Raw genomic sequence first — 57,360 nt, forward strand, 5'->3', positions numbered from 1 at the left:
TCACCCGTCCGCCGCTCGTCAGCAAAGTAGCAAGCTACTTTCTGTTACCGCTCGACTTGCATGTGTTAGGCCTGCCGCCAGCGTTCAATCTGAGCCATGATCAAACTCTTCAATTAAAAAGTTTTGTGTCTTTCGACAGCTCAATGAATTCTGAATTTATTTAATATCTTTCGATATTGAATTGACTGTGCTGAATAACTACCTAAGTAATTATTCTGTTGGTCACTCAGTTTCAATTGAGACTCTAATTTGTTTGCCTCACTACCTAAGTAGCTTGGCTGTTAGAACTCAATCTGTACGAGTGCCCACACAGATGATTGCTTTATATTGTTAAAGAACGTTTGAGTTGCCTTAGCGACTCAAGGGAAGCGAATCTTACGCTTTCCTGTGTTTTTGTCAACACTTAATTTTAAATTTTATAAAAATATAAACTCAAGTTTTACTCGACTCACTAAGTGACTTGCTTGCCTCGCTAAGCGTTGCCTGCTCTGCCGTCTCAGTGGGGTCGCATTATAGGGAGATCCGAAAACAGATCAACCCTTTTTTGAAGAAAACTTGAAAAAACATGCTGCTCGATGAGTATTTGAGCTAAACGCTCAAAAACACAACTAATAGTAAGTTTTATTTATGTAATAGCGCCATTTGACTAAGTGTATGATGATAAATATCTTTCTAGTGCTTATTTGAAAGGTAATTATGGTAACAACCATATTAGCTTATGATTTTTCTTAGGTGTAACGTTACCGTTTTTATAGTAATGCTACTCACTTAGCTAAATCATTAATGAAATAGAGCCGTGTTGTAGATGACTAGAGATTAGTGGTAAATAGGTAATAGGTAAATATAGTAATGCAAAAATTTTATTTATAATTTCCAGGCATTAAAAAGCCGAGCATAAGCTCGGCTTTTAGGTTTCTTTAAGACTTACTCTGCAGACTGTGCGTCTTCTTGAACTTCTTCGCTAGTCGCTGGGCGACCAACTAGTTCAATATAAGCCATTGGTGCATTATCACCAGTACGGAAGCCACACTTAAGAATACGAGTGTAACCACCTGGACGATCCGCGTTACGTGGACCGATTTCACTGAATAATTTACCAACAACTTCATTGTCGCGTGTGCGAGCAAACGCTAAACGGCGGTTTGCTACACTGTCAGTCTTAGCCAGTGTGATTAAAGGTTCAATTACACGACGTAACTCTTTCGCTTTTGGCAAAGTAGTTTTGATGATTTCATGTTTCACCAAAGAACCTGCCATATTGCTGAACATCGCTTTACGATGGCTACTGTTACGGTTTAATTGACGACCACTCTTACGATGGCGCATGACCCTATCCTTCTAACTAAACTAATATAGTGATTTAGATTATTCAGCTAAACTTGCAGGTGGCCAGTTTTCTAGGCGCATACCTAGAGAAAGACCACGTGAAGCTAGCACGTCTTTAATTTCAGTTAGAGACTTCTTACCTAGATTAGGCGTTTTAAGAAGCTCAACCTCAGTGCGCTGAACTAAATCACCGATATATTGAATTTGCTCGGCTTTCAAACAATTTGCTGAGCGTACTGTTAGTTCAAGATCATCGACTGGACGAAGCAGAATAGGATCGAATTCTGGTTTCTCTTCTTTCTCTTCTGGCTCAGTTACATCGCGTAAATCTACGAATGCATCTAATTGCTCAGCTAAGATAGTAGACGCACGGCGGATCGCTTCTTCAGGATCTAATGTACCGTTTGTTTCCATATCAATGATTAATTTGTCTAAATCTGTACGTTGCTCAACTCGAGCTGATTCAACCGAGTACGCAATACGTTCAACTGGGCTGAATGATGCATCAAGCAACAATCTACCAATTGGACGCTCATCGTCATCAGAGGATAAACGACTAGATGCCGGCACATAACCACGACCGCGCTCAACACGAATACGCATGCTGATCTCGCTGTTACCTGTAGTTAAATTACAGATAACGTGATCTGGATTAGCAATTGTTACATCGCCATCGTGCTGAATATCAGCCGCAGTAACAGGGCCTACACCAGATTTAGTCAGGGTCAGAAAAACTTCATCTTTGCCTTCTAACGTTACTGCTAAACCTTTAAGGTTTAATAGTATTTCAATGATGTCTTCTTGAACGCCTTCTTTCGCGCTGTACTCATGTAATACACCGTCGATTTCTACTTCAGTTACTGCACATCCAGGCATAGATGAAAGTAATATACGGCGTAAAGCATTACCCAGAGTGTGACCAAAGCCACGCTCTAATGGTTCTAAAACTATTTTAGAACGCGTTGGGTTTATAGCGTCGATGTCGACTAACCTTGGTTTTAGAAATTCTGTAACAGAACCCTGCATTTTATCCTCTCTTAACTCTTAACTTTACTTAGAGTAAAGTTCGACGATTAGTTGTTCATTAATGTCCGCAGACAGGTCTGAACGCTCAGGTAGACGCTTAAAGCTGCCTTCCAATTTCTTACCGTCAACTTCAACCCAAGTCGGCTTTTCACGTTGCTCAGCCAACTCTAGAGCAGCGATGATACGTGCTTGTGTCTTAGACTTCTCACGGATTACTACAGTATCTTCTGGAGTAATTACGTATGAAGGAATGTTCACAACACGACCATTAACTAGAATCGCTTTATGGCTTACTAACTGACGTGCTTCAGCGCGTGTGCTAGCAAAACCCATGCGATATACAACATTGTCTAAACGTTGCTCTAAAAGCTGTAACAAGTTTTCACCTGTATTACCTTTAAGGCGAGCAGCTTCTTTATAGTAGTTACGGAATTGCTTTTCTAATACACCGTAGATACGACGTACTTTTTGCTTTTCACGTAATTGTAAACCGTAATCAGATAGACGACCTTTACGAGCGCCGTGCTGACCAGGTGCAGTCTCAAGTTTACACTTAGAGTCGATAGCTCTTACGCCGCTCTTAAGGAACAGGTCAGTACCTTCACGACGACTCAGCTTGAGCTTAGGGCCCAAATATCTTGCCATGTTATTTCTCCTAACCTATTGTTAAACGCGACGTTTCTTCGGTGGACGACAACCATTATGTGGTATTGGCGTCACGTCAGTAATGTTTGTAATACGGTAACCAGCAGCATTCAAAGCACGTACAGCAGATTCACGACCTGGACCTGGACCTTTGATGAAAACTTCTAGATTTTTTAAACCGTATTCTTGAGCAGCAGTACCTGCACGCTCTGCAGCAACCTGAGCAGCAAATGGTGTAGATTTACGTGAACCACGGAAACCTGAACCACCGGCAGTAGCCCATGATAGTGCATTACCTTGACGGTCGGTAATCGTTACAATAGTGTTGTTGAAAGAAGCATGAACATGAGCCATACCATCAGCAACTTGTTTTTTAACCTTTTTACGACGAATTGGTGTCTTAGCCATAATACTATCCCCTTATCGCTTAATAGGCTTACGAGGACCCTTACGGGTGCGCGCGTTAGTCTTAGTTCTTTGACCACGTAGTGGTAAAGAGCGACGGTGACGTAGGCCACGATAACAACCAAGGTCCATTAGGCGCTTGATATTTAAAGTAACTTCACGACGAAGATCACCTTCAACAGTGTACTTGCCAACTGCATCACGCAGTACGTCAAGAATTTCGTCTGAAAGTTCACCGATTTTTGTGGTTTCGGCGATACCAGTCGCTTCTAAGATAGCCTTAGAGCGAGTCTTACCTATGCCATAAATAGCTGTTAAACCAATAACTGCATGTTTATGATCAGGGACGTTAATGCCAGCAATACGGGCCACTAACACATCTCCTATATTCGAATTTGGTAATCAAAAGTTTGAAAAGCCCGTAAGGATACTCAAACGAAGACCAAATCACTACTAAAAACACAGGCCGAGAAAACTCAGCCTGCACGACTGTTTACTTAGCCTTGCCTTTGCTTATGCTTAGGCTCACTGCAAATTACGCGTACTACACCAGCACGCTTAATAACTTTACAGTTACGGCATATTTTCTTAACGGAAGCACGTACTTTCATTGCTCAACTCCGTAAACTGACCTTATCGACCGTAGCCTTTAAGGTTCGCTTTTTTCAGCACAGAATCATACTGATGAGACATCAGGTGAGTCTGTACTTGTGCCATAAAGTCCATGATTACTACAACGATAATCAAAACTGATGTACCGCCGAAGTAGAATGGCGTTTGCCACGCCATCGTCATGAATTCAGGCACCAGACAGATAAAGGTTATATACAAAGCACCTGCCAATGTCAGGCGTGTCATCACTTTATCAATGTATTTAGATGTCTGCTCACCTGGACGAATACCTGGGATAAATGCGCCAGATTTCTTAAGGTTATCTGCTGTTTCACGTGGGTTAAAAACCAACGCTGTGTAGAAAAAGCAGAAGAAGATAATAGCCGCAGCTAAAACAAGCGAGTACAACGGTTGACCTGGAGTCAACGTAGTAGCAACAGCTTGTAATACATCAGCGACTGGACCTTCACCTTGGCCGAACCAGCTAGCAATTGTACCAGGGAACAGAATTATACTGCTAGCGAAGATTGGTGGAATAACACCCGCCATATTTACTTTTAGTGGTAAATGCGTGCTTTGGGCAGCAAATACTTGACGACCTTGTTGGCGTTTAGCGTAGTTAACAACAATACGACGTTGTCCACGTTCGAAAAACACTACAAGATAAGTAACAGCGAATACGATTACCGCAACCATCAACAGTACAAAAACATTCAAATCACCTTGGCGCGCCATTTCGACTGTCGAACCAATAGCAGACGGCAAGTTAGCTACAATACCAACAAATATTAGAACAGAGATACCGTTACCGATACCACGCTCTGTTATTTGTTCACCCAACCACATAAGGAACATAGTACCAGTAACTAAACTCACCACTGCGGTGAAATAGAAACCCATACCAGGGTTAACAACTAACCCCTCCATCATGCCCGGTAAGCTAGTAGCAATACCGATTGATTGAATAGTAGCTAGCACAAGCGTGCCATAGCGTGTGTACTGGCTAATTTTTTTACGCCCTTGCTCACCTTCTTTCTTAAGCTCTATAAACGGAGGATACATATGCGTTAATAGTTGCGTAATAATCGAAGCCGAGATATACGGCATAATACCCAGTGCTAACACTGAAGCTCGCTCAAGTGCACCACCACTGAACATGTTGAACATTTCAACAATGGTGCCCTTTTGTTGCTCGAAGAAATCGGCAAGTACAGCGGCGTCAATCCCAGGGATCGGCACAAATGAACCTAGACGGTAAATTATGATAGCACCCAATACGAAGAGTAATCGGCGCTTCAATTCCGAAAGTCCACCTTGTGCACTTTTTGTATCTTGACCTGGTTTAGCCATTAGTACTTCCTTAGTCTTCTACCTTGCCTCCGGCAGCTTCAATAGCTTCGCGAGCACCTTTAGAGGCTTTAAGGCCTTTAACGGTAACAGCGCGTGAAACTTCGCCAGATTTAACAACTTTAACGAAAAGAACGTTCTTTTTAACTAGACCAGCTGCTTGTAACGCGCTTAGGTCTACCACATCGCCTTCAACTTTAGCGATTTCAAAAAGGTTTATTTCTGCAGATACTAAAGATTTGCGAGAAGTAAAACCAAATTTAGGTAGACGACGTTGCATAGGCATTTGACCGCCTTCAAAACCAACGCGTACTTTGCCGCCAGAACGTGATTTTTGACCTTTGTGACCACGACCACCAGTCTTACCTAGACCAGAACCGATACCACGACCAACACGTTTTGGAGCAGTTTTTGAACCTGCAGCAGGTGAAAGTGTATTCAAATGCATCGAATTAACCCTCTACCTTAACCATGTAAGAAACCTTGTTTATCATACCACGTACACATGCTGTGTCTTCTAACTCAACAGTGTGGTTGATACGACGTAAACCAAGACCGCGTAATGTAGCTTTATGTTTCGGTAAACGACCGATAGAGCTTTTTACTTGTGTTACTTTTACAGTTTGATTTGCCATGGTTACCCCAGTATTTCGTCTACGCGAAGGCCACGTTTTGCAGCGATTGACTGTGGAGAATTCATATTCTCAAGAGCCGAAATCGTTGCACGTACTACGTTGATTGGGTTAGTAGAACCGTAACATTTAGAAAGTACGTTCTGAACACCAGTCACTTCTAGTACTGCACGCATAGCACCACCTGCGATGATACCAGTACCTTCAGAGGCTGGTTTCATGAACACTAGTGAGCCAGCATGACGTCCCTTAACAGGATGCTGTAATGTATTGCCATTTAGGTCTACATTGATCATGTTGCGACGTGCTTTTTCCATTGCTTTTTGAATAGCAGCTGGAACTTCACGTGCTTTACCATAACCAAAACCTACTTTACCTGCGCCGTCACCAACTACAGTTAGTGCAGTAAAGCTAAAGATACGACCACCTTTAACTACTTTAGACACACGGTTCACCGCGATTAGCTTTTCAGCTAGATCAGGCTGTTGTTGCTTTGCTTCTACGTTAGCCATAGTCTACTCCTAGAATTGCAAACCGGCTTCACGCGCAGCATCAGCTAGCGCCTTCACACGGCCGTGATATTTAAAGCCACTGCGATCAAAAGCAATCTTTTCGATGCCTTTGTCAGCCGCACGTTCAGCAACCGCTTTGCCAACTGCTTGCGCAGCTTCAACGTTACCGGTGCCTTTAACTGTTTCGCTAATAGCCTTTTCAACAGTAGAAGCAGCAGCCAGTACATTACCCTCAGCATTTACAACTTGAGCGTATATGTGACGTGGCGTGCGGTGGATAACAAGACGCGTTGTGCCTTGTTCAATATAATTTCTACGAGTGCGTTTAGCACGACGTAGACGAGCTGTTTTTTTATCCATCGTCTTACCTTACTTCTTCTTAGCCTCTTTACGGCGTACATTCTCATCTGAATAACGAACACCCTTACCTTTATAAGGCTCAGGTTTACGGTATGCACGAATGTTAGCAGCTGTTTGACCAACTAACTGCTTGTCTACGCCCTTAACTAGAACTTCTGTTTGGCTTGGAGTTTCAATCGTAATTCCTTCAGGAACTGCGAAATTAACTGGGTGTGAGAAGCCAAGAGTTAAATCTAATGTTTTACCCTTCGCTGCAGCACGGTAACCCACGCCTACTAACTGAAGTTTCTTCTCGTAACCTTCATGCGTACCAACAACCATGTTGTTGATTAGAGCGCGAGCAGTACCTGCTTGAGCCCATGCATTAGCTACGCCATCACGAGGTAAAGTAGTAATAACGTTGTCATTTACTTGTACTTCAACAGCGTTGTTGATTGTACGAGTAAGTTCACCGTTTTTGCCTTTAACTGTGATTTCCTGGCCTTTTAATGTAACTTCTACACCGGCAGGAACAGTAATTGGTGCCTTTGCTATGCGAGACATAGTTCCCCTCCGATTAAGCTACAAAACCAATGATTTCACCACCAACACCAGCACTACGTGCTGCGCGGTCTGTCATTAGGCCTTTAGAAGTTGATACGATAGCGATACCAAGACCACCCATTACCTTAGGTAATTGGTCACGTTTCTTATAGATACGTAAACCAGGGCGACTTACACGCTGGATATTTTCAATTACAGCTTTGCCTTCGAAGTACTTCAACTCGATAGAAAGCTCAGGTTTAGTTTCGCCGTTAACAGCGAAATCTACGATATAACCTTCGTCTTTTAGTACTTTAGCTAATGCTACTTTCAGCTTTGAAGTTGGCATCGTTACAGATACTTTCTTCGCTGATTGACCGTTACGAATTCGTGTGAACAAATCCGCGATAGGATCTTGCAAGCTCATAGTCTTACTCCCATGATTCTATTACCAGCTAGCCTTTTTAAGGCCAGGAATTTCACCGCGCATAGCTGCTTCGCGAACTTTAATACGGCTCATGCCGAATTTGCGAAGGAAACCATGTGGGCGGCCCGTAATGTTACAACGATTACGTTGACGTGCAGGGCTAGAATCACGTGGTAAAGCTTGTAGCTTAAGTACCGCGTCCCAACGATCATCTTCAGATGTGTTAACATCACTGATGATAGCTTTTAGTGCAGCGCGCTTTTCAGCGTACTGAGCAACTAGTTTTGTGCGCTTTGCTTCGCGCGCTTTCATAGAATTCTTTGCCATAACCCTACCCTTATTTCTTAAATGGGAAGTTAAACGCTTCTAACAACGCACGGCCTTCCTCATCAGATTTCGCAGAAGTAGTGATAGTAATATCCATACCGCGTACACGGTCTACTTTATCGTAATCGATTTCTGGGAAGATGATTTGTTCACGTACGCCCATGCTGTAGTTGCCACGTCCATCAAAAGACTTTGCACTTACGCCACGGAAGTCACGAATACGTGGGATAGCGATTGATACCAAACGCTCAAAAAAGTCCCACATACGCTCGCCGCGTAGGGTTACTTTACAACCAATCGGGTAGCCTTCACGCACTTTAAAGCCAGCAACAGATTTGCGTGCTTTAGTGATTAAAGGTTTCTGACCAGAGATTGCTGCTAGATCCGCTACTGCGTTATCTAAAATCTTCTTGTCAGCTAGGGCTTCGCCCACGCCCATATTCAATGTGATCTTTTCGATCTGAGGGACTTGCATGACAGAGCTGAAACCAAACTTCTCTTGAAGTTCAGCAACTACTTTGTCTTTATATACTTCATGCAGTTTCGCCATCATTCTACTCCAACTATTAGATAGTTTTACCAGTAGATTTAAAGATACGTAATTTCTTACCATCTTCAATCTTGAAACCTACACGATCAGCTTTACTCGTTTCCGAGTTGAAGATCGCAACGTTTGATGCATCCATAGATGCTTCTTTCTCAACAATGCCGCCAGCTTGGTTCAATTGTGGAACCGGCTTTTGGTGTTTCTTGATCAAGTTTATGCCTTCGACAAAGATTCGACCAGATTCAGTAACAACTGAAAGCACTTTTCCGCGCTTACCTTTGTCTTTACCTGCTAGTACGATTACTTCGTCATCACGACGTATTTTTGCTGCCATGATTGGCTCCTTACAGTACTTCTGGGGCTAGTGAAACGATTTTCATGAACTTATCATTACGAAGTTCGCGAGTCACAGGGCCGAAAATACGTGTACCAATTGGCTGTAAGTTATCATTTAAGATAACAGCAGCGTTGCTGTCAAAACGGATCAGAGAACCATCTGGACGGCGAACACCTTTTCTGGTACGCACAACTACCGCGTTTTTAACATCACCTTTCTTCACTTTACCGCGAGGAATAGCTTCTTTTACAGAAACTTTAATGATGTCGCCAATCGCTGCGTAGCGACGGTGAGAACCACCAAGGACTTTTATACACTGCACTTTGCGAGCGCCGCTGTTATCAGCAACTTCCAGCTGAGTTTGCATTTGGATCATGTTAATGACCTCCGGTGTAGTAATTACAACGTGTCTTAAATTTGTTTAAAATCAAGACATTTCGATTAAATCCCACTCAAAAACAAACGAGTTGTCTCTTAAGGGCGGGCAATTGTACCAGCATTGAGGGGGTAGCGATAGGTTATTTTTTAATTAATTTGGAGTGATGGGAAATTAAAGCTGAGTAATTACGGCTATGTAGCTATTTTACAGGTGGTTACAAAACAAACAAGGCACCTGTAATATGCCTTGTTTGTTTAAAGTGTAATAAATTAACCAAATAAACCTTTTAATTTATCTTTAATTTTATCTTTTGCTTTGTCTTTGGCTTTTTCTTTTGCCTCATCGACCTTCTGCTTAGCTTCATCTTTGAGCGCATCACCAACATCTAGCTTTATACCTACATCGTGGAAAGGCCCTTTTATACGTAGTGGTATTTTAAAGCCAGTGCTGTCATCGGTAGTTCCCTGACCTTCGATAGATCCAACTATACCTGTAACCAAACGATAGTTGACCGTTGTTTGCGGTAAATCAACGTCGCCTTCACCTGATATTCTAATAAGTGGGCTGATAAGTGATAGGTCGGTATTTTTGCCAACGCCATTAGTAAAGTTAAAACTTCCAGTTAATGCTGAAAAATCTGTTTGCTCAGATTCTTCAAATCCGGTATCAAGCCCTTCAGATGCAGCACCAAAGTTACCTGAAATGAGTTCCTTACCTTTACGAACCATCTCAGCTATATTTGCACCTTTTACAGCTCCATCAGCAAACTCAAATCCAAGCTTTCCATTAAGCGCACCAATAAACGACTTTTGACTTTGGCCAGTTGTGTTTAGGTTCCAATTTAAAGACCCCTTACCCATTAGCTTGTCAAAACCTGCCGCATCCGTTAATAAAGGCTGTGCATCTATTCCAGCTAAGTCAAAGTTAGTTGATATTTTATAAGGTACTTGCTGTGCGTTTACATTGATAACGCCTTTACCTGACCCTTCATAAGCAGAAAAGCTATCTAGGCTTAGTTTTGCAACGCTATTTTTTAAAGCAACAGTAAATTGATTTGCGCCTAATTTAATATCATTGGCTTTTAATCCACTTGAACGAATCACTACATTTGCATCTAGTGAATTTAATGCACTTAAATCAATTTTAGTGTCATCCCATACTATTGGCTCTGCAGGTTTATCTTCTTGCTCTTCTGGCTCTTCTTGTTTGGCCACTGCTTCAGGTAGATACGGGTTTAAGTCAAGCATACCTAAATCAATATCAGCATTTACTGCTAAACGCTTACCTAGGTTAAGCTCGCTCTTACCTTTTATTTCTAATGCGTCTAACGTCGCAACTAAATCTTCTAGATTAAATTTCTCACCTAGTAGGTGCATTTTACCGTTTACACTAAATCCGTTAAATGCATTGTCTTTAGCGTCTAGCTCTACACCTTGCCATTTCGCAATACTTTTAACAGACTCACCGCTTAGTGCTAACTGACCTTTAATATCTTGGCCTTGCTTAGCTATGCTCCCTTCGAACGTTAAATCAACTAAACGAGAATCTAAGGTTTGTTTAACATTAAAAGTAGCACCTTCAATTGCTTTAGCAGGAGTATCTAATTTTATATCAAGATCAAAACGCTCTTTCATATAAGTAATACCCCCTTTTACTTCTAATGTTTTACGAAGTGAAGGAAGTAAAATAGCGAGTTCTAAATCGCTAATTTGTTGTTTGGCACCTGTTTGACCATCTAGATAAGTAAATGTGCCGCCATAAATAGCAACCTCACCTAACTCAATATCAAAGTTATCTGGAAGCTTTATCGCTTCACCTGATTGGCTCTGCTCTTTTGGTTGCTCTGCAACTGCATCAAACAACTGCCAATTGGCTTTACCATTTTTGTCGGTTTCTAATAGGATATTTGGTTCGTTTATAACAAACTTATCTAATTTAAACTCACCACCAAATAATGAAAACCAAGGTATGTGTACAGCAAGCTGTTTCATACTCGCCATATCGGCGCGCGAACCTGATTCCATATTTGCAAAATGCACGTCGTTAAGTTCTAACTTTAATGCAGGGAATACGCTAAGTGTTTTATCACCTTTAATAGTAAGAGTGCGCCCAGTTGTTTGTTCTACCTGTTCTGAAACTTTGTTAAAAATAGTATCAGTAGGGATTAAAAACGGTGCGGCAACAATTAGTGCTATACATAGTAAAAGTATTACACCTACAATTTTAAGTAAGGTTTTCATGATCGTCCTTTCAAACGTGCAAATAATGTTCTTATCATAGCGAGTGTTAGCCTTAAAATCATTGTCGTTCTGATAAAAAAGCTTTTTATTAGATATTACATTCCCATCCTGAATCGCCCCTGAAACATTTTGATACCTTTAGGTTACAAATAAATATTGACCCAATGAAACCTTAAGGTTGCATTGATACCTACAGGTTACATATTGTAAAAATTTTAAAAGGAAATGAGCTATGTCTAATTACGATATTAAAAGTGAAGAAAAATTTATGGGCCAAAATGCATGGTTTTCATTATTCATGGGGGTCACTTTATTAATCATTAGTGTTTACCCAATGCTTAATCAAACATCAGCCCCACTATTGTTTTTAGGAACTGCTGCTTTTTTAGGTTCATTCTTTATGTTTGTGATCAGAGGCGGGTTTACATGGAGAATGAAATACCACCTTACATATAAAGATGAGTATTTAAATACCATCGACACTATTGCCTATAAACATGTCGTGCTTGGCTTACTTTTTAGTATGGGTGGCGTGTACTTACTCTCCGATACTCTTGCTTTAGAAGTATCTCACAGCATGATGGCTACATTTTACCTTGCTGTAATGAGTTTAATATACGGCGTATCAATTCTTTGGCAAAGCAAAGATTAGGAGCAAAAGTGCAAAATAAAATTGCAAAATACCGCAAAGAAGCAGGCCTTTCTCAACAAGACTTGGCTGATCTAATTGCGGTTTCACGTAAGACTATTAGTACAGTAGAAACGGCACGATTTACCCCTTCGGTAATAATTGCTCTAAAAATAGCAAAGCATTTTAATACCTCAGTTGAAAGTCTCTTTGTACTAGATAAAAATGATTGATACATGTTAAAGCGTTAGTCTCATTCTATTAGCAAAAACACCGATTTAGCTACTTCAATTACAACGTATGGAGGACAGCGCTGTTGTTATTAGCGTAATTGCGCTAAAATAGACCAGCAAAAAAATATATATCTAAACCGGAGATTCTACAAGGCATGAAAAAACTGCTAATTTCACCGTCAAAAATGACGCTAGGCGAACAAGAAAATCAAATCTATCAGAACATTCTGAAGCAATCTTCAGAATTAAGCCTTAACCTTATGGCCGTGAAAGTAGAAAACCACCCTGATGATTTTTTACCTTGGTGTTACGAATTGCTAAGTGCAAGCAGAGATCGTATGAACTACGATTTACTAGAGCCGCAGCAATTACCAGTACTTAAGAAGCTACACGATCAGCTTATTTCAGCTATCAGCTTTTTACAGGTTAAAACTTTACGTATTGCTCCGTGGCCTGTAGTAAGTGTATTTGTAGAACAACACAAAGACGTTATTGCTCTTGATGAACAGCTTCGCTTAGTAGACTACATTAAGAGCATTCGTGAACAATCTCTTAAAGATATGATTCCTGAAGACTTACTTGCGTTTAGCGGTAAGCACATGGCATCACTTGATCCAAGCACATACAACTTTGACGTTGAATGGTTTGCATCAACAAAAAGTGCGAAGAGCTTTCATCAAATGCTTGGCGATTTACCAGGTGCCTTTGACGATGCACTAGTAAATATTCCACTTGAAGGTGACATTACTCAATACGAATATCAACAATTTGTTGCTGCTTATTCAAAAATATTCACCGACAATAATGAAAAACCAACACTTGCGCCTGCAACACGACTGCTTGCAATGCGTCGCCCTGATATATTTACTCCGATCACAAACAATCGATTAGATGCATTATGCGGTGCCCTTGGTGTTTCTAAACTAAAAAATAGTGATTTTGAGCGTTACTGGCAAGATATTGTAAAAGGTATTCAAGCTATGTCATGGTACAAAATGGCTAAACCTAGTAATGAGTTAGAAGCACAATTAGTTGCTATTAAAGCACTAATCCCATGTTTCTTTCACTATGCTGATGCAAAAACACCAGATAACTCTAACTACATCAAACTGTTAAGTAAGCCTAAACGAACTACAACTACGACAGGTAAAACTCAGCGTAGAGGTAAAGAGTCTGCAGAAATTTTAGTAGACCGCGCACTTGCTGCTGACGATATTCCTGAGCACATTCGCAGTAAGCGCGATTCAATTGTGAGTGAAGTTCAAAAAGGTCGTAGTGTAAACGAAACAATTAGCCTTATGCGCACTATATTTGGCTAAAAACTTCTAATTTAGCCGTACTTTTATGGTGCGGCTAGGTTAATTTATGCACCAGCAGTGTGCGCAACATCTTCCTACATACCATCTCTCTTCTCAATCTATAAAATACAAGCTCATGTTTTTAATGTATAAAAATAATTTTTAATAAAAAATAATGAAGCTGGCACATACAGTGCAATTATCTCGTTAGTTAAACAATAAAAAGCCGTCAGCCTAAAGGTTCCGAATACATAATAAAAACCTTGGCGAGCAAAAATCATATAACGGGAAATGGACATGCTAAAACTAAAAAAAACCATCGCTATAAGTGCTATAGCATTAATGGGCGGAACATCTTTAACGTCAACAGCCGTACATGCTGAAGTAACAGCAAACGCAGCGGCAACATCAAACTACTTATGGCGTGGTCAAGAGCAAACTGGGGGCGATGCAGCTATTTCAGGCGGTATTGATTACGCTAATGAATCGGGCTTTTATGCAGGTACTTGGGCTTCAAATGCATCGTGGGCAGATGAAATGACCTATGAGCTTGATTTATATGCAGGCTTTGGTGGCGACATTAACGAAAGCGTTAGCTATGATGTTGGCTATATTTATTACGCTTACCCAGATGCCGCTTCTGAAGCTGACGCAGATTTCTCTGAAATTTACGGTAGCATCAGTGTTGAAGGCTTTACATTTGGTGCTTCAGTACTTGCAACATCAGCTGCAAGTGGTGATGGTACAGACTTTGGTGATTCACTTTACCTGACAGCTGACTACGGTTTTGCTATTGGCAGTAACGGCACTGAAATGGCACTTCACTTAGGCCACTACTCTGGTGACTTTATTGGCGATGATAATATCTTAGATTACGGTGTATCAATTTCGAAAGATGGTTTCACTTTTGGTTTATCTGATACAGATATGGATGACTCAGATATTAAAGCTTACGTTGCTTATTCTGTAGACTTTAATTTATAAGAAAGAATGTGTTACTTGCTGCGACACGAAGGGCCTTTTGGCCCTTTTCTCGTTTTTGAACGAGACCCCTCACACCTGTTAACAAACCGTTACAATTGAATGAAAACAATACATACATTTTCCTTTATTCTATTACCTAGTCACTGGGCATTTATAACTGCCTAGCCATAAAATAGGTATAAAGGAATAATAATGAAATCACCTAACGCGTTTAGCGCCCTACTCGATATTTATATAAGTCCTAGTAAAGCTTTCAATGGTGTTGAACACGCCAAAGGTTGGTCATGGCTTGCTTTTATAGTCATGTCTTTAGTTTCAATGGCGAGTATTTATATTTTTTATTCCACTGTTGATATGCAGTTTTTGATTAATGAGCAAGTAGCAGCATCAACTATTGATGCGACGATTGGCGAGCAAAAAATGATTCGCCAAAGTATAGAGCAAAATGCAGAAGGCCAAATATGGTTTGGTTTGTTTGGCGGCGTAATTGCTCTGGCTATCATGAATGCATTAATGGCACTTTATTATATGCTTGTGGCTAAACAAGATCCTGAATCAGAACATAGCTACGGAGCTTGGTATGGATTCGCTACCTGGACAATGATGCCAGTTGTTATTTCAAGCCTAGGAACAATTGCTCTTGTACTAAGTGCAAGTACAGATCAAATATCTCAACAAGCCGTATTTAGCTACGCATCTATTAACCAATTAATAATAGGACTTGAAATTGGCCATCCTTTTTATAGCTTATTAGAATCAATAAATTTATTTAGCTTTTGGAGCATTGCGCTGGGAATGATCGGCTTAAAATGCTGGACTAATTTTTCAACTAACAAAGCACTCCTATTCTCTGCTCTTCCTTCAATTATTATTTTTGGTATTTGGGCAATCATTGCAGCAAGTTAACTCTTAAGTGGAGGTAGATACTAGCTCCACATTACTTAATTCACGGATAGATAAAATGAAAAAAGCAATAATCATCACACTCGCTGTAGGCGCATTTATAGCCCTAATTGTGTCAAAGCAAATTTCTGGCGATGAAAAACAAGCCGAAGTAAATATTGCTCAAGTAGAGCTTGGCGACATTGCTGACTCAATAATGGCTTCAGGTAATTTAGTTTTTAATACACAAGTGCAATTACGCTCTGAAGTGACAGGCCGAGTAGATAAAATATTTGTTCAAGAAGGCCAAGGAGTTAAACAAGGCGATATGTTAATGCGCCTTGATACAACTGCTTTTGAATCAGAAGTTACCCGTAGTAAAGCAATCCTTCGCGCCACAGAAATTGAAATTAAACACAATAAAACACGCCTTGCTAACCTAGAGCGCCAACTTAAAAGACAAAAAGACTTATATGATGTCGGTTTAGGTAATCAAGAGAGCTACGAGAATATTGAAAGCGCACGCGATCTAGCTAAAATCGATATTGAATCACGAATAGAGTCGTACAACCAAGCACAAGCGTCACTACAAATTGCGCAAGATCGCTTAAGTAAAAGTGTATTTAGAGCTCCAATGAGCGGCTTGCTTGCATCTGTAAATATTAAAGAAGGTGAAACCGTTATAGCCGGTACTACTAATATTATTGGCTCTGATTTAATGCTAGTAGCCGATCCTAGCGCTATCTTAGCCGAGCTACGTGTGGATGAAACCGACATTGCGAGCATTAAGCTTAACCAAAAAGCGAATATTTATGCGGCCGCATACCCTAATAAACCATTTAGCGGCACAGTAATCAATATTGGTACTTCAGCTAAAAACCAAGCCGGCTCTCAAGGTTTATCGTTTAAAGTAAAAGTATTACTCGATACTACTGAGCGCCAGCTATATGCAGGAATGAGTTGTAGAGCAGAGATCGCAACAAGCATTGCCGAAAACGGTTTAAAACTTCCAATAGAAGCAATCCAAAAAGAAGACGATAAAACATTTGTATGGCGACTAAATAGTGATAACACCGTTAGCAAAATTGCCGTAACTGTTGGAATATCATCTGATATAGAGCAAGCCATTACTGACGGCTTAAATGAGGGCGACAAAATAGTTATTGGCCCTGCGCGCCCAGTAAGTCTTCTGACTGAAGGTGATGTGGTAAAACTTAAATCAGATGCAGACAAGGAAGAAGCCTAATGTCTGCGGTAATCAAGCTAGAGCATATTAATAAACAATACAAAATGGGCTCAGAGGTATTTAAGGCACTTGATGATGTAAACGTACATATAATGCAAAACGAATACGTGGCGATTATAGGACCTTCTGGTTCAGGCAAGTCGACCTTGATGAACTTATTAGGCTGTTTAGATACACCCAGCAGTGGCGAATACTACTTAAAAGATAAACTAGTAAAAAGTATGACCGAGACAGAGCTTGCTCATCAGCGTAATGAAAGTGTCGGGTTTATATTTCAAAGCTTTAACTTAATACCACGTGCAACCGCACTAGAAAATGTAATGCAGCCTTTAGTATATCGCTTTATCCCTAGTAAACAGCGCAAGCAACAAGCTCTAGAAGCACTAAAGCGGGTAGGTCTCGGTGATAAAGTTAATCATTTATCTAGCCAGCTATCGGGCGGGCAACGTCAACGTGTTGCTATTGCCCGCGCTTTAGTCACAAAACCACATATATTATTAGGAGATGAACCCACAGGTAATCTTGATAGTAAAACGACCCGCGAAATTATGGATTTGTTTGATGAGCTGCATAACGAAGGTCACACTATTATTTTAGTAACACATGAGCAAGAAATTGCCGATCATTGCCAACGCGTGATTCGTTTAGTGGACGGTAAAGTGGTAAGTGATGTAACTAAAGATGAAGGAATCAAGCAGCATGTTTAAATCAGCTCTTGCGATAATGGAAGGCACTAAGGCCGCTTTTTCAGCTATTAAAGCTAATGCAATGCGCAGCGCACTGACCTGTTTGGGCATTATTATTGGTGTTGCCGCCGTAGTTACTGTCGTTGCAGTGATGCAGGGTTTTACAAAGCAAATAAACGATCAACTTGCTGATATGTCGCCAGATGTAACAACAATAAAGCCTTACACCAGTATTGAACTCGAAATGGTTGGTAAAAATGCCAAGCTTACCTACGACGATTTTTTAGCTTTAAAGTCGCGTATAAAAGAAGCTGAAACGCTAACTGCCCTAATGTTTACCTGGCGCTTTTCGGGGGGAGCTGAGTATGGAAATAAAAGCCATTCATCGCGTGTTATCGGTACCGAGCAAGACTATCAAAAAGCGTATCGTACTTATCCTGAACTTGGTCGTTTTATTCGTGCTGAGGACGATGATAAACGAAGAAGGGTCGCATTTATCGGCCCTTCAATCATAGAAAAGCTAAACCTTCCTGAAAACCCAGTAGGTGAATATATAAAGCTAGGTGGTGAATGGTTTAGAATTATTGGCGTTGCTGAAAAACAAGGTAGCTTATTTGGTTTTGACCAAGACGATTACATTAATATTCCAATTAGTACCATGAGTGCTTTAGAAGGCGGAAGTACACAAACTAATGTGCAAATTATGTTTAGGTTAAATGAAGGTACTAACGAAGAACAAGTGCTTGCAAAAATAACTCGTGTATTGCGCCAACTGCATAAACTAAAAGAGAAAGATGAAAACGACTTTGAATTTGAAACCGCTGAAAAATCTCGTGCCCAAATAGATAAATTTACCAGCAGTGCTACTGCTATTACTGCTGGTATTGTTGGCATTAGCTTACTTGTTGGCGGTATTGGTGTTATGAACATAATGCTAGTGTCGGTAACTGAACGCACACGTGTTATTGGTACATTAAAAGCACTAGGCGCAACACCTGGTTTTATTATGTTGCAGTTTTTAGTTGAAGCCGTTGTGCTTTCACTTTTTGGTGGTTTAATAGGACTCATTATAGGATATGGCGCCGCAGGGCTTATTTCGTTTTTAGTCCCAAGTATGCCTGATGCATATATACCAGTATGGGCTGTAATACTATCGTTCGGATTTACATCAATGATTGGGATTATATTTGGTTTAGCCCCTGCTATTAAAGCAGCAAGACTAAACCCTATAGATGCACTGCGTTACGAATAACTATTTTAAATAATTATTTAGCTTTAAATGGTACCTTATTACATTGTACTTCTACTGTTTTAGGGTACCAAGCTGGGCCAATTTGATTCACAACCACCTCAGCTAAACCATTAGTAAACGATTTATACGTATGAACGCTTTGCCAATCCCCTTGTGGGCAATGTTTTGTTAAATCTAACGGCTCTGATCCCTCGTACAACGAAAGTGCAAAATTATGATGCCACTGTGAGCTTTTTAGTGCTTTATTGCTTACTTTGCTCTGCATACCGTTATCAAAGTAAATATTTGTACATCCAGTTAAAATAATTAGTGTGCAACCGGCTGCAAATAACTTGATGCTCATAATGTCTCCCCTAGTACTTGCTCTTGGCACCACACTTTAATGGTATGGGGCGAGTATATTCCAAGCGTAATTAAACTCAGCGCTCCATCACTAAACGTTTGTTGTGACTGCATTTGAATAACCGGTGTATCTAAGCAAACTTGTTTTACATCTACCCGCTGCTCACCCACTAATCCCCATAAATAAAATGGGCGGCTATCCTCGTAGGTCGCTTTACTTGTAATTTTTGCGATAGCTTCTGGCTGAATGGTTACCGCAGAACAAGCACTGAGGCTTAATGCTATCGCCCCTATAATTAATGGTTTCATACTCTTCCTTATAAACTAAATACCAGTAAGGTAACTTTATAAGAGAACATAAAATATTAGCGTAAAAAGCTGTGGGGAATATGTAGAAACGCTATGAAGTTTTATACAGTTTATTACACATAAAGGCCGCATAAATGCGGCCTTTAAAGTAGTCAGTTTAAGTAGTTAGTAAATAAATAGACTTTAAAACTTAGCTAAGTTGTTTTTACTGTCTTTGTCGACCAGCTTAATGTAAGGATCTACCCCCGCAAATAATGGTTTTTCTTTTACTTTTAGCTCAATAGTATTGGTACCAGATACTATTTGATGCTTTTGCGAGTAAATAACAAAGTCTTCAGCGAGTAAGTTTTCAGGGTCGTCGCTAAATAATGCAATATCAATTAGCTCATCGAGCGGCTGCTCAGTTTCTTCACCTTGTCCATCGGCATGCTGCTTAGTTGCTTCAACGCTCAGTGTTACTGTATAAAAACCTTCGCCATCAACATCATCAGTAACCGACACTTCTTTCATTTCAAGCTCATAAAGCGTTATATATTTAAACTGATCATCAATAAAACGTTGTTCAGCTTGTGTTGCATCTCGCTTTAAATAACTAAGTAAATCAAGTGTGGTTGGATATGGCGTCGCTTGGTATTTAAACTCATTCAAAAACGCTTTAAGTGCGGCATTTAAGCGTTTTTCACCTAAGCGGTCATACAAAGCCATCATCGCAACTGAGCCTTTATTATAGTGAAGGTATTGTTGAGCCTGCGTTTTATACAGCGGCATTTCTTCAAAGGCTTCGCCTGTGCGGCCCATTAAGTATTTATCTAACTCGTACTTTAAGAATTTACGAAGTTTCTCGGCGCCAAAGCGTTTTTTTAGCACCATAAGTGCGCTGTATTGGGAGAGCGATTCAGAAATAACGGCACTGCCCTCTACATTAGCCCCCGATACTTGATGCCCCCACCATTGGTGTGCAACTTCATGTGCGGTTACATAGTAAGGGTAGTCAACTTTACTCTCATCTCTTAAGTCTGTAATAAAGCCCATACTTTCTGAGTAAGGTACCGTATTGGCAAAACTTTGCGCAAACGAGCGATACTTAGGAAATTCAATAATACGAAGCTGTCTATGCTGATACGGGCCAAAGGCTTGTGTGTAGTAATCTATTGAGTCTTGAACTGACTCAATCATGCGATCAACATTCCATGCATGATCTTTGTGGTAGTACACCTCAATATTTACACCGTTATGCTCAACCTTTTTACTTTCAAGCTCTGCCGAAAGCACAGAGTAAAAGTTTATAATTGGAGCATCCATTTCATAAACAAAAGTACGGCGCCCGTCTTTTACACTCTCACTTTTTAAGTAACCTGGAGTAATCGCAAATTGTGACTCATCGGTGCTTACCGTTGCCTTATAGTTTATAAAGCCATTAGCAGGCCCAAACTCATTTTGCGTATAATAGCGGCTGTCTTCTAGTTTATGTGCGCGTTCAAGTTCAGGTAAATCGTGCTTGCGGCGCTCATACTTATCGGCAATTTGAAAATACTTTTGATAACCAAAATTTGGCAATAATTCTCCATTATTTACAAATGTACCGTTGTGCACGAGTTGAGTATCAGATCTCCTATCAACAAAACCGTCGTGTTCACGAGAAACTGAGAGCTCGCCTTCTCGTACTTCATTGGGCATTAGCGGTTGTTCAAACTCAAACCATACCATGCCAAAATCGGTTAAACGCTCTACTATTTTTCCGCCCGCCATTTTTACATCCCAGCTTTTAGATTGGCTAGGCTCGTTGATTAACACACGGGTTATTGGCTCGTTTGCGGTATTGGTAAACTTAATTTTAGCCACGGCATTTAAAGCACGCTTTTTAGGATAAATATCAATGTGTAAGTCAACATCAGTTATTATAGGCAGTGGCAAGTCTTTGTATTGTGAAAACTCTTGCTCATACCTTACTTGTAGCGCTTCGTTATCATCACTTGTTACAAACTCGTTGATTACACGGGTGTTGTAATAAATGTTATAACCCGCGCCCACAAATACCAATAAACTTATAACGGCTGCAATCTGGCCTTTTAAAGACATGTTGTAACGCACTAAAGATAAACGAGTACGCAATGATTGCGACGGGCCGCGATGCCATAAAGCAAACCCTACAATAGCTAAAAACACACTCAATGCCCCCCAATATAGGGTATACCAATGCGCGCCTTGTAAAAAATGTCCATAACCATTTATATCAGAATACGGTACGCTACTGCTTTGAGAAAAATGATACATATGATGCTCAAACCCGTAAGCACCCATTACCATTTGAGCAATGTAATACAGAATAAATAAACCCATACCTATGTATTTATTAGGGCTAATTATTTGTAAAAAGAACGCCAATATAGCCATCATAATTAAAGGCAGTAATGTAAGGTAACCCAACCTAAATAAGTACTGACCAAGCTCTAGGTTAAATTGCCCCTTAAATAGCTGCACTGCAATGGTAAACATCATGCCTACTAAATAAAGGCCACAAACTGCAGTGATTAACGCAATAATTTTAGATACCCAAAACACACTGTTATGCACCGGGAAACTGTCAACAATATCACCCATACCACTTTGGCGTTCTCGCCAAACCAGCTCTGCGCTGTAATAAGCAATAATGATAAACATAAACAAAGCGGAGGAGTTTTGAATAATGCCCACCATGTTTTGTGTGAGCGGCCAATCCGTTGTGCCATATGCGCCAATAGGTGCAAAAAGTGGTGCGAGTAACATAGTAATACTGACACCCGCTAAAATCATAAAAGGGGCACTTAATATAACTTGCTTAAGTTCAAATAAGCTGCGCATTACTAATTGCGATTTCGTATTTACCCCTTTTGACTTGTAATTTTTAGCGCTGCTAATAAGTGCTGCTTGTTTGTTTTTTACAAACGTTGAGACAGCAAATTGCTTTTTCTGTTTTTTAGTGACTACGCGATTACCTAACTTTCCGAGGCCAAAAAACATCGCTAAACTTATTGCTACCCATAAAATACGGTTAATTAAAAAATCGCCCGAAAGCGTTAACACTTCAGTATTTTTATCACTTACAGTCCAGTAACGGGTTAAGTCAATTAACGACCCTGTGCCAAATGGGTCTGCGTAAACAACAATATTTCTAAACGCTAAATCGTCAAAATAGATACTCGCCAATTGGTAGGTTATATAAACCACCACGGCCGTTACATATACCGCCATCATGGTTTTAAAATAGACCGCCACACTATTAAAAATAGCACTGAGGACCAATAAGCTTGGCACTGCTAAATATAAAAAAGGCGCTGCGTAATATATAAACTTATTGGGGCCTACTAGCTCGCTATCGAGCCAGCCAACCAACAAGCCAAATTGAGATCCCAAAAATACGCCTAGTGGCACGCTTAAAAACACAATAAGTACAACTAAGTAAGAACCAAAAAAACGCCCTGATTGATAAGCAAGCGGGTTAACGGGCTTACTAAACACCAGCTCATCCATTTTGGTCTCGCTGTTGCGAATCGCTGAGCTTGCAACAAAGTTAACCACTAAAAACATAGCAAGCGTACAAAAGGTAACCGTTAAAACCATAATGGTATAAGGCGAGTTCATATGAACATTAGCCCCACCTAACGGAAACTTACTACTGGAGCTTATAAAAAACGCCATAAAAAAGAATATTAATGAGGTCACATAAAACGAAGGCTGACGCATAAAATAGCGCAGCTCAAACGCTAGCATATTAAAAAACATAGCGCCCCCTTATGCTACTTGGCTGTTACGATGATTAAGCAACGTAGAAAAATACACATCTTCTAGGTTTGCACTGCTGAGCTCAAAACCTTCAGGGGCTTCATTGGCTAATACATGTAATATGGTTTGCCCAGCAAATAAGCGTTTTGAAATAACAGGCAGCTGCGGTTCAAGCTCTAGCGCTTCTTCTTGGCTCATGGCTTTGCGCCAAATTTGGCCTTGGAGTTTATCGGTAAGGGCAATTGGATTGCCCTCTAATAGTATTTTACCGCCTGCCAGCACCGCCATGTTTGGGCAAAGCTCTGCTACATCTTCAACAATGTGGGTCGATAATATAACGACTTTTTGCTCGCCTAAGCTTACTAACAAGTTATGAAAGCGATTTCGCTCTTCAGGATCTAGCCCTGCGGTAGGTTCATCAACGATAAGTAAGTCGGGGTCGCCTAGTAAGGCTTGTGCAATACCAAAACGCTGGCGCATACCGCCCGAAAAGCCACTTACCGCTTTTGAGCGATGTTGATATAAATTAGTATGTGCAAGTAATCCTTCAACCGACTCTTTACGCTCTGCTTTATTATGAATTCCCTTTAAAACAGCCATATGGTCCAGTAAGTCGTAAGCACTAACACGCGGGTACACACCAAAATCTTGCGGTAGATAACCCAAACGTTGGCGCAGAGCCTGTGGGTCTTTAAAAACATCAATACCATCAAAAGTGATTGAACCCGAATCAGCCGACTGCAGTGTTGCAATGGTACGCATTAGCGATGATTTACCTGCGCCATTTGGCCCAAGTAATCCAAACATCCCTTTGCCGATAGATAAATCAACACCTTGTAGTGCATGTACGCCATTATCGTAGGTTTTAGATAACCCTGTTATTGATAGCATTTTTACTTCCTTGAATATGAGTAATTATTTTTATAATGTTTTATACCACAAGGAAAATAGGAACATAAGTTACTTGCTGGTTAAATTTGTAACAACAAATAAACATAATTTAAACTCATAACACTTGCCTGCACTGTATTCACTCGGTATAAAAACCACATATACTTTTTATAAGAAACGAAAAGCCATGCAAGATCACCAAAGCCAGCCGTTAAATGACTTTATAGAATATCCACATGAAGAAATGCTAAATCGTGCTAACGAGTTTTTACAAACCAGCCAACGCCGCCATAGCATTCGCAGCTTTAGCGATCGCCCAGTACCAAAAAATATTATTGAAGCATGTATAAAAGCAGCTGGCACAGCACCAAGTGGAGCGAATCATCAGCCTTGGCATTTTGTGGCTATAAACAGTAGCGATGTAAAAAAACAAATAAGAGAAGCCGCAGAAAAATTAGAGCGTTCTTTTTACGAAGGCAGAGCAGGTGAAGAATGGTTAGATGCGCTAAAACCGTTAGGTACCGACGCCAATAAACCTTATTTAGAGCATGCACCTTGGCTTATAGCTGTATTTAGTCAAAAAAAGGGCGGCGTAAGCAGCGATGATAAAAATACGAATTATTATGTGCATGAGTCTGTTGGCTTAGCTACCGGCTTTTTAATTCAAGCTTTGCACCGCAGTGGTTTGGCAACCCTTACTCATACTCCAAAGCCAATGAGTTTTTTAACCGACATATGTAATCGCGATAAAGATAACGAACGCCCATACATGCTACTTATTACAGGCTACCCAAGTGATGATGCAACAATACCTGCTCATGCACTGGATAAAAAATCACTCGATGAAATAGCTACGTTTATTTAGTATTTTCTTGTCGGCAAAACCACTCATATAGCAAAGCAATGATCGACTCAACTTTTGGATCGGTCAATGAGTAATAAATAGTGTGCCCTTCTCTGCGAGTAGCAACCATATCCGCCTTGCGTAAACTTGCTAAATGCTGAGATAACGCTGACTGTGCTAAAGGTACATTTTTATTTAGCTCACCTACACTTTGCTCACCTTGTAATAAACTACATAAAATCATTAAGCGATTTTTGTTAGCCATTAATTTTAAAAACTGTTCGGCTTGCTCTGCGTTGACAGCTAGTTGTTCAATATTCATTTTTATTATTTCTCTTTTTGATACCTTTTTAAGTATAGACTTTTACATTAGTAGGTTCTAATATAATTAACATTAGACTTTACTAATATTAAGGTAATCACAAAATTAACGATGCCGTTTTATTAATCGGCGGAAGTGCTGTAGCAGTATCCGCACTATTAAGTTACTTTATATAAAGTAACTTTCAGTTTTTAACGTTATTTATAAGTATTAACTCAATTAACCTACTTATACCAAGTAGCACTCATTAATGTCTTTTTTAAGAAAAAGAGGATTTACAAACTAATGCTTACATCAATCCCTGATTTACTAAAAATTATCACACCTAACCAACGCCGTATTGACGCAGCGCAAGCGAAACTCGAACTTGAACAAAATAAGGGTTTACTTATTGATGTACGAGAACCTGCAGAGCACGCTACAAAAGCAGCTACTGGCGCTATAAATATTCCGCGTGGATTACTCGAGATGAAACTGATGGAAATAGAAAAAGACGCAGCTCGCCCTATTTACGTGCACTGCGCAAGTGGTACGCGCGCAACGTTGGGAGCAGAAGCGTTAACGCGTGTGGGTTATGAAAACGTAACCGTTATTACCTGTGACGCAAACCAAATATGTAGTGTGTTTTAAACATCAACTGAATACTTATAATGATGCGCCTAGTAAAGGTAGGCGTTTAACTTTGTGATAAGTCAGTGCTAATTTAATACGCTCTTTAACTGGGTATTCTGGTAATGGCTTTTCACTATTTAATACAATTGCCCGGTTACCTTCGAAAGTGAGAGTGTGGGAATACAACTCTCTAAATGTGCTTACTAGCTTTGATTGGCAATGAAAAAACAAATAACACGAGGAGCCCTTAAAGCCTACGCGAATGGGGCTGCCATTTATTGTGTTATAACTTGGCTCTCCCCACTTTAAAGACTCTTCAACAGCTCCTAAGTTTTGCTCTTGTGCTACGGTATAAATTAACTCTCGTAATTTTATAAGCTTACTTTTTGCTATCTCAGGATAATTATTAAATATATTTTCTATTTCCGTATTCATAAAAATACCCTTATAAGCTTTACAATTTTAAAACAGGCTACTTTTGCTGCCTTTCATCAAGTAAAACAAGTAGCATCTGCTCAATATTTTTAACACTATAAGTAAGTGATCTCAGTAGCTCTTTCTCACTTTGCTCTGTTGCCTGCTGCGACGCTTTACCTTGGTTTGCCAATACATCTTTTTGCTCAAGTATCGCCTCTCTAAACTCACTCGCATTAACTACACCAAGCAAAGACACTAAAGCACCATTTCCTGACTGCCCAGCTGTTTCAAAGCTTAAACGATATAATCCAAAAATTCGCATGAGCGGCCCTTGGCTTAACCCTACATCTGTTATTTTTTCAAGCGGAATAGATTTTTCTTCTTTAAATAATATGCCACGTTTAACTACCAATTTTTGTGGTAATAAGTCAGCAGACATAGCTGCGAGTATTCGCCCGCCCACTAGCCATACAATCGCCAAGACAATGGGTAATAACGGAATAGTCACCAGCGCTAGTACACTAAAAAAAGCGGCCATTAGCATCCAGTATTGCTGAACCTTCGGGTCGAAAGATGCACTTTTTAAAATATGTTTTGTCATTGTTTTAATCCTTTATCTATATAACTAAAAATACACTCTGCAAGCTTCAATAATCTCTACTCAATCTTACAAGCTAATAACAACTTTTATAGCAAGAGCGATAAATACGACTCCCAGTATTTTATCAAGCCACGGGTTTTGTTTGGTAAATCCAAAGCGGTTTTTTGAAACCTCAGTCAGTAACGCCACCAGTAAATACCAGCCGGTATCAATTACAAACACGGTTAAACACATAATTATGCCCACACTTAAAGTAAGTAGCTGAGGGTCAATAAACTGCGAAAACAACGCTAAAAAGAAAATAGCGAGTTTTGGATTTAAAAACGCAATGGCAAAGCCATCTTGTAATGCTTTAGCTGAACTTACCTCACTTTTATGTACTTCAAGTTCGTCATTACTTGGTTTTGCTAGCAATATTTTTATACCTAAATACGCCAAATAGGCCGCACCTAAGTAAACGAGTATTTGATAAACTGTTGGAAACTGCGTCATTAAAGCGCCTAACCCTAATAACGATGCACCGGCATACAAGCCAACGCCAGTGCCATGACTGAGTGCGGCAAGCATACCATTTTTCATACTGCCGTTAAGTGAGTGCTTTAAAACCACCGCCAAACTTGGCCCTGGCGACATTGCGCCCATCATGCAAATAGCCGCTAGGCTTAACCATACTGAAACTGTCATTTAAAGCTCGTCAGTTTCAATAAGTAACGTATAGCCGTGCACTTGCCCATAAAAACCTGCCAATGGCACTGCGTTTAACACTTTCCAACCATCTTGGTTTAATTCCTGTATGCGATCATTCAGTGCGGCTATATCTACCCCACCCAAAAAACGGGTCTTTCTAAATTCGATTACTTTTTGCATTTTAATCCTTGAGTATCTTATAACGTGTATTCAAAATCGTAGTAGTGAATCCCTTGCTCAATACGTATTTTCATACTGCCCGTTAACCCTTCTAGCTCATTAGTGCCAGAGTCGGGAATTACATTTAAAATTAGGCTGTCTTGGCCTTTATCCATAGTACCAAAATGCTGTAATACAAAGCTGCCTTTTTTACCTTCAAGCTCGCCTATTACTTGCTCTATGGCAACATAACCGGCACTGCCTTGTGTAGGAGTCATGGCGCTTAGCATTTCGCCTTGGCTGGTGGCATTTAAGCTACCTTTAAATGTTTTATCTATCGACATACGCCCTAAATTAACGCCGTTTTGGCCGCTTGCGTAGCCTTCAATTGGGGCTAGATTTACATTAAATTCTCCACTTACGGTTGCAGTAGTCATAACGTTTCCTTATTGATGCTAATGTTTAAAAGTATTGATTTTTATTATCTTAGTGCCATATCTATACCTTAACCTTTAAAAAGAATCCACTATGTCAAAAACAAGCCCTAAGCCCGAAAAAGCCGCTTTTAGTAGTTTATTACCTATTTTTGCGTTTATTAAACCGTATAAATGGATGGTAGTGGCGGCGCTTGCTGCCCTTTTAGTCACCGCTGGTGTTAACTTATCATTAGGTCAAGGGGTTAAGTTTGTCATAGATCATGGCTTTATAGCTGGCTCCCAAGCGCAGCTACAACAAGCTGTATTGGTGCTTATTGGTTTAATTAGTTTATTGGCCGTAGGCACGTTTAGCCGCTTTTATTTAATGTCGTGGATTGGCGAGCGAGTCAGTAACGATATTCGCAAAGCCGTGTTTAATCGCATTGTTACTTTGCACCCAAGCTACTTTGAAGAAAACCGCAGTGGCGAGCTTATGTCGCGTTTAACAACCGACACAACATTACTGCAATCAATTATTGGTTCATCATTTTCTATGGCGTTGCGCAGTGTACTTATGCTGGTTGGTGGACTTGCTATGCTGTTGTTTACTAATTTAAAACTTACTTTAGTGGTTGTTGCTTGTGTGCCGTTGGTACTTGTTCCTATGATGATATTTGGTAAAAAGGTGCGCAAACTTGCAAGCTCCAGCCAAGATGCCATAGCCGATATAAGCACCTATGCCGGCGAGATCATTCAAAATATTAAAGTTGTGCAAAGCTATAGCCACGAAGAGCAAGAGCAGCACGCTTTTGCACTTGAAACCGAAAAAGCCTTTAATGTGGCTAAAAGCCGCATTAAGCAACGTTCGTTTTTAATTGCAGCGGTAATATTTTTAACTTTTAGCGCTATTAGCGCAATGCTGTGGGTCGGCGGCAGCGACGTATTAGCAGGTACCATGACTGGCGGTGAGCTAGGAGCCTTTGTGTTTTACGCTATTATGGTAGCAATGTCGGTGGCAACCGTTGCTGAAGTATATGGCGAACTACAACGCGCAGCAGGCGCAGCTGCAAGATTACTTGAGTTACTTGCTGTTAAAAGTGAGATAGAAAACCCACTAAATCCACAAGATAGTTACTTACTAAAAAATAGTAACAGCCCTGCTATTACGCTTGAGAATATAAGCTTTAACTACCCTTCTCGCCCAGACGTAAGCGCACTTAATAAAATAAGTTTAAATATACTTCAAGGCCAAACTGTGGCTATTGTTGGCCCTTCTGGCGCAGGTAAAACAACCTTATTTGAATTACTACAGCGCTTTTACGATCCGGCTAGCGGAGCCATTAAATTTAAAGATATAAACATTAAAGAATTATCGCTTAATACCCTCAGAGGTAAAATGGGTATGGTCGCGCAAAACCCTATCTTGTTTAGCTCCGATGTAATGCATAACATTCGCTACGGCAACCCAAAAGCAAGTGACGAGCAAGTATATGCCGCTGCCAAACATGCTCATGCAGATGAATTTATTAAACAATTACCGCAAGGTTATAACAGTTTTTTAGGTGAGCAAGGTGTGCGGTTATCGGGTGGGCAAAAGCAACGTATTGTGCTTGCGCGTGCCATACTAAAAGACCCTGAAATACTCCTTCTTGATGAAGCCACCAGCGCACTCGATGCTCAAAGTGAGCACCATGTACAAGCAGCGCTTGAGCATTTAATGCAAAACCGCACCACGCTTATTATTGCCCATAGACTAGCAACGGTTAAACATGCCGATGTGATTGTGGTAATGGAAAATGGAGAGATTATAGCAACGGGTACCCACCAAGAATTAGTAGCAAGTAACCCGTTGTATCAAAAACTGTGTGAATTACAGTTTAATAAAGACTAATTATTCTTCAGTGTTTGGTACTATTTGAATTTCTACACGGCGGTTTTGAGCACGGCCATTTGCACTATCGTTAGTCGCAATTGGACGTGTTTCGCCATAACCCATAGTACTTACACGCTCAGCCATGATTTGCTGGTTCACTAAGTAGTTTTTAACGCTTTGAGCACGTTCACGCGATAGGTTCATGTTGTAGCTGTCTTTACCTGTGCTATCTGTGTGGCCTTCAATACTTAGGTACGTTTTTTCGTATTTGTTCATCACTTTAGCAATAGCATCTAAGGTATCGTTAAAGCCAGACGAAATATAAGATTGGTCGGTCGCAAACGTAATATTAGATGGCATAACTAAACGCAAGTTATCTCCTTCACGTACAACTTCAACACCAGAGCCTGCAAGTTCATCACGAAATGCTTCTTCTTGCTTATCCATGTAGTTACCCACTGCAGCGCCAGCTAGTGCGCCGATAGCAGCGCCTATAAAAATACGCTTATCTTTATGGTTACTTGTTGCTTTACCTAATACGCCACCCGCTGCTGCGCCAATAGCCGCACCTTTGCCGGTGTTATTCATTTCACAACCAGAAAGTAATACAGCTACTACGGTTACGCTTAAAAGTGATTTAGTTAAAGTCATGGTGATACCCTATTCATTAAGAATTTAGCAAGAGTATGCAAATACATGTATGAACAAACTATGAAGAGAGTGTTAAAAGCAGCGCATCTTGCATGATTGTTAAACAGACCTCAAACTAATGTGCCGTTTTAATAAAAATGTCATACTACGCTGTGACAATTTAATGAATTTTACAAAGGATATTGGCGCAATGTTAATTGCTATTTTTAGACAATTTTTTTTACTAGGGTGCATGAGTTTTGGTGGCCCCGCTGCGCATTTAGGCTATTTTAAGCGCCACTTTGTAGACTCGTTAAATTGGCTAACTAACACGCGTTACGCACAACTTATTAGTTTAAGCCAAGCATTACCAGGGCCAGGCTCTAGCCAAGTTAGTTTTGCTATTGGTGTTGAGCGTGCAGGAGTACTGGGTGGTATAGCTGCTTTTGTAGGCTTTACCTTGCCTTCGTTTTTAATAATGGTGCTGCTTGCGGCTAGTGCCCATCAGTTTGACGCTGTTTACTTTGCAATTATTGCAGGCTTAAAGTTATTTGCCGTTGTTATAGTCGCTGATGCAACACTTAGTATGGCTAAAAGCTTTTGTACAAGTGGTGCGCTTAAGTTACTTGCGATAATGAGTACACTTGCCTTGGTGTTATTTCCAATGATGGGAACTCAAATAGCGATTTTAATCACTGCTGCAACAGTAGGTGCTATATGGCCTTTATTAAAACTTGGCACAGTAGCAGACGATGTTAGCAGTAAAAACAGTAATATTAATTGGATTGCACTGGGGTTATTTGCGCTCTTACTTGGGGTTAGCTTTATTCCACTAGGGCATGAGTTTGCTTTGTTTACCCCTTTTTACCAAGCGGGTGCAATGGTGTTTGGCGGCGGACACGTAGTACTGCCGGTACTTCAAGCTGGCGTACCAGCATTGAGTGATGATCAGTTTTTAAGTGCTTACGCGAGTGCACAGGCAGTGCCAGGGCCAATGTTTACTATTGCTACTTACTTAGGCGCACAACTTACTACTGAGCAACCTTTAGTGGGTGCCCTTATAGCTACACTGCTTATATTTATGCCTGGTTTTTTACTTATACTCGCATTCCAAAAGAGCTGGATTAATTTGGCAAGTAAGCCACGTTTTGCAAGTTCAATAGCGGCGCTTAATGCAGCGGTAGTCGGTTTTTTAGCGGCCGCATTGTATTCACCAATTTGGACATCGGCTGTGCATAACCTTTGGCAGGTTGCGTTAGTAATAATTACATTTGCATGGCTGCGATTTAAAAAGCCACCTATTTGGTGGCTCTTAGCTTTATTTATTGCTGTGGGTCTTTTGCAGCACTATTTGCCATCACTCTAAATGTTGGCTTATCTGTTTGTTGCTCGTTAGGAGGGCTTAATTGCCCACTAACACTTTGATATGCCCTAAGCCCAAACACTGGCAATACTGCAAGTAAATGGTCCATTATTTCGGCTTGTAGATGCTCGTACGAAATCCAGCGTTTGTCTTCACTAAAGCAATAAAACTCAATCGGTAACCCGTGGTTCATTGGTTGTAGCTCTCGTACCATTAACGTAAGCGACGTATTAATTTTACTGTGCTGCTTTAAATAGCCCTCAGCATAACGACGAAACAGCCCTAAATTAGAAACTTGAGCGGGTAATGTCGTCACTCGGATATAGTCATGAAGCGGAATAGCCGCATCTATTTGCTTTCTAAATTCATCACTTACTAAACAAATACTGTGCATATCTATATTAAGTGAACGTTTAATACGTCTACCGCCCGACTCTTGCATACCGCGCCAGTTTTTAAACGAACCCGCAACTAGCATATAAGTTGGAATAGTTGTAATGGTGTTATCCCAGTTACGTACCTTTACAGTGTTTAAACCCAAATCAATTACTTCGCCATCGGCGCCATAGTTTTCTACTTGAATCCAATCACCATAGGTTACTAGGCGATTTGCTGCGATTTGAATACTAGCTACAAAGCCTAAAATAGTGTCTTTAAATACTAATAACGTAACAGCTGCAATAGCACCAAAGCCAGAGAGAATATAAGTGGGTGACTTCTCAAGGAAAATACTTACAATTAAAATAGCACACACAATAAAGGTGATTAGCTTAACAACCTGAATTAAGCCCTGAATAGGGACTTCGCGTGCAAACTCCAATTGGTTATAAATAGAACCCGCAATACTTACAATACTGCTAAAAATAAAACCTACATGAATAATTAGTATGGCTTGGCCAACCGTTTTCAAAATTTCAGCGGTCAGCTCATTAACCGGATAAACACTGTCAAAGGTCGCCAAAAATAATACGCAGCAAAGCATACCTGCAATACGTCTATTAAGCTTATTAAGCATAGGCGACAACGAACCAATACGTTGAGGCGAAAGCTTAGTTACCACTTTTTGAATGCCTGGTAACATTAACCTACGAGTAAATAAGTAAACAATTAATAAAGAAAAAATCCCTATTGAAACTGCGGTAATAGAACTAAGAAAATCCGCATCGGGTACTTTTTCAAACCAAGGAGCGATTAACTCCTGTAGGTGGGTGTTGGTCATAGTGTTTCAATTTCCTTACTGATTTGTGGTTCAGGTAAATCTTGTTGAGCATAAATATCGGCAAGCTGCTGATCTTTCGCAACCCATAGCTCATTCACATAATGTTGAAAATTAGCTTTAAATACGTCATCGGTTTGATAGCTGCCCTGCATATTGTCATTAATGGGCGTTACGTCTATTGAAACATAAATAGAATCTAGCTCGCCTTTGAGTAAGTTCCGACAAACGTGATCTGTTTTACCGCTATACACTAAACTTGTATTTAGCATGGCATCAAATTGGTTGGCTAGCACTTCAAGCGCAAAAGCAATGCCACCCGCTTTGGGTTTTAATAAGTGCTTAAAAGGACTTTGCTGCAGATTATGCTTAGCTGGCGTAAAGCGTGTGCCTTCAACAAAATTAACGATGGTAGTAGGATAGTGACGAAAATTGCGACAGCTGCGCTTTGTGCGCTCTACATCCAACCCTTTCAACTTTGGGTTTTTAGCAAGCTGTGCTTTGCTTACCCGTTTCATAAACGGCATACCCATAGCCCACGCACTAGTACCAATAAAAGGCACGTATTTTAATTCATCTTTTAAAAAAAACTTAGGGGCTGGCAATGCATGTAATGAGCTAAGCACGGTTATATCTAACCAACTCGTGTGATTACATATAAGTAAATACCAACTTTTTGAATTTAAATCGCCACTTTTATCAACCACAATATTAGGACAACCTAGCCACAAGCCAAACCGATTGCCATTACACCACCCTCGATAAGCGCTGTGCAATAAAGAGTTAACAACAGACAAAGGCAGTAATAACTTAATAAGCCCTAGTACAAATACTAGTGAGCCAAAAAGCATTACATTAGAAAACAATACGCAGCCCACAATTAAGCCGTTAAGCCAATTTGGTAACCACTTTTTTAGCATAACTGTAAGCTCATATTTTTGCCTTTTATTTGGGGTGTTTTTCGAGCGATTGTAATGTTTGCTCTTTATTTTCCCATAAACGATTTAGCTCGCTTTGAAAGCGTACTCTAAATTCAGAATCGCCGGTGTAGTCACCAATAAGCTCTTCGCTTACAGGCCTTACATCCACGTGTACGTTGATATTTTTTACCTTACCACCTGCAAAATCCATGAATGTAGGAATCCCATCAGGGTAATGAATTGTAACGTTAACCACTTTAGTAATTTGCTCGCCCATCGCTTGCATTACAAAAGCAATACCGCCCGCTTTTGGTTTTAATAAATGTGGAAACGGGCTATTTTGGCGCGCGTGCTTTTGTGTAGTAAAACGAGTGCCTTCTACAAAGTTAACCACACTTACTGGCATCTCTTTAAATTTTTCGCAGGCTTTACGCGTGGTTTCTAAGTCTTTGCCACGCAGCTTTGGATTCTTTTTTAATTGGCTTTTACTCGTGCGGGTCATAAACGGAAAATCAAGCGCCCACCAACACAAACCTAGAATAGGCACGTAAATAAGCTCTTTTTTCAAAAAGAAGTTTAAAAATGGAATTTTACGGTTAAACACGCGCTGCAATACTAAAATATCGACCCAGCTTTGGTGATTTGCAATTACTAGGTACCAATCCTTTAGCTTAAGGTCTTCAAGGCCAGTTACATTAAGTTTAGTTGGCGTAAATAACTTTTGATTTAAGCTATTAAAGGTCACCCAAATTGTTGCAAATTGCTTTGCAGCCCAGCTCATAATCTTTTGTAGAGGCTTAATAGGTATAAGCTTTATAAGCCCACAAATAAAAATAGGCACAAACCAAAAAAGTGTGTTTATTGTGTAAAAAATAATACTAAATACACCGCGAATAACTGACATTACTTCCATTCCTTTAAACATTGCGCAGCCACTAATACTGCGCTTTCAGTTGCTTACAAATTAATCTTCAAAATAGGTATAGCCTTCAAGGCCTGCATTAAGCTCAGCTAAGTAACCTTCTTTACACTGCGCTGATACATCAAGCTTATTAACTTGGTACGCAAAGTTGTCAGCTAAAATGGCGCTATCATAGTCAACAAACTTTAATACATCCTTAACGCTATCACCTTTTATAGCATTGGTTAACACATAACCTTCATCGTTAAGCTCTACATGCACAGAATCAGTGTCACCAAATAGGTTATGTAAATCGCCTAAAATTTCTTGATATGCACCCACCATAAACATCGCAATATGGTATTGCTCGCCATGTTTATATTCTGGAATGGGTAAGCTAGTTTCGATACCAGCACCTTCAACGTATTCACGGATTTGCCCGTCAGAGTCACAGGTAATATCTTGAATAATCGCGCGCTGAGTCAATGGTTGAGTTAAGTTTTCGATTGGCATAACCGGAAACAACTGCTGAATACCCCATACATCAGGCAATGACTGAAATAATGAAAAGTTAACAAAGAGTTTATCGGCAAGCTTTTCGTTTAAATCGTCGAGGACTTCACGGTGCGCGCGCGCATTATTACTAAGCGATGCACGTACACGATGTAAAATAGTAAAGTAAAGCTGCTCTATTTTCGCCCACTCTAGCATGCTTACTAAGCCATGCACGTACTGATCGTGCGCTTCGCTAAATAAGTGCATAGCGTCGTGATAAATCTCAAGTGCCATACGCGGGTTTAAACGCTGTAAACACTGCCACATTTCATCAAGCACTAACGCGCTATTTTCAAGCGGTGGCTCTGGATTTAAATGATTGGGCGCTTTTTCTACGTCAATTACATCGGTAATTAATACCGCATGGTGAGCGGTTAAAGCGCGCCCCGATTCGGTGATAATGGCCGGATGCGTAAGGTTATGCTGATCGCACACCTCTGCAAATGCATTCACTACATTACGCGCGTACTCTTCTACGGTGTAGTTCATTGAACACGCACTGCGTGAGCCAGAGCCCTCGTAATCAACGCCTAAGCCGCCACCCACATCAACGGTATTTAACGGTACATTTAATTGCGTAAGCTCAGCAAAGTGGCGTGCACATTCACGCAAAGCACGGTGAATATCACGAATGTTGGCAATTTGAGAACCAATATGAAAATGCACCATTTGCATTAAGTGCAGCTTATTATGCTTTTTAAGCACTTCAACTGCACTTAGTACTTGGCCTGCCGTTAAACCAAACTTGCCTTTTTCGCCGCCCGTGTTTTGCCACTTGCCTTTGCCTACTGAGTTTAGGCGAATACGAATACCAATAGCAGGTTCTATGCCTAGGTTGTCTATTTCTTCAAGTAGTGTGGTTAGTTCTGAAAGCTTCTCTACCACAATTTTTACGCTGTGGCCCATTGCTTGACCAATACACGCTAGGCGTAAAAACTCACTGTCTTTATAGCCGTTACACACAATAGTAATTGGCTCTTTTGCTACGCCCAAAATAGCCATAAGTTCTGGCTTTGAGCCTGCTTCTAGGCCAACAAGCCCGCTTGGATGCGCTAATAGCTTACTTACTACAGAACGTTGCTGATTTACTTTTATTGGGTAAACACAGGTGTATTTTCCGTTATATTCACGATTTGCTCGCGCTTGCGTAAACGCGTTAGTAAGTGTGTCTACACGATTTTTTAAAATATCAGTAAAGCGTACTAAAACCGGCAACGTTAAACCTTGTTGCTTAAACTGCTCAGTTAATTGCGTTAAAGAAATGGCCGGTTTTGTTTGGTCGCCATCTGGGTAAGCCACCAGTTCGCCTTGTGCGTTAATATCAAAATAACCATCACTCCAATGAGCAACGTTATAAGTGGCGCGTGCTGTTTCTAAACCCCAGGTCATGGCAACTCTTCTTTAGTCAATTAGGTATAAAGGCGCATTTTAATACGTCACTATCCACTAGGCTAACAAAAATTGAACTTTCACTCACTCCTAACTAACTTTATTCGTCAAATCAGTTAAAATGTCATTGAGCAAAACGCCAAGCACTGGCAGAATTGCCCCTTTTTCATACTCAACCTAAAAAGTGTAATAGTAACTATGGCAAATTTAGATCAAAGTAAGTGGTTTACTGAAATTAGCGACCGCGATGGCAGCGCATTTTCATTACGTATTAATAAAAAGTTAGATGAAAAACAGTCTCCTTTTCAAAAGGTAGAAATGTTTGAAACCACAGACTTTGGTAATTTAATGATCATCGACGGGTGTACTATGGTAACAACCCGCGAAAACTTCTTTTATCATGAGATGATCAGCCACCCTGCACTTTTAGCGCACCCAAACCCTAAAAACGTCGTTATCATTGGCGGCGGCGACTGCGGTACTTTACGCGAAGTATTAAAACACCCAGGCGTAGAAACTGTAACGCAAATAGATATCGACGAAGTAGTAACGCAAATGTCGTTAAAATACTTCCCAGAGCTTTGTGAATCTAACAACGACGCCCGTGCAACGGTTATGTTTGACGACGGTATTAAATACATGCGCGAAGCCGCTGGCGAATCTATCGACGTGGTTATTGTTGATGGCACCGATCCGGTGGGTCCAGGTGAAGGTTTATTTAATCATGCGTTTTACACAAGCTGTTTAGATGCACTGCGCCCAGGTGGTATTTTAGTGCAACAAAGCGAATCACCTCTTATGCATATGCCATTATTAGTTGAAATGCGCGAAGCAATGCTAAGCGTAGGCTTTAACGATTTACAAACACTGCCATTCCCGCAACCAATTTACCCAAGCGGTTTATGGTCGGTAACACTTGCACGTAAATCACAAGCATTTGACGGTTTTAGAGAAGACGGCGCAGCACAAATAGCTGAGCAAAGTGAATACTACAACAGCGGTATTCATCATGGTGCACTCGCTACACCTAACTACATGAAACGCGCTTTTGATAAAAAATAATACTAATTCACTTTAGGCTTTGTTGACTTCTCAAGGTTAAAATTGCATTAAAAAAGGGACTTTTAAAGTCCCTTTTTATTTTTATAATGACGATTCAAACTGAACTTGAGCTGGCAAACAACATAAGTACAGTTATATTTCAAAACCTTAAAGAGCTATCTAACCAAATAATCAGTTTATTTAAACTTTAAATCGATGCACTAAGTGATTTAGCTCATCAGTCAATTGTTCCATTTTTTTAGATACATCCTCAGTAGTTCGAGCAAGCGCCCCCCCTTCTAAAGTTTGATCGTTTAATGATGATAGGTTTTGACTTATTTCATCTGCAACCGTTGTCTGCTCTTCAGTCGCTTGCGCTGTTTGCATCGCCATATCATTTACTTTAGTAGACGAGCTTTGCATTGCATTAAGCACATCATTAGTTTGACTAAACGAACCAACCGCATCATCTGCAAATTGCTTACCTTCATCTATCGCTTTAATTGATTGTTCTACGCTCGTTGCAAATTGCTCTATCATTTTTTGAATATCGTTTGTGCTTACTTGCGTGCGTGTAGCCAATGTTCTTACTTCATCTGCTACCACAGCAAAACCTCTGCCATATTCACCAGCTCGCGCGGCTTCAATAGCAGCATTAAGCGCCAGCAGATTTGTTTGCTCTGCAATTGCACGAATAACCTCAAGTACTTTGGCAATGTTATCAGAACTTTGTTGTAGCTCTGTAGAGCGCGCCATAGCTTGCTCCATATTTTGCGACAAAGAAATAATACGAGAACTAGAGTGCGCAACCGCTGTTAGTCCTTGCTGAGCTAAATTTAACGATTTATCAGCTTCTGTTGATGATTGCTGAGCAACACCTGCAACTTCTCTACTTGCTACACTCATCTCATGCACTGCACTTACTATTGACTCAGAGGCTTGGCTGAGCGTTTGATTTACAGCATTGTTTTTATTTGCAACCTGACTTAACTCACCTCCTAATTCACTTAGTTCTTTTGATTGCTCTAAAATATCGCGAATTAATTGCTGTAAGTTGTCGAGAAAACGATTGAACTGCGTTGCAAGTTCAGAAAATTCATCTTTAGACGTTATAACGATCCTGCCAGTTAAATCGCCATCACCAGAGGCTATATCGTTAATACGAGAAGTTACATAGTTAATTTGCTGTGTTAATTGCTTAGGAATAAGGTAACTAAACCAACACGCCACTAATAAAATTAATATGACAAAAATAAGCATAGTTAACTTAGTTGAAGCAATTGTGTCTGATAGTTTTTGAACTTCTTCAACCGATGTTTGCTCTGCTAATTCACCAGCTTGATCAAGCGTAGCTCTTAATTCGTCAAATGCTTTTTCTGATTGAGACTGTTTTTTTAGATTTGTTTTATCATTCATATAGGCCAGTGAAGCGTTTAACCAAGTATTATAAGCACCATCAAAACCGCGAAGCCCATTTATAGCTTTTGGATAATCCGATAACAAAGTTAAGTACTGCTCTAACCTTTGTGTTACTTGCTCGGCATTTTCTTTATGCTTTTGCAAATAAGCTTCTTTATTGTCGTTATGTGCGACTAAATTTAACTCCGCAACCTTTGCTTGATACAAATCCCTGTCGGCACTCAAAGCAAGAGACACAGCCTTAATAAATTTATCGGATTGCACATCTAATGCATTTTTTTGTAAGTTAATTAAGTATGAATACCCAATAATTAACGACAAGATAGCAATACCTAAAATAACAATAGGAAAAGAGACTTTGACGCGGATACTATTCAAATTCATTAATTACTCCAAAAAAAAACATATTTAATACCTACCTTTTTGATAATAAATCTAGTTTATAAAACCTAAAATCGCCATTGAGCGTTTAGCATTATTTGCTGCTGCGAGATTCGTTCATTAAATCCAATTGGCTCTCTATTTTTTGCAACACTTTTAAGTGCAGAACCTTCAACCCCTATTTGTAGTTTATTAGTGAGCTGGTAGCGCCATGTTGCGGTTAAACCTTCCCCATTGCTTGCATTAGGATCAAACGCAGTAGTGTCGTTATCTGTCACTTTAAAGTAATCGTAGCGTACAGAAACTCGATGCTTGCCTTCTTTATGGCTTAACATTAAATAATGGCTGTAAAAGGCATTATCTATTAAAGCATTAGCGCCCATTTCGGTTTTACCATTAAGTACCTGTGCTATAAAGCGGGTTTTATTATTAAACTTATAAAGCCAAGCGGCGCTTGTAAAGCGAGTATCCCAAGCATACTGCCCTGTACTAATATTAAGTGTGGTTGGGTCACCGTTATTGTTGTAATAATAAATTCGAAATTGTGATTTTTTTAAGTAATCCCAGTGTACGCCAGCGTAATAGCCAAAACGTCCGTCTACTTCTTCAAACGGTAAAACCTGATTAGCTTGCCAGCGTAATTCATACGTATTTAATGCCGCTACAGGCGCAAATTTAACACTTTCGTTAAATGTAGTTTGCCTATCGTGTAATGCAAAACCACGCCAAGCAAGTAAAGTACCGGCAGGGTCATTGCCTTTAAATGTAGCACCTACAAAACTAAAGCTATGAGCGCTGTTAAAACGTTTTGCTGGGCGCTTAATAGTTACCTCTGCGCCAACAGTGCGTACTTCCTCGCCTATCCAGCTATTAATAGCTGAGTTTGTATAGTTATAAGGAGAAGTCCATCCTATATCAGGGTTTTCAAGCGACATAAGTGGATAAAAGCCCCCTACACGCACATGCCATTTATAGTTGCTGTTAGATAGCGGCTGATACTTTATATAAGCTTGCGTAAAACCAAGGCCAACGTCAGGATCTTGATTCGCATTTAACACGCCGTGAGCCGACCAGCTAGATGCTAAATCAACATTAAAATCTAAAATACCTTGCGATAGAATAAGCTCATCACTTTTAGTATCGTGCCGATATAGCCCAAGGCCGCCCTCTTGGAAGCTACGTGTATTATCACCCTGCACGGCTCTAATTTGTATTAAGCCTTTTACTTGTGCATACAACACATTACTAAAACATAAAGCACCGGCTACAAGTGCCAGTCTCATTAGCCTATTAATAATCATCAAATTCATCCGTAGCAAAATCAATTTGCTCCGCTATTTCCTGCTTTACTTTATAAATGATAGGGTTGGTAGCCACAGTAATAGTTTGAGATTCAATCTTACTAATATCGCTAAACCCAGAATGCCAAACACTTAACGTGTATTCGCCTGCATTGGCATTTAAATCTACATGTCCATTTTCATCAGTGATTGCAAAAATAGTACTATCTACCACCACTATATAACCTAACATCCAATCATGAATATTACAGCCAAGCTCAACAACACCGGTTTGTTCAAAAGTAATGGGCGCTTTTGGGTGCTCCTTATATAGCTTTAATTCAAATGTTTTAGCTTTAGAAAATGAATAAACATGATGCATGATTGAGTCCGCATTCGGAAACTCTACCTTTGCATTTTGTGGGACAACTAAAATACGCGGCTTAAATTCTCGATTTTGCTGGGTCATCACATAAGGTGCTTCTGGAGGAATAACGCTAGAGGCATCTCCTGCAGTTAGCCATACAACAGCATTAGGTAATGGGCCATTATTAGCATTTTTAATTGTAATATTTGCTGCAAAAACTCCAGTACTAGCACTTAGTAAAAATACACAAAGTAAGCTTTTTATCATTTTCTTGTCGCTATTATCAATTTGTTTACATTATAGACCGATTAAACCACTAAATTCTTTCTATTTTTTAAAACATTGAATACGTATGTAGGCAGTCGTATTAATCATCAACAGTCATTATCCTTAAATGTCACCACCGACTCATCTAAGGACACACCATGAGAATACCAGCACTTGTGCTTTTAGCCTTTGCTAGTAATAGCTACGGACAAACCGTAGAGCTAAAATCGCCAGACACACAAATAACAGTAAGCATCTCTGACGAAAACAACACGCCAAGCTACGCAATAAAATTTAAAAACAAAGCGGTTATAAACAAATCTTTACTGGGGTTTGAATTTAAAACACAAGCAGCTTTTAGCGATGGCTTTAAAATTAAAAGCATTGAACAACAAAGCGTTAACTCGCAGTGGCAACAACCCTGGGGCGAACGCCAAAACGTTGTTGACGAATATAACGAAGTAGCCGTTACCTTTACAAAAAACGAGCCAAATAAAGGTACCTACACTATTCGATTTAAAGCATTTGATAGTGGTGTAGGTTTTAGATACGAAGTGCCACAACAAACCGGCTTCGAACATACAGAAATAACCAAAGAGCTGACTGAGTTTGCAATAAACAATAGCCATGATGCAACAGCATGGTGGATACCTGCTCGTGGCTGGAACCGCTACGAATATGTTTACAACACTACTCCACTTAACGAAGCTCCACTAGCTCACACACCATTTACGTTTAAAACAAGTGACGGTACTCATATTAGTATTCATGAAGCCGCTCTTGTTGATTACGCGGGTATGGTGCTTAATCAGCGCCGTCCAGGCACATTTACAGCAGACTTAACCCCTTGGTCAGATGGTGTTGCCGTTAAAAAACAAGGTGCTTTTAAAACACCATGGCGCACCATTCAAATAGCCGACAGCGCTGTTGGCCTAGTTAATTCAGATATAATACTAAATTTAAACGAGCCTAATAAACTCGGTGACGTGTCGTGGGTTAAACCTGGCAAATACGTCGGTATTTGGTGGGGTATGCATATAAACACGCAAACTTGGGGTAGCGGTAAAAAACACGGCGCCACTACGCAAACCACAAAATACTATATGGATTTTGCAGCGCAGTATGGTTTTGATGGCGTACTCGTTGAAGGCTGGAATATTGGCTGGGATGGCGATTGGTACTTTAATGGCGATGTATTTAACTTTACCAAACCGTACGATGATTTTGATATAGCAGCGCTGACTCAATACGGCAAAGAAAAAGGCGTACAGCTCATTGGCCATCACGAAACATCAGGCAATGTAAGCAACTACCGAGACCAAATGGAAGATGCCTTTACACTTTACGAAAAATCAAACGTCAGCCAAGTAAAAACAGGTTATGTAGCCGATGGCGGAAATATAAAACGTATAGACAAAAACGGTATTGCGCGCCATGAATGGCATGACGGCCAATTTATGGTTAACGAATACCTTCATAACGTAAAGCTTGCGGCTAAACATAAAATTAGCATCAATACTCACGAGCCAATTAAAGATACAGGCCTGCGCCGTACTTACCCAAACTGGATCGCGCGCGAAGGTGCACGCGGGCAAGAATATAATGCATGGGGTTCGCCTCCTAACCCACCAGAACACGTACCAATGCTTGCCTTTACCCGCATGCTCTCTGGCCCTATGGACTTTACGCCAGGTATTTTTGATATGAGCTTTAATGGTTTAGGAGGCGATACAAACCGCCCACAAACTACACTTGCCAAACAACTTGCACTTTATGTTGTGTTGTATAGCCCAATTCAAATGGCTGCCGACTTACCTAAAAACTATTTGGCTAAGCCCGACGCATTTCAATTTATTCAAGACGTACCAACAGATTGGCAGCAAAGTATTGCCCTTGATGGCGAAGTAGGCGACTTTATTGTATTTGCCCGTAAAGAACGTAAAAGCACTAAATACTCAGGAAATGATTGGTACCTAGGTGCTGTTACTGACGAGAAAGCTAGAACTATTGAGGTGAAACTCGACTTTTTAGAGCAAGGCAAGAAGTTTGAAGCACAAATTTATAAAGATGGTAAAAACGCAGAGTGGAAAAACAATCCGTACGATATAGCTATCGAAAAACGTATTGTGACTACAAACGATAAACTTACGCTTAAACTGGCCACCAGTGGCGGTACTGCTATTCGCTTTAAAGCACTTTAATACAATAAAACCCCTGCATTTATTGTACAGGGGTTGATACCTTGATTGGCAAATATACTTGTGCACTTAAACCGCCTTCTGGGCGGTTTTCTAGTTTTACTTTACCGTCGTGCATATCAACAATGCGTTTAATAATGGCAAGGCCTAAGCCACTACCTTCACTGCCACGTGCAGCATCGCCTTGCTTAAAGGGCTCAAACACAGACTCTAATTCGTTTTCAGGGATCCCAGGACCACTATCGTTTACAGCGATAACTACATATTTTTTGTTTGAATTAAAGTAACTAAGTACTTCAATATCGCCCTCAGAATAACGCAGCGCATTACCAATCATGTTGGTAATTACACGTTTAATAGCCACAGAGCTTAAGGGTATATTGCCTATATTTGGATTACTTTTAAACGTAATAGTACGTTGATGCTGAAGCTCAGAATTTACAACCTCGGCAACTAAAGCATTTATATCTTCGCAACTTAGCTCTTCACGTTTATGGTGGCGTAAATACTCAATAAACTGATCGATAATCCCGTTCATATCTTCTATATCGTAAATAATACCTTCACGAAGATAGTCGTCTTCATCAACCATCATTTCGGTGGCTAAACGGATACGCGTAAGCGGCGTACGTAAATCATGCGATACACCAGCCATTAGTAAACGGCGGTCGTTTTCAAGTGCGGCAATTCCGCGCGACATTTGATTAAACGCGCGCGTTACTTCTATTACTTCTGTTGAGCCTTCTTCTTCTAATTTGGTAGAAAAATCGCCTTTACCTACTTTTACTGCAGCTTGTTGCAGTGCTTTTAATGGCCTATTAAGGTGCCTTGCAAACAACCACCCACCCAGCACACTTAAAAAGCCAATACTTGATAAGTAAAAAGTTAAAAACTCTAAGTTATTCTCTTTAAAACCTTTAAGCGGTACTTTTACCCAATAACCTGGCGCTTGCGGTGCTTCAACCCAATAAATCAATGGATCAGTTTGGCTAATACGTACACGAGAATAACCACCAAGTTGCTCAGTCATGCTACGCGATAGCATAGAATATTCGCGGCTTTGCCCAAGTCCTTGACGCATTGCTTCGCGCTGCGTCATTACTTCAATGCCGGTAATTTCAAAAAACTTCGCAGATACTTCGTCGTTTATTTCAACGCCATCTTCCCAGTCAATAAATACCGTTTTAATTTGTTTAGCAAGCATCAAGTTAACTTGCTCAATAGTTGGTTTTACAACATAAAAACTAACCGTAACATAAGACACTATTTGATTTATTAGCAACAAAGCCGCCACTAAAAAAACAGTTTGCCCAAAAGCACTGCGCGGAAACATGCCCATAAATATTACTTTTCACCGTCGGGAACAAACACATACCCCAAACCCCAAACGGTTTGAATATATCGAGGATTAGCAGCATCTACTTCAATCATGCGGCGAAGTCGCGACACTTGCACATCAATACTTCGCTCAAGCGCACTGTAATCACGTCCACGCGCCAAGTTCATTAGCTTATCGCGGCTAAGTGGCTCACGCGGATGCAAAACAAGCGCTTTAAGCACTGCAAACTCACCACTGGTAAGCGATATTGTTTTATCCCCTTCACTCATTTCGCGCGTTGCTAAATTAAGGGTGAATTTACCAAAAGCGATTAAGTTTTCTTCAGCAGCAGGAGCACCTGGCACTTCTTTTGCGCGGCGGCGTAAAATTGCTTTTATGCGAGCAAGTAGCTCACGTGGATTAAATGGTTTTGGAATGTAATCGTCAGCGCCAAGTTCAAGACCAATAATACGGTCTACTTCGTCGCCCTTTGCAGTAAGCATAACAATAGGAATTTCATTTTCTTTTTGGCGTAGGCGGCGGCAAATAGATAAGCCATCTTCGCCTGGGAGCATTAAATCGAGAACCATTAAGTGAAAGTTTTCGCGCTCTAGGAGTCTATCCATTTGCTCCGAGTTTCCTGCGGTTCTAACAATAAAGCCTTGCTCTACTAAGTAACGTTCAAGCAAACTGCGTAAGCGCATATCGTCATCAACAACTAATACTTTTGTGGTCTCGTGTCCCATAATCTCTTTCTTATTTTTATATCCAATTACTAGTTAATATAAATGAAAAACTTAATAATCAAAAACTAATTACTTGCTTAGATTGTTACTGAACATTTCAAAACTTCCTTACTCGTACTTTATTACATTTTACGCTCGACAAATTTTGGCAAATTTAATAACGTGCACACCATTAGAGTTAATAAAGAATTCACCATGAAAACAAATTTAGTTACCCGCGAAGGTTACTTGCAATTACAACAAGAACACGATCAACTATGGAACGTAAAACGCCCAGAAGTAACAAAAATAGTTAGCTGGGCAGCCAGCCTCGGAGATCGCTCTGAGAACGCAGACTATCAATATAACAAGCGATTGCTGCGCCAAATTGACCGCCGAGTACGCTACTTACGCAAACGCATACCAGATTTAAAAATTATTGACTACTCTCCGGTGCAAGATGGAAAAGTATTTTTTGGTGCATGGGTTGAAATTGAAAACGAAGAAGGTGAAGTTAAAAAGTTCAGAATTGTAGGTCCTGATGAAATTTACGACCGTAAAGATTACATATCAATAGACTCACCTATGGCGCGTGCGTTGATTAAAAAACAAGTGGACGACGAATTTGAAGTGACCACTCCTCAGGGAAAAAAGCAGTGGTATGTAAACAGTATCGATTACCAAAAAAAGAAATAAAAAGTTTTGATTCAGATCATGTTAACTTTTGATTGTGTAAATTAAAGCAATAAGCTATAACTGAATTATTCAAGTTGATTTGTTCAATTTGAAAGCAGTTAATTAAGGTCGTGATTATGTCAAACATAGTACAGCGCATATTTAGTAATGCCGTATTGTTTGCACTTTTAATGAGTGTAAGTTTGACGCTGCATGCCAGCAACACTGACGTAAACCTTGATAACGCTAAACTATCTAATCACTTTATTACTTGTGATATTCCTGACCAAGCAAACCTCGATTTTGACGTGGACTCTCACGTTAACACTATTACCTTTAGGTCGCCTCAACCACTTCCTAATGTCGTAGATTCTTTTTATAAGAGCACTAATCTAAACAGACCTTTTAGCACTGCATACCAACGCGGACCACCTAGCTATTTAATTTAATTCATTATTTTACAACTTAATTAAATTTTATAACTACTAAGGTGACTACTATGTCTAACTTTAAAGAATTACGTACCCAAAATATTTCTCATGGCGTTATTGCTAGCACATTTGCAGATGATCAACCATTAATCGATTTATCTTCTCCAGCGCTAAAAATGGTGAATAACTTTACTCAAAAAACACCTATTCGTGCAGAGCATGGAACAACGATTACAGAGGCACTTAAACAAGTAAGTGCACAACAATCTGACTTTGTTTTAGTAACAGACGAACACCAAAAATTAATTGGCCTAGTTTCTAGCGCCGATTTACAAAGCTCTAAAATTACTATTATTGCAGAGCGCTTAAATATGCAACGAAGCGAAGTAAGCTTACGTGACATTATGACACCAGTTAGCCGCCTTACAGGTGTAAGTATGCAAAGCTTAAGCTACGCATGCATTGGTGATGCGCTGCAAACGATGGAGCATCAGGGCACAATGTTTTTATTAGTTACAACAGCGAGTAACGAAATTTGTGGTTTAATTTCAGCTCGCCAAATAGCTAAAACATTACATATTCCTGTACATATCTCACCTATTGCTCACTCTTTCAGTGAGGTATTAGAAAACATTGAGCACCCTCACTAGGGCGCTCTTTTAGTTGAATTGATTTGCTCCCGACCCAACCATCTTAAAGCAAGTAAAATAGCTTGCTTTAAGAGCTTTTCATTACTACCTCCTGTGATATTATTCAAGCAATTAACAGCGCCAGTAACACGCTTCTGGTCTTATTTTATTGTATAAAAAGGTTTTTGCATGAGCGATATCTCTGCACGTTTAGCCGGTGAGTTAAACGCACAGCAGCAACAGGTTGTTGCTGCAACAAAGTTACTTGATGAAGGCGCAACTGTTCCTTTTATTGCCCGCTACAGAAAAGAAGTTACAGGCGGCCTAGACGACACCCAACTACGCCTTTTAGAGCAGCGTTTATCGTATTTACGTGAACTAGAAGAGCGCCGTAGTTTTATTTTATCGACAATCGAATCGCAAAATAAATTAACGCCAGAGCTAAGTGCCGATATAACCAATGCACAAAGTAAAACAGAACTTGAAGATTTATACCTACCATATAAAGCTAAGCGCCGCACTAAAGGCCAAATAGCAATTGAAGCTGGTTTAGAGCCTCTTGCAGATGCACTATTTAAAGATGCTAACCTTGACCCAGAGCAACAAGCGGAACAGTTTGTAAGTGCTGAAAAAGGTTTTGCAGATACAAAAGCGGTACTTGAAGGCGCTAAATTCATCTTAATGGAACGCTTTGCTGAAGACGCAAAATTACTTGCTAAATTTAGAAGCCACATTAGCCAAAATGGCGCAATTGAAAGTACTGTGATTAAAGGCCAAGAGCAAGCCGGTGCAAAATACCGTGATTACTTTGAGCATCAAGAACTTCTTAAAAAAGTACCTTCTCACCGTGCGCTTGCAATGCTTAGAGCTCGAAATGAAGGTGTACTTCAGTTAAATATAAACCCTGAACCTAGTGCTGAAAATTCAGCACAATTATGTGCAAACATGATTGCTGAGCATTACCGTTTAGATATTAAATATAAAGCGGCAAGTCCTTGGTTATTAAACGTTGTTCAATGGGCGTGGAAAGTTAAGCTAGGGTTACACCTAGAGAATGAGTTTTTTGCAGCAATGCGCGAAAAAGCAGAAGCCGGTGCAATAGATGTATTTGCTAAAAACTTAAAAGATTTATTAATGGCTGCACCTGCAGGCCCTCGTACTACTTTAGGTCTTGATCCAGGCCTTCGTACTGGCTGTAAGATTGCCGTTGTTGATAGCACAGGTAAATTACTAGCTACACAAACTATTTTCCCTCATGCACCACAAAATCATTGGGATAAATCAGTGCGTACGTTAGAGCAACTTTGCCGTCAGCATAAAGTTGAGCTAATTGCGATTGGTAACGGTACTGCATCACGCGAATCAGATAAGTTGGTTGCTGAGCTTATCAAAGCAAACAGCGAACTTAAACTTAGTAAAATTATGGTTAGCGAAGCAGGTGCATCGGTTTACTCAGCTTCTGAATTTGCAGCTAATGAATTTCCAGATTTAGATGTTTCTATACGAGGGGCTGTCTCTATTGCACGCCGCCTTCAAGATCCTCTTGCTGAACTTGTTAAAATTGAGCCAAAATCAATTGGTGTTGGCCAATACCAACATGATGTATCGCAAAGCCAATTAGGCCAGAGCCTTACTTCAGTAGTTGAAGACTGTGTAAACTCAGTAGGCGTAGATTTAAACATGGCCTCGGTACCCTTACTTACACGCGTATCTGGCTTAAACAAAACATTAGCGCAAAATATCGTTAATTATCGCGATGCTAACGGCACATTTACTAAACGTAGTGAGCTTAAAAAGGTTGAGCGTTTAGGGCCAAAAGCATTTGAACAAGCGGCTGGTTTTTTACGTATTAACAATGGTAGCGATCCACTAGATAACTCATCAGTACACCCTGAAGCTTATCCTGTTGTTAAACGCATTTGTGAACGCAATAGCTTAGATGTCAGTAACCTAATTGGTAACAGCGACTTTTTAACTAAACTTGCTGCTAACGATTACACTGACGAAAAGTTTGGCTTACCAACCGTTACCGACATTATTACTGAGCTTGATAAACCTGGTCGAGATCCTAGACCTGAATTTAAAACAGCTGAGTTTAAAGCCGGTGTTGAAAAAATTAGTGACCTAAAACCAGGTATGATTTTAGAAGGCGTGGTTTCAAACGTTGCTAATTTTGGTGCGTTTGTTGATGTAGGTGTTCACCAAGATGGTTTAGTGCATATTTCAGCAATCACGAATAAATTTATATCAGATCCGCGTGAAGTTGTTAAAGCTGGTGATATTGTAAAGGTTAAAGTTGTTGAAGTAGACGCTGCACGTAAACGCATAAGCTTTACTATGCGCTTAGATGACGATATTGACACAAGTAATAAGTCAGCAGCTCCAGCTACGCAAAAGCCACAAGCACGTGCTAATAATTCGCAACCTCGCGCTGCAAAGCCTAAACGTGACAACGGTAATGCGTTAATGGGCAATGCATTTGCCGATGCGTTCGCTAATGCTAAAGTAAAAAAATAATACTTGTACAACTAAGCTAAAACGAAAAAAACCGCGTAAGCGGTTTTTTTGTGGTTATGTTTTGCTAAATTATTAACTTAACGCTGAAAAACTACTTTGGCTCGCTGGCGATGTAGCCATTTGATAAAAGTTAGCAATACGCCCCGCCCGTGCTTCAACATCGGCATCACGTGTTTGCTCGTCACTTTTAGCTGTTTTTGTATCGCTGCTTTCATCGCTAGAGAATGACGCTTCAAGTTTACTTTTTGCGTCTTCGTCGTCTTCTTTTTCAGGTTGTGCAAGCTCAGCTTGAGCCGCTGCTAGCTTTTGCGTAGCATCTGCAGCAATAGAGCGATCAGCTCCTGAAGGCTCTGCAGGCGCTAATGCGGCAGCGCGTACCGTTTGCATTTTGTCTATAGTCGCTTGCGGGTCACCCGGAATTTCTGATACATCTATTTGTACTTCTCCGCCAACTGCGTAGTTAGTACCATCTGGGCCACGTTGGTATTCATAGCTTGGCGAGCCAGCATATTGCCCGCCTACAGAAGCGTGTGCTTGTTCGTGTATTCGTACTTCAGTATCCCGTGCTTTTAGCTCTGTAATTTGTTGTTGTTCTTGTTCTAATTGCAGCTCTTCTTGCTCAGATTCTTTTTTCTCGATTGCTTCACTTTCTTGCTCAGTGCCCTCAGGATTTTCTGAGTTTCCATCGCGCTGCTGAACTGACTTTTCGTCTGCTATTTTTCCCGTTGCGTTATACGTCGCACCATCGCTACTGCCTGGCAATTTTGCTTTTTCAGCATCACTTTGCGCTTTGGTTTCTGTATTACTTGCGCTACTAGATGCGGGAGCCGGAATAACTTCGCGTAGTTGGTTGTCACGCCGTGCGGTTTCCGTATAAACATTTGCGGTGTTTATATTGATAGACGGAAATGGCGTGACAATATTCATGATACTAAACTTTAATATCGATTAACGTGCCAAGTACATCATCGGCCGTTTGAATTGATTGCGTGTTTGCCTTGGCATTAAATTCTTCAACTTTTAAGTTAACAAGCGCTTCATCAACACGAGCTGGTTGTGCTACTGGTGCAGTAATCGCCTCTTCAGGGCGTGCTGCCGTAAGCTGACGTTGCTGCGCTAATTGCGCGTCATCTTGTTGTTCTATACTGGCACGGTTAATCTCAGCACTGGCTTTTTCAATACCTTGGCTAGCTCGGTTAAACCCTTCTATACCACTATTAAATACTGATCCGATTGGCATATTAAAACCTCCACCAAATAAACATTGTTTAATTATCGCTCAGGTTCTGCTCAAAATAAAGCTTTAAACAGCGCTATTCTTAGCTCTATTTTAAAGCATTGATTTAACGACAGATAAAAACTCACTTTTATGAGAAATAAATGGTGCATGGGATGCTTTATCTAGTACTTCATATTCAAACTCAGTATTTAGTGCTGACATTTTGCTAATAGCTTTATAAGGTACTAAAGCATCAAGCCGGCCAAATACTCCTCTAATAGGGACTGGGCAATGAGTAAATAAGTCACGTAAATCGTCGTTTTGTAAAATATCTAAACCAGCACTCAGGGCATCGCTTTGGGGTGTGCTGTACTGATTTAGCAATTGTTTAAGCTGCTTTATATCATCACGCGCCGACTCGCTACCCATTGCTTGAATAGCTAAAAAGCGCTCTATTGTTTTTTCTCGATGATTAACTAACTGCTCTTTAAACTGCGCCAATACATTCGCTTTTATTCCAGGCCAATTATCTGCCTCTGCAAAAAAAGGAGTCGATGCTATTAAAATAACTTTAGATACCTTTTCAGGCCAATGCTTCGCAATATAAAGTGCAAATAATCCACCTAACGACCATCCCATTAAAATGCTCTTCGGCTTTAATTGCTTACTCAAAATTTCTGCTGCATCATGCAAAGTATAAGGGCTTGGGCACACATCGCTATTACCAAACCCAGGTAGGTCATGGCTACGTACATTTCCTGAATATAAAAACTCAAGTTCTGGCTGTACTAACTGCCATACGCCCTGATTCATTCCCCAACCATGTAATAACACTAACTCATTTTGCATATTTGCCTAACCTTTACCAAACTTAGGCTCATCATAACGTTTAAAAAGGCGATTGCAATGCAAGGAGCGAGTCTGTGAAACAAGCCGTTTTAAATTGGTTATTTCCCTCTTATTGCGTGCAGTGTCAAAACTCGATTGCGACCTCTTTAGGGCTATGTGATTATTGCCTTGAAGATTTACCATTGTTTGATTTTAGTAAGCATACGAGTTTATTGCATCGACCTGATATTATTGAGATGTTTCCTAATTGCGAGTTTGATAAATTATTTGCATGCGCTTTTTATCAGCCTCCCTTTGAGCATTGGCTTAAAAGGCTAAAATTTAATAATCAAATTCATTATAAAAAGGCATTGCAGCAAATTATACAAAAACAGTTAACGCAGTTTTTTGAGCAAAGCCCTAACTTGCCAGATACCTTTATTATTTTACCTCTTCATAAAAGCCGCTTTATTACTCGTGGATTTAATCAGGTAAGCCAAGTTTGGCAACCCTGTTTAGCTAATTACGCCCCACTAAGTAATGTTCTTATTCGCGATAAAAAAACACAAGCTCAGTCGGAGCTATCCAAAGCAAAGCGTATAAGAAACTTAAAAAATGCCTTTATTTGTACACAGGATATGGCCGGTAAAACAGTCGCTATTGTTGATGATGTGATGACGACAGGGGCAACATTAAACGCAGCTACTAGTGCACTAAAACAAGCAGGCGCTAAACAAGTGTGGGCTTTTACAACTTGCTTAACGCCTATTTAATTATTAAAAAGTATTAAACCAATCCGCAATAATACTTAATCATTTTGCGGGGCTAAACGTGTCGCTACCTGTGTTAAAAAATTCTCATTTACGACTGCATGGATGCAGAAGGTAGAGCAATGCAGAAGAAATTGCCGAGAACAACTAAATAGCGAATTTTTTGCCTAGCTATCAACGCGTTTTTCCATCCTCAAAATAGATTACTTAATTAAGCGAATTGGTATTATTCGCCATTTGCACGAAACGTATGACCAAAAAATAACGCATTGCTTAGTAGTCGACTAGTCCCATACCAGTAACCCCTAAATACAGGGTCGTCGGTCATGCCTATTACTGTACCTCGTCCATATGAGTGCGCAATTAAGCCAGCACCACCAACAACTTGATCAACATTAACGGCATCAGTAAAACCTGCCAATAATGGGTTTTTAGTGTAGGTAAGTACATTTACAAACGGTGCATCGGAAGCTTCTAGCAACCAAGTACTGTTTTTGAATACGGGCAATGTATTGCGCTTAAGTGAAAATGTAAGCGGATGAGTTAAATCTACATTAGTATTAAAAATAGCTCCTGCAATGCGTTGACGTCCTGCTAAATGGTCCTTATCGCCATAACTTAAACCTGTCGTTTTAAATGCACTCGCTACATCTTGTCTTGATAGATAGCTTGCTTTGAGTAATTGCTGATCAGCTAAAAATTTAGCGCCGCCTTTGTGACCCCAAATAACGCCGCCTTTTCTTATCCAGCTTTTTATAGCCACTTTGTCGGTATCAGATAAGCTGTTGTAGTTACCATGAGCAAGTACTATATGGCTGTAATTACTGAGTTCAATAGAGTTTAAACGCTCCATTTCAACAATTGTTGGCGCAACACCTACAAAGCGATCGAGGTAATACCATACTTCCCCAGCTTCGTACTGGCTTACGCCTTTACCACCTACCAATAATACTTTTGGCTCGCTAACAACCGCCATTGTACGAGACCCTAAATCGGCTCCTTTGCTTGTAAGCCCTGAGTTAATAGGCTTGATTGCAATTCCAAACTCGCTTTGTGCTTTATTTAATATTCCAACCCAATCATTATTCGTTTGTAAGCCTGCTGGCACAATAATACTACCAGCATCAAAGCTTACTTCACTTGAGTTTGATTTGGCTGTTAATGGGCTTAGCGCTACACGCGCTTTAATACCTTGCTTTAACAGGCTGTTTAGCATTTTAGGTGCTAGGTAATCATCCCACGAAAAGCCAAACGCATAGCCTTGCTCAAGTGAAGCAAAAGAAGGTTTTACCGCTTTTTGCCACGGTGTACTTGCAACCTCTAAACCCCAACTGCTTTTTACTTTTGCAAAAGGTAAGTTAAACGCATGCGCTAAAGTCCAGCCAGATACGTCATAAAAGGTGTTATCAGCAAAGTTTTTTTGCTCGCTAAAAATAGCTTTTATTAGGCGGTACTGTGGCTGGGCTAAGGGCACAAAGTAGCTATTGGTTGTATAGTTGTTGCCATTTGCCTTGAGTGATTTAGTAAGCGAAAAAGCATCTATTTGATGCTGTTTCAACAACCCTAAAAAATCTTTAATACGAGTGTTGTCATCCGCGCCCTCAATAACATAACCTTCAAAGCTTTCATCACTGGCTAAATCAGTAGCTTGATTATAAAACTTAGCTTGGTAATCAAGTAATGCTTGGCGGTTATCAACAGCGGCTTTAAAGGTAGATAAACTCGTTAATAGTTGATTTTTAATAGTAAAGGGAAAGCTCAAAGGTCCATTTATAGTGTCTTGGATATGCCCGCGAGAACTTGCTTGCTCAAATAAAATGCCTATGCCACCATTTACATCGGGATAGGTTGAACCTTTACCGTAATAGAAGTCGTCAAAGCTTTCTTCAGTAAAGTACAGTGCGTTGTTTTCATCTAACGTTTTTGCGTGATAGTTAGCAATCGCTTTAGTTAACGTCACATTTTCATCCGGTGTTATAGGATGCTTACGACTAGGAATACCTGGCTGAAAAAAGTAACTGCTGTTTGGTCCCATTTCATGAAAATCGGTTAAGACATTTGGTTTCCACTGATGAAATTTAGCAATACGCGCGCGCGATTCAGGGTGTTGTAGTAATAACCAGTCACGATTTAAATCAAACCAGTAATGATTGGTACGACTGCTTGGCCAGTTTTCAACATGTTCACGAGTTTTAGGGTCGCTTGATAAATTCATACCTCGGTTACTGTTGGCCCAATTAGCAAAACGAGCAAGTCCGTCAGGATTAAGCGAAGGGTCGAGTAAAATAACCGTGTTATTTAATAACTCATCTATTTCAGCGCCTTGTGCAGCAGCTAAGTAATACGCCACCAGCAAAGATGAGTTACTACCTGATGACTCATTACCATGCACACTATACCCCATCCATACAACGGCAGGCTGTTTTGTAGAATTAGCATCTGATCCATCGTTACTTAAGCGTGCTAAGTGAGCTTGGCGTGTCTGCTCTATGCTTGATAACTTATCAGCTGCTGTAATTGTTAGCATGACAAGGGGGCGTTGTTCATGTGTGCGGCCAATCACTTCAAAATTTATACGGTCGCTTTTATCAGCAAGTATTTCCATATAACGTACGAGCTGATCATGTCTCACGTGCCACTCTCCTACTTCGTAACCGAGTACTTGCTCAGGAGTAGGAATTGAAGGGTCAAATTTTACATCTTGTTCAAAATAATACGAAAGTGGCTTAGCTACACTTGAAAAGCTAAGCAACACCACCATTAATGTTAATACCAAACGCATATAAATCACTCAAAAAATGTTCGTTGTTTGCACGCTACCATTGCTTAAAATAGATGCCAACTTTTTACGCTCAACACTAGCCGCAACACGATGAGCGGAGTATGATACGCAGTATCCGAGTAATTTAGTCAAGTATAGATGGTTTTATGATTTCTATTTCCGAAACAGCGCAAGCGCATTTTGCTAAACTATTAGCAGATCAATCACAACAAACCAATATTCGTGTGTTTGTTGTAAACCCTGGTTCATCACAAGCGGAATGTGGTGTGTCTTATTGTCCAGAAGACGCTGTAGAAGCGAGCGATATTCGCCTAAACTTTAACGGTTTTGATGCCGTTGTAGATGCAGAAAGTGCTCCATTTTTAGAAGAAGCTGAAATCGATTTTGTTACCGACAAAATGGGTACTCAGTTAACGCTAAAAGCACCAAATGCAAAGGCGCGTAAAATAGGTGACGATGCATCGTTAAACGAACGTGTACAGCACATGCTAGAAACCGAAGTAAATCCACAACTTGCTAACCACGGTGGTCAAGTAAGCCTTGTTGAGATTACAGCTGCAGGTATAGCTATACTTCAGTTTGGTGGTGGTTGTAACGGTTGTTCTATGATCGATGTAACACTAAAAGAAGGCATTGAAAAAGAAATGATAGCTAAGTTTGAAGAAATCACCGGTGTTGCTGATATAACAGAGCACGAAGCGGGCGATCACTCTTACTATTAGGCCTTGTAAATGCTAAAGCAGCTTATCTATCGCTTAGGGAGCAATCCTAAGCTGAGCTTAAAGCGCTTTTTTCGCGGCTTAGCACTGTTTGTGCTAGCCGTGATATTCATATCTATTGGGTATTACACCCACTACAGCTTACAAATAATTGGCGTTATAATTTTACTCCCCGCATTATTTTTTGCCGGTTGGGGCTACTGCGGTATTTTTGCTAATCGTTTTTCACAAGTTTTAAAAGATATGGGCCCTAAACACCATGACCCCGATCTCTGGAAATAAACCATTTATTTAATCTAATAGCTGATTATTTATTTTTAAGTGGTGATATTTAATTATTAATGTAACCCCGCGCATTAACATAAAACAGCTCATAGCCAGCCATAACCCGTTATTTTGCAAGTCTATAAACACCCAAAACACACCAAAAAAGCCAACTCCAGCTGAAAGTATCATACTGTTACGCATGTTCTTTGCTCGCGTAAGCCCTACAAAAACACCATCAAACAAAAAGCAACTCATGGCCAAAATTGGTAATACTATTATCCATGGTAAATAATACGTTGCCTCTTGAATAACCTCTGGCACATTGGTTAAAAGCTTGATTATGGTGTTGCCAAATAATGCAAAAAATAGGCTATATAACACACCAAAAAGCATACCCCAAAATACGCTTATTTTAACCCACAGCTCTATGTTTTTAACACTTCCTTGGCCTTTCGCTTGCCCTAC

General features: G+C 40.2%; 64 protein-coding genes and 1 rRNA gene (1 of these 65 only partly in view). 21 read left to right on the forward strand and 44 right to left on the reverse strand.

The window, feature by feature from the left end; genetic code table 11:
• The 19 genes from H5157_RS15970 to H5157_RS16060 form a co-directional block, all read right to left on the reverse strand.
• A 16S ribosomal RNA gene (locus tag H5157_RS15970) occupies positions 1–116 on the reverse strand; the annotation flags it as partial.
• An 808-nt stretch (positions 117–924) separates the two neighbouring features.
• Positions 925–1,326, reverse strand: coding sequence for a 50S ribosomal protein L17 (rplQ, locus tag H5157_RS15975; protein WP_006794892.1), 402 nt, complete (start codon positions 1,324–1,326; stop codon positions 925–927).
• Between the two features lie 39 nt (positions 1,327–1,365).
• Positions 1,366–2,352, reverse strand: coding sequence for a DNA-directed RNA polymerase subunit alpha (locus H5157_RS15980; protein WP_008127834.1), 987 nt, complete (start codon positions 2,350–2,352; stop codon positions 1,366–1,368).
• Between the two features lie 24 nt (positions 2,353–2,376).
• On the reverse strand, positions 2,377–2,997 hold the full coding sequence (gene rpsD / locus H5157_RS15985) for a 30S ribosomal protein S4 (protein WP_002959461.1): 621 nt from the start codon (positions 2,995–2,997) through the stop codon (positions 2,377–2,379).
• Between the two features lie 21 nt (positions 2,998–3,018).
• Complete coding sequence (gene rpsK / locus H5157_RS15990) at positions 3,019–3,405, reverse strand: 30S ribosomal protein S11 (RefSeq protein ID WP_002959471.1); 387 nt, start codon at positions 3,403–3,405, stop codon at positions 3,019–3,021.
• Positions 3,406–3,417: 12 nt separating this feature from the next.
• Entirely contained in the window at positions 3,418–3,774 is a 357-nt protein-coding gene (rpsM, locus tag H5157_RS15995) for a 30S ribosomal protein S13 (protein ID WP_002959473.1), read from the reverse strand.
• 125 nt (positions 3,775–3,899) lie between these two features.
• Complete coding sequence (gene rpmJ / locus H5157_RS16000) at positions 3,900–4,013, reverse strand: 50S ribosomal protein L36 (protein WP_002959476.1); 114 nt, start codon at positions 4,011–4,013, stop codon at positions 3,900–3,902.
• Positions 4,014–4,035: 22 nt separating this feature from the next.
• Positions 4,036–5,364 (reverse strand): preprotein translocase subunit SecY, encoded by a 1,329-nt coding sequence (gene secY / locus H5157_RS16005; RefSeq protein ID WP_002959478.1) that lies wholly within the window; start codon positions 5,362–5,364, stop codon positions 4,036–4,038.
• Between the two features lie 10 nt (positions 5,365–5,374).
• Positions 5,375–5,809: a 50S ribosomal protein L15 gene (rplO, locus tag H5157_RS16010; protein ID WP_002959480.1), complete on the reverse strand. Its 435-nt coding sequence runs from the start codon at positions 5,807–5,809 to the stop codon at positions 5,375–5,377.
• A gap of 4 nt (positions 5,810–5,813) precedes the next feature.
• A complete protein-coding gene (gene rpmD / locus H5157_RS16015) occupies positions 5,814–5,996 on the reverse strand; it encodes a 50S ribosomal protein L30 (RefSeq protein ID WP_002959482.1) in 183 nt (60 codons plus the stop codon).
• A 2-nt stretch (positions 5,997–5,998) separates the two neighbouring features.
• The gene (rpsE, locus tag H5157_RS16020) at positions 5,999–6,505 is read right to left on the reverse strand and encodes a 30S ribosomal protein S5 (protein WP_002959485.1); all 507 of its coding nucleotides are present in this window, start codon (positions 6,503–6,505) and stop codon (positions 5,999–6,001) included.
• Between the two features lie 9 nt (positions 6,506–6,514).
• The gene (gene rplR, locus H5157_RS16025; protein WP_002959486.1) at positions 6,515–6,865 is read right to left on the reverse strand and encodes a 50S ribosomal protein L18; all 351 of its coding nucleotides are present in this window, start codon (positions 6,863–6,865) and stop codon (positions 6,515–6,517) included.
• Positions 6,866–6,874: 9 nt separating this feature from the next.
• Positions 6,875–7,408 (reverse strand): 50S ribosomal protein L6, encoded by a 534-nt coding sequence (rplF, locus tag H5157_RS16030; RefSeq protein ID WP_002959488.1) that lies wholly within the window; start codon positions 7,406–7,408, stop codon positions 6,875–6,877.
• Between the two features lie 13 nt (positions 7,409–7,421).
• Entirely contained in the window at positions 7,422–7,814 is a 393-nt protein-coding gene (rpsH, locus tag H5157_RS16035; RefSeq protein ID WP_002959491.1) for a 30S ribosomal protein S8, read from the reverse strand.
• A 21-nt stretch (positions 7,815–7,835) separates the two neighbouring features.
• Positions 7,836–8,141, reverse strand: a complete 306-nt coding sequence (gene rpsN, locus H5157_RS16040) for a 30S ribosomal protein S14 (RefSeq protein ID WP_006794245.1) — start codon at positions 8,139–8,141, stop codon at positions 7,836–7,838.
• Positions 8,142–8,151: 10 nt separating this feature from the next.
• A complete protein-coding gene (gene rplE, locus H5157_RS16045; protein WP_010554915.1) occupies positions 8,152–8,691 on the reverse strand; it encodes a 50S ribosomal protein L5 in 540 nt (179 codons plus the stop codon).
• Positions 8,692–8,707: 16 nt separating this feature from the next.
• Positions 8,708–9,022, reverse strand: coding sequence for a 50S ribosomal protein L24 (gene rplX / locus H5157_RS16050; RefSeq protein WP_002959496.1), 315 nt, complete (start codon positions 9,020–9,022; stop codon positions 8,708–8,710).
• A gap of 10 nt (positions 9,023–9,032) precedes the next feature.
• Entirely contained in the window at positions 9,033–9,401 is a 369-nt protein-coding gene (gene rplN, locus H5157_RS16055; RefSeq protein ID WP_002959498.1) for a 50S ribosomal protein L14, read from the reverse strand.
• 272 nt (positions 9,402–9,673) lie between these two features.
• Positions 9,674–11,644, reverse strand: coding sequence for an AsmA family protein (locus H5157_RS16060; protein WP_182725061.1), 1,971 nt, complete (start codon positions 11,642–11,644; stop codon positions 9,674–9,676).
• Between the two features lie 232 nt (positions 11,645–11,876).
• Here H5157_RS16060 and H5157_RS16065 point away from each other — a divergent pair, with 232 nt between their 5' ends.
• The 8 genes from H5157_RS16065 to H5157_RS16100 all read left to right on the forward strand — a co-directional run bounded on the left by H5157_RS16065 (position 11,877) and on the right by H5157_RS16100 (position 18,853).
• Positions 11,877–12,296: a hypothetical protein gene (locus H5157_RS16065; protein WP_002959502.1), complete on the forward strand. Its 420-nt coding sequence runs from the start codon at positions 11,877–11,879 to the stop codon at positions 12,294–12,296.
• A gap of 8 nt (positions 12,297–12,304) precedes the next feature.
• Positions 12,305–12,505, forward strand: coding sequence for a helix-turn-helix transcriptional regulator (locus H5157_RS16070; RefSeq protein ID WP_002959505.1), 201 nt, complete (start codon positions 12,305–12,307; stop codon positions 12,503–12,505).
• A 155-nt stretch (positions 12,506–12,660) separates the two neighbouring features.
• Positions 12,661–13,824, forward strand: a complete 1,164-nt coding sequence (locus H5157_RS16075; protein ID WP_182712843.1) for a hypothetical protein — start codon at positions 12,661–12,663, stop codon at positions 13,822–13,824.
• Positions 13,825–14,100: 276 nt separating this feature from the next.
• A complete protein-coding gene (locus H5157_RS16080) occupies positions 14,101–14,787 on the forward strand; it encodes a TorF family putative porin (RefSeq protein ID WP_182725062.1) in 687 nt (228 codons plus the stop codon).
• Positions 14,788–14,979: 192 nt separating this feature from the next.
• Complete coding sequence (locus H5157_RS16085) at positions 14,980–15,693, forward strand: YIP1 family protein (protein ID WP_039490481.1); 714 nt, start codon at positions 14,980–14,982, stop codon at positions 15,691–15,693.
• 55 nt (positions 15,694–15,748) lie between these two features.
• Positions 15,749–16,915: an efflux RND transporter periplasmic adaptor subunit gene (locus tag H5157_RS16090; RefSeq protein ID WP_024595210.1), complete on the forward strand. Its 1,167-nt coding sequence runs from the start codon at positions 15,749–15,751 to the stop codon at positions 16,913–16,915.
• Complete coding sequence (locus tag H5157_RS16095) at positions 16,915–17,622, forward strand: ABC transporter ATP-binding protein (protein ID WP_024594267.1); 708 nt, start codon at positions 16,915–16,917, stop codon at positions 17,620–17,622. The genes H5157_RS16090 and H5157_RS16095 overlap by 1 nt, the downstream gene beginning before the upstream one ends.
• The gene (locus H5157_RS16100; RefSeq protein WP_039490486.1) at positions 17,615–18,853 is read left to right on the forward strand and encodes an ABC transporter permease; all 1,239 of its coding nucleotides are present in this window, start codon (positions 17,615–17,617) and stop codon (positions 18,851–18,853) included. The genes H5157_RS16095 and H5157_RS16100 overlap by 8 nt, the downstream gene beginning before the upstream one ends.
• Before the next feature lie 13 nt (positions 18,854–18,866).
• Here the strand turns inward: H5157_RS16100 and H5157_RS16105 are convergent, their stop codons facing one another.
• From H5157_RS16105 to H5157_RS16120, 4 genes are all read right to left on the reverse strand, one after another.
• A complete protein-coding gene (locus H5157_RS16105; protein WP_182725063.1) occupies positions 18,867–19,196 on the reverse strand; it encodes a Bor/Iss family lipoprotein in 330 nt (109 codons plus the stop codon).
• Complete coding sequence (locus tag H5157_RS16110; RefSeq protein ID WP_182725064.1) at positions 19,193–19,504, reverse strand: Bor family protein; 312 nt, start codon at positions 19,502–19,504, stop codon at positions 19,193–19,195. Before H5157_RS16110 ends, H5157_RS16105 begins: the two co-directional genes overlap by 4 nt.
• Positions 19,505–19,687: 183 nt before the next feature.
• Positions 19,688–23,266, reverse strand: a complete 3,579-nt coding sequence (locus tag H5157_RS16115; protein WP_182725065.1) for a M1 family aminopeptidase — start codon at positions 23,264–23,266, stop codon at positions 19,688–19,690.
• Positions 23,267–23,275: 9 nt separating this feature from the next.
• Entirely contained in the window at positions 23,276–24,157 is an 882-nt protein-coding gene (locus H5157_RS16120) for an ABC transporter ATP-binding protein (protein ID WP_002959519.1), read from the reverse strand.
• A 187-nt stretch (positions 24,158–24,344) separates the two neighbouring features.
• On the opposite strand from H5157_RS16120, the gene H5157_RS16125 reads away from it, so the two are divergent.
• Positions 24,345–25,022, forward strand: coding sequence for a nitroreductase family protein (locus tag H5157_RS16125; protein WP_024604482.1), 678 nt, complete (start codon positions 24,345–24,347; stop codon positions 25,020–25,022).
• Here H5157_RS16125 and H5157_RS16130 read toward each other — a convergent pair.
• On the reverse strand, positions 25,015–25,323 hold the full coding sequence (locus tag H5157_RS16130; RefSeq protein WP_010554926.1) for a helix-turn-helix transcriptional regulator: 309 nt from the start codon (positions 25,321–25,323) through the stop codon (positions 25,015–25,017). The genes H5157_RS16125 and H5157_RS16130 overlap by 8 nt on opposite strands.
• Positions 25,324–25,608: 285 nt before the next feature.
• On the opposite strand from H5157_RS16130, the gene H5157_RS16135 reads away from it, so the two are divergent.
• On the forward strand, positions 25,609–25,953 hold the full coding sequence (locus H5157_RS16135) for a rhodanese-like domain-containing protein (protein WP_182725066.1): 345 nt from the start codon (positions 25,609–25,611) through the stop codon (positions 25,951–25,953).
• A gap of 15 nt (positions 25,954–25,968) precedes the next feature.
• Here H5157_RS16135 and H5157_RS16140 read toward each other — a convergent pair whose 3' ends face one another.
• The 5 genes from H5157_RS16140 to H5157_RS16160 all read right to left on the reverse strand — a co-directional run bounded on the left by H5157_RS16140 (position 25,969) and on the right by H5157_RS16160 (position 28,236).
• Positions 25,969–26,370, reverse strand: coding sequence for a DUF1801 domain-containing protein (locus H5157_RS16140; protein ID WP_182720099.1), 402 nt, complete (start codon positions 26,368–26,370; stop codon positions 25,969–25,971).
• Between the two features lie 37 nt (positions 26,371–26,407).
• Positions 26,408–26,953 carry a PH domain-containing protein gene (locus tag H5157_RS16145; protein ID WP_182716547.1) on the reverse strand — a complete coding sequence of 182 codons (546 nt, stop codon included), beginning with the start codon at positions 26,951–26,953 and terminating at the stop codon, positions 26,408–26,410.
• 66 nt (positions 26,954–27,019) lie between these two features.
• Positions 27,020–27,637, reverse strand: coding sequence for a LysE family translocator (locus tag H5157_RS16150; protein ID WP_182725067.1), 618 nt, complete (start codon positions 27,635–27,637; stop codon positions 27,020–27,022).
• Entirely contained in the window at positions 27,638–27,820 is a 183-nt protein-coding gene (locus H5157_RS16155; protein WP_058547909.1) for a hypothetical protein, read from the reverse strand.
• A gap of 17 nt (positions 27,821–27,837) precedes the next feature.
• Positions 27,838–28,236 (reverse strand): DUF3224 domain-containing protein, encoded by a 399-nt coding sequence (locus tag H5157_RS16160; RefSeq protein ID WP_002959535.1) that lies wholly within the window; start codon positions 28,234–28,236, stop codon positions 27,838–27,840.
• Positions 28,237–28,327: 91 nt separating this feature from the next.
• Here H5157_RS16160 and H5157_RS16165 point away from each other — a divergent pair, with 91 nt between their 5' ends.
• A complete protein-coding gene (locus H5157_RS16165) occupies positions 28,328–30,106 on the forward strand; it encodes an ABC transporter transmembrane domain-containing protein (protein WP_182725068.1) in 1,779 nt (592 codons plus the stop codon).
• Here H5157_RS16165 and H5157_RS16170 read toward each other — a convergent pair whose 3' ends face one another.
• Positions 30,107–30,739, reverse strand: coding sequence for an OmpA family protein (locus H5157_RS16170; RefSeq protein WP_002959537.1), 633 nt, complete (start codon positions 30,737–30,739; stop codon positions 30,107–30,109).
• A gap of 190 nt (positions 30,740–30,929) precedes the next feature.
• On the opposite strand from H5157_RS16170, the gene chrA reads away from it, so the two are divergent.
• Positions 30,930–32,084 carry a chromate efflux transporter gene (gene chrA, locus H5157_RS16175; RefSeq protein WP_182725092.1) on the forward strand — a complete coding sequence of 385 codons (1,155 nt, stop codon included), beginning with the start codon at positions 30,930–30,932 and terminating at the stop codon, positions 32,082–32,084.
• Here the strand turns inward: chrA and H5157_RS16180 are convergent.
• The 4 genes from H5157_RS16180 to speA are packed head-to-tail and all read right to left on the reverse strand — an operon-like array spanning position 32,041 to position 37,062.
• A complete protein-coding gene (locus tag H5157_RS16180) occupies positions 32,041–33,300 on the reverse strand; it encodes a mechanosensitive ion channel family protein (protein ID WP_002959539.1) in 1,260 nt (419 codons plus the stop codon). The two genes, chrA and H5157_RS16180, sit on opposite strands and share 44 nt — an antisense overlap.
• Complete coding sequence (locus tag H5157_RS16185; RefSeq protein ID WP_182725069.1) at positions 33,297–34,217, reverse strand: acetyltransferase; 921 nt, start codon at positions 34,215–34,217, stop codon at positions 33,297–33,299. The genes H5157_RS16180 and H5157_RS16185 overlap by 4 nt, the downstream gene beginning before the upstream one ends.
• 25 nt (positions 34,218–34,242) lie before the next feature.
• The gene (locus tag H5157_RS16190; RefSeq protein WP_182682750.1) at positions 34,243–35,121 is read right to left on the reverse strand and encodes an acyltransferase; all 879 of its coding nucleotides are present in this window, start codon (positions 35,119–35,121) and stop codon (positions 34,243–34,245) included.
• Positions 35,122–35,181: 60 nt separating this feature from the next.
• Positions 35,182–37,062 carry a biosynthetic arginine decarboxylase gene (speA, locus tag H5157_RS16195; RefSeq protein WP_002959544.1) on the reverse strand — a complete coding sequence of 627 codons (1,881 nt, stop codon included), beginning with the start codon at positions 37,060–37,062 and terminating at the stop codon, positions 35,182–35,184.
• Between the two features lie 198 nt (positions 37,063–37,260).
• Between speA and speE the strand changes: the two genes are divergently transcribed.
• The gene (speE, locus tag H5157_RS16200) at positions 37,261–38,124 is read left to right on the forward strand and encodes a polyamine aminopropyltransferase (RefSeq protein WP_008138747.1); all 864 of its coding nucleotides are present in this window, start codon (positions 37,261–37,263) and stop codon (positions 38,122–38,124) included.
• Positions 38,125–38,304: 180 nt separating this feature from the next.
• On the opposite strand, the gene H5157_RS16205 is transcribed toward speE, so the two are convergent.
• The 3 genes from H5157_RS16205 to H5157_RS16215 all read right to left on the reverse strand — a co-directional run bounded on the left by H5157_RS16205 (position 38,305) and on the right by H5157_RS16215 (position 41,817).
• Complete coding sequence (locus H5157_RS16205) at positions 38,305–39,906, reverse strand: methyl-accepting chemotaxis protein (RefSeq protein ID WP_182725070.1); 1,602 nt, start codon at positions 39,904–39,906, stop codon at positions 38,305–38,307.
• A 65-nt stretch (positions 39,907–39,971) separates the two neighbouring features.
• Positions 39,972–41,204, reverse strand: coding sequence for a hypothetical protein (locus H5157_RS16210; RefSeq protein ID WP_182725071.1), 1,233 nt, complete (start codon positions 41,202–41,204; stop codon positions 39,972–39,974).
• Positions 41,194–41,817 (reverse strand): methylamine utilization protein, encoded by a 624-nt coding sequence (locus tag H5157_RS16215; RefSeq protein WP_182725072.1) that lies wholly within the window; start codon positions 41,815–41,817, stop codon positions 41,194–41,196. Before H5157_RS16215 ends, H5157_RS16210 begins: the two co-directional genes overlap by 11 nt.
• A gap of 158 nt (positions 41,818–41,975) precedes the next feature.
• Here H5157_RS16215 and H5157_RS16220 point away from each other — a divergent pair, with 158 nt between their 5' ends.
• Positions 41,976–44,018, forward strand: a complete 2,043-nt coding sequence (locus tag H5157_RS16220; RefSeq protein WP_182725073.1) for a glycoside hydrolase family 97 protein — start codon at positions 41,976–41,978, stop codon at positions 44,016–44,018.
• Between the two features lie 19 nt (positions 44,019–44,037).
• Here the strand turns inward: H5157_RS16220 and envZ are convergent, their stop codons facing one another.
• Together envZ and ompR are read right to left on the reverse strand one after the other, a co-directional pair.
• Positions 44,038–45,354, reverse strand: coding sequence for a two-component system sensor histidine kinase EnvZ (gene envZ, locus H5157_RS16225; RefSeq protein WP_182716557.1), 1,317 nt, complete (start codon positions 45,352–45,354; stop codon positions 44,038–44,040).
• A gap of 5 nt (positions 45,355–45,359) precedes the next feature.
• On the reverse strand, positions 45,360–46,079 hold the full coding sequence (gene ompR, locus H5157_RS16230; protein WP_182694450.1) for a two-component system response regulator OmpR: 720 nt from the start codon (positions 46,077–46,079) through the stop codon (positions 45,360–45,362).
• A 195-nt stretch (positions 46,080–46,274) separates the two neighbouring features.
• On the opposite strand from ompR, the gene greB reads away from it, so the two are divergent.
• The 4 genes from greB (at position 46,275) to H5157_RS16250 (ending at position 50,310) form a co-directional block, all read left to right on the forward strand.
• On the forward strand, positions 46,275–46,754 hold the full coding sequence (gene greB, locus H5157_RS16235; RefSeq protein WP_002959554.1) for a transcription elongation factor GreB: 480 nt from the start codon (positions 46,275–46,277) through the stop codon (positions 46,752–46,754).
• A gap of 116 nt (positions 46,755–46,870) precedes the next feature.
• A complete protein-coding gene (locus H5157_RS16240) occupies positions 46,871–47,182 on the forward strand; it encodes a hypothetical protein (RefSeq protein WP_033020846.1) in 312 nt (103 codons plus the stop codon).
• Positions 47,183–47,232: 50 nt separating this feature from the next.
• A complete protein-coding gene (locus H5157_RS16245) occupies positions 47,233–47,814 on the forward strand; it encodes a CBS domain-containing protein (protein ID WP_182694446.1) in 582 nt (193 codons plus the stop codon).
• A gap of 168 nt (positions 47,815–47,982) precedes the next feature.
• A complete protein-coding gene (locus tag H5157_RS16250; RefSeq protein ID WP_182725074.1) occupies positions 47,983–50,310 on the forward strand; it encodes a Tex family protein in 2,328 nt (775 codons plus the stop codon).
• Between the two features lie 72 nt (positions 50,311–50,382).
• Here the strand turns inward: H5157_RS16250 and H5157_RS16255 are convergent, their stop codons facing one another.
• From H5157_RS16255 to bioH, 3 genes are all read right to left on the reverse strand, one after another.
• The gene (locus H5157_RS16255) at positions 50,383–51,237 is read right to left on the reverse strand and encodes a putative metalloprotease CJM1_0395 family protein (protein ID WP_138489779.1); all 855 of its coding nucleotides are present in this window, start codon (positions 51,235–51,237) and stop codon (positions 50,383–50,385) included.
• A gap of 4 nt (positions 51,238–51,241) precedes the next feature.
• Complete coding sequence (locus H5157_RS16260; RefSeq protein ID WP_002959563.1) at positions 51,242–51,550, reverse strand: hypothetical protein; 309 nt, start codon at positions 51,548–51,550, stop codon at positions 51,242–51,244.
• Between the two features lie 90 nt (positions 51,551–51,640).
• Complete coding sequence (gene bioH, locus H5157_RS16265; RefSeq protein WP_182725075.1) at positions 51,641–52,378, reverse strand: pimeloyl-ACP methyl ester esterase BioH; 738 nt, start codon at positions 52,376–52,378, stop codon at positions 51,641–51,643.
• A gap of 74 nt (positions 52,379–52,452) precedes the next feature.
• Between bioH and H5157_RS16270 the strand changes: the two genes are divergently transcribed.
• Positions 52,453–53,130 carry a ComF family protein gene (locus H5157_RS16270; RefSeq protein ID WP_182694083.1) on the forward strand — a complete coding sequence of 226 codons (678 nt, stop codon included), beginning with the start codon at positions 52,453–52,455 and terminating at the stop codon, positions 53,128–53,130.
• Between the two features lie 223 nt (positions 53,131–53,353).
• On the opposite strand, the gene H5157_RS16275 is transcribed toward H5157_RS16270, so the two are convergent.
• Positions 53,354–55,909, reverse strand: coding sequence for a M14 family zinc carboxypeptidase (locus H5157_RS16275; protein WP_182725076.1), 2,556 nt, complete (start codon positions 55,907–55,909; stop codon positions 53,354–53,356).
• A 146-nt stretch (positions 55,910–56,055) separates the two neighbouring features.
• Here H5157_RS16275 and nfuA point away from each other — a divergent pair, with 146 nt between their 5' ends.
• Positions 56,056–56,631 carry a Fe-S biogenesis protein NfuA gene (nfuA, locus tag H5157_RS16280; protein WP_002959571.1) on the forward strand — a complete coding sequence of 192 codons (576 nt, stop codon included), beginning with the start codon at positions 56,056–56,058 and terminating at the stop codon, positions 56,629–56,631.
• Positions 56,632–56,640: 9 nt separating this feature from the next.
• Complete coding sequence (locus H5157_RS16285; protein WP_002959572.1) at positions 56,641–56,910, forward strand: hypothetical protein; 270 nt, start codon at positions 56,641–56,643, stop codon at positions 56,908–56,910.
• 9 nt (positions 56,911–56,919) lie between these two features.
• Here H5157_RS16285 and H5157_RS16290 read toward each other — a convergent pair whose 3' ends face one another.
• Positions 56,920–57,360, reverse strand: partial view of an MATE family efflux transporter gene (locus H5157_RS16290; RefSeq protein ID WP_182725077.1) — the final stretch only. 831 nt of this gene lie beyond the right edge of the window; the window shows 441 of its 1,272 coding nt (coding positions 832–1,272); the start codon falls outside the window, past its right edge; its stop codon occupies positions 56,920–56,922.

The sequence above is a fragment of the Pseudoalteromonas sp. SG43-3 genome (assembly GCF_014164385.1).
In the GTDB taxonomy this organism is placed as follows: Bacteria; Pseudomonadota; Gammaproteobacteria; order Enterobacterales; family Alteromonadaceae; genus Pseudoalteromonas; species Pseudoalteromonas distincta.

Coding starts and splice junctions, on each gene's coding strand:
- rplQ (WP_006794892.1), bottom strand. CDS start 1,326: ATGCGCCATCGTAAGAGTGGTCGTCAATTAAACCGTAACAGTAGCCAT.
- H5157_RS15980 (WP_008127834.1), bottom strand. CDS start 2,352: ATGCAGGGTTCTGTTACAGAATTTCTAAAACCAAGGTTAGTCGACATC.
- rpsD (WP_002959461.1), bottom strand. CDS start 2,997: ATGGCAAGATATTTGGGCCCTAAGCTCAAGCTGAGTCGTCGTGAAGGT.
- rpsK (WP_002959471.1), bottom strand. CDS start 3,405: ATGGCTAAGACACCAATTCGTCGTAAAAAGGTTAAAAAACAAGTTGCT.
- rpmJ (WP_002959476.1), bottom strand. CDS start 4,013: ATGAAAGTACGTGCTTCCGTTAAGAAAATATGCCGTAACTGTAAAGTT.
- secY (WP_002959478.1), bottom strand. CDS start 5,364: ATGGCTAAACCAGGTCAAGATACAAAAAGTGCACAAGGTGGACTTTCG.
- rplO (WP_002959480.1), bottom strand. CDS start 5,809: ATGCATTTGAATACACTTTCACCTGCTGCAGGTTCAAAAACTGCTCCA.
- rpmD (WP_002959482.1), bottom strand. CDS start 5,996: ATGGCAAATCAAACTGTAAAAGTAACACAAGTAAAAAGCTCTATCGGT.
- rpsE (WP_002959485.1), bottom strand. CDS start 6,505: ATGGCTAACGTAGAAGCAAAGCAACAACAGCCTGATCTAGCTGAAAAG.
- rplR (WP_002959486.1), bottom strand. CDS start 6,865: ATGGATAAAAAAACAGCTCGTCTACGTCGTGCTAAACGCACTCGTAGA.
- rplF (WP_002959488.1), bottom strand. CDS start 7,408: ATGTCTCGCATAGCAAAGGCACCAATTACTGTTCCTGCCGGTGTAGAA.
- rpsH (WP_002959491.1), bottom strand. CDS start 7,814: ATGAGCTTGCAAGATCCTATCGCGGATTTGTTCACACGAATTCGTAAC.
- rpsN (WP_006794245.1), bottom strand. CDS start 8,141: ATGGCAAAGAATTCTATGAAAGCGCGCGAAGCAAAGCGCACAAAACTA.
- rplE (WP_010554915.1), bottom strand. CDS start 8,691: ATGGCGAAACTGCATGAAGTATATAAAGACAAAGTAGTTGCTGAACTT.
- rplX (WP_002959496.1), bottom strand. CDS start 9,022: ATGGCAGCAAAAATACGTCGTGATGACGAAGTAATCGTACTAGCAGGT.
- rplN (WP_002959498.1), bottom strand. CDS start 9,401: ATGATCCAAATGCAAACTCAGCTGGAAGTTGCTGATAACAGCGGCGCT.
- H5157_RS16060 (WP_182725061.1), bottom strand. CDS start 11,644: ATGAAAACCTTACTTAAAATTGTAGGTGTAATACTTTTACTATGTATA.
- H5157_RS16065 (WP_002959502.1), top strand. CDS start 11,877: ATGTCTAATTACGATATTAAAAGTGAAGAAAAATTTATGGGCCAAAAT.
- H5157_RS16075 (WP_182712843.1), top strand. CDS start 12,661: ATGAAAAAACTGCTAATTTCACCGTCAAAAATGACGCTAGGCGAACAA.
- H5157_RS16080 (WP_182725062.1), top strand. CDS start 14,101: ATGCTAAAACTAAAAAAAACCATCGCTATAAGTGCTATAGCATTAATG.
- H5157_RS16085 (WP_039490481.1), top strand. CDS start 14,980: ATGAAATCACCTAACGCGTTTAGCGCCCTACTCGATATTTATATAAGT.
- H5157_RS16090 (WP_024595210.1), top strand. CDS start 15,749: ATGAAAAAAGCAATAATCATCACACTCGCTGTAGGCGCATTTATAGCC.
- H5157_RS16095 (WP_024594267.1), top strand. CDS start 16,915: ATGTCTGCGGTAATCAAGCTAGAGCATATTAATAAACAATACAAAATG.
- H5157_RS16100 (WP_039490486.1), top strand. CDS start 17,615: ATGTTTAAATCAGCTCTTGCGATAATGGAAGGCACTAAGGCCGCTTTT.
- H5157_RS16105 (WP_182725063.1), bottom strand. CDS start 19,196: ATGAGCATCAAGTTATTTGCAGCCGGTTGCACACTAATTATTTTAACT.
- H5157_RS16110 (WP_182725064.1), bottom strand. CDS start 19,504: ATGAAACCATTAATTATAGGGGCGATAGCATTAAGCCTCAGTGCTTGT.
- H5157_RS16115 (WP_182725065.1), bottom strand. CDS start 23,266: ATGTTTTTTAATATGCTAGCGTTTGAGCTGCGCTATTTTATGCGTCAG.
- H5157_RS16120 (WP_002959519.1), bottom strand. CDS start 24,157: ATGCTATCAATAACAGGGTTATCTAAAACCTACGATAATGGCGTACAT.
- H5157_RS16125 (WP_024604482.1), top strand. CDS start 24,345: ATGCAAGATCACCAAAGCCAGCCGTTAAATGACTTTATAGAATATCCA.
- H5157_RS16130 (WP_010554926.1), bottom strand. CDS start 25,323: ATGAATATTGAACAACTAGCTGTCAACGCAGAGCAAGCCGAACAGTTT.
- H5157_RS16135 (WP_182725066.1), top strand. CDS start 25,609: ATGCTTACATCAATCCCTGATTTACTAAAAATTATCACACCTAACCAA.
- H5157_RS16140 (WP_182720099.1), bottom strand. CDS start 26,370: ATGAATACGGAAATAGAAAATATATTTAATAATTATCCTGAGATAGCA.
- H5157_RS16145 (WP_182716547.1), bottom strand. CDS start 26,953: ATGACAAAACATATTTTAAAAAGTGCATCTTTCGACCCGAAGGTTCAG.
- H5157_RS16150 (WP_182725067.1), bottom strand. CDS start 27,637: ATGACAGTTTCAGTATGGTTAAGCCTAGCGGCTATTTGCATGATGGGC.
- H5157_RS16155 (WP_058547909.1), bottom strand. CDS start 27,820: ATGCAAAAAGTAATCGAATTTAGAAAGACCCGTTTTTTGGGTGGGGTA.
- H5157_RS16160 (WP_002959535.1), bottom strand. CDS start 28,236: ATGACTACTGCAACCGTAAGTGGAGAATTTAATGTAAATCTAGCCCCA.
- H5157_RS16165 (WP_182725068.1), top strand. CDS start 28,328: ATGTCAAAAACAAGCCCTAAGCCCGAAAAAGCCGCTTTTAGTAGTTTA.
- H5157_RS16170 (WP_002959537.1), bottom strand. CDS start 30,739: ATGACTTTAACTAAATCACTTTTAAGCGTAACCGTAGTAGCTGTATTA.
- chrA (WP_182725092.1), top strand. CDS start 30,930: ATGTTAATTGCTATTTTTAGACAATTTTTTTTACTAGGGTGCATGAGT.
- H5157_RS16180 (WP_002959539.1), bottom strand. CDS start 33,300: ATGACCAACACCCACCTACAGGAGTTAATCGCTCCTTGGTTTGAAAAA.
- H5157_RS16185 (WP_182725069.1), bottom strand. CDS start 34,217: ATGCTAAAAAAGTGGTTACCAAATTGGCTTAACGGCTTAATTGTGGGC.
- H5157_RS16190 (WP_182682750.1), bottom strand. CDS start 35,121: ATGTCAGTTATTCGCGGTGTATTTAGTATTATTTTTTACACAATAAAC.
- speA (WP_002959544.1), bottom strand. CDS start 37,062: ATGACCTGGGGTTTAGAAACAGCACGCGCCACTTATAACGTTGCTCAT.
- speE (WP_008138747.1), top strand. CDS start 37,261: ATGGCAAATTTAGATCAAAGTAAGTGGTTTACTGAAATTAGCGACCGC.
- H5157_RS16205 (WP_182725070.1), bottom strand. CDS start 39,906: ATGAATTTGAATAGTATCCGCGTCAAAGTCTCTTTTCCTATTGTTATT.
- H5157_RS16210 (WP_182725071.1), bottom strand. CDS start 41,204: ATGATTATTAATAGGCTAATGAGACTGGCACTTGTAGCCGGTGCTTTA.
- H5157_RS16215 (WP_182725072.1), bottom strand. CDS start 41,817: ATGATAAAAAGCTTACTTTGTGTATTTTTACTAAGTGCTAGTACTGGA.
- H5157_RS16220 (WP_182725073.1), top strand. CDS start 41,976: ATGAGAATACCAGCACTTGTGCTTTTAGCCTTTGCTAGTAATAGCTAC.
- envZ (WP_182716557.1), bottom strand. CDS start 45,354: ATGGGCATGTTTCCGCGCAGTGCTTTTGGGCAAACTGTTTTTTTAGTG.
- ompR (WP_182694450.1), bottom strand. CDS start 46,079: ATGGGACACGAGACCACAAAAGTATTAGTTGTTGATGACGATATGCGC.
- greB (WP_002959554.1), top strand. CDS start 46,275: ATGAAAACAAATTTAGTTACCCGCGAAGGTTACTTGCAATTACAACAA.
- H5157_RS16240 (WP_033020846.1), top strand. CDS start 46,871: ATGTCAAACATAGTACAGCGCATATTTAGTAATGCCGTATTGTTTGCA.
- H5157_RS16245 (WP_182694446.1), top strand. CDS start 47,233: ATGTCTAACTTTAAAGAATTACGTACCCAAAATATTTCTCATGGCGTT.
- H5157_RS16250 (WP_182725074.1), top strand. CDS start 47,983: ATGAGCGATATCTCTGCACGTTTAGCCGGTGAGTTAAACGCACAGCAG.
- H5157_RS16255 (WP_138489779.1), bottom strand. CDS start 51,237: ATGAATATTGTCACGCCATTTCCGTCTATCAATATAAACACCGCAAAT.
- H5157_RS16260 (WP_002959563.1), bottom strand. CDS start 51,550: ATGCCAATCGGATCAGTATTTAATAGTGGTATAGAAGGGTTTAACCGA.
- bioH (WP_182725075.1), bottom strand. CDS start 52,378: ATGCAAAATGAGTTAGTGTTATTACATGGTTGGGGAATGAATCAGGGC.
- H5157_RS16275 (WP_182725076.1), bottom strand. CDS start 55,909: ATGCGTTTGGTATTAACATTAATGGTGGTGTTGCTTAGCTTTTCAAGT.
- nfuA (WP_002959571.1), top strand. CDS start 56,056: ATGATTTCTATTTCCGAAACAGCGCAAGCGCATTTTGCTAAACTATTA.
- H5157_RS16285 (WP_002959572.1), top strand. CDS start 56,641: ATGCTAAAGCAGCTTATCTATCGCTTAGGGAGCAATCCTAAGCTGAGC.